Here is a 56492-nt window from a genome sequence, read left to right on the forward strand (position 1 = left end):
CTTTCTTATGCAACACATTCACCCGGATGATGAGATGAACTATCCCAGCATAGACTCGGATCTGCTGCGCACCTTCGTTGCCATCGCGGAACATGGCGGCTTCACCCGGGCAGCGGAAATCGTCAGCCGCACCCAGTCGGCGGTCAGCATGCAGATGCGCAAACTGGAAGAGGACGTGCTGCAGCGACGGCTGTTCGAGCGGGATGGGCGCCAGGTGCGGCTGACCGCGGAAGGCCAGATCCTGCTGGGTTATGCACGGCGCATCCTCAAGCTGCACGGTGAGGTGATGACCACCCTGCGGGAGCCGCACATGGTGGGGACGGTGCGTATCGGCACGCCCGACGATTACGTCATGAGGTTCATTCCGGGCATCCTGGCGGGCTTTGCCAAGGCCTATCCGCTGGTGCAGGTGGACGTGCATTGCGAGCCCAGCGCCGGCCTGTTGCAACGTCAGGATCTGGATCTGACCATCGTCACCCGCGAGCCGGGCAACGAGATCGGCCTGCCACTGCGACGGGAACGCTTCGTCTGGGCGGAAGCACCTGGCTTCGACGTCCACCAGCGCGATCCGCTGCCGCTGGCGATGTTCAACACCTCGTGCTTCCTCAGCGACTGGGCGCGCCGCGCGCTGGACAATCGCGGGCGCGGCTATCGCCTGGCCTACAGCAGCCCGAGCCTGGCCGCCCTGCTCGGCATCGTCAACGCAGGTCTGGCAGTCACGGCCCAGCTGGAAAGCCTGCTACCGAACGAATTGCGGCGGCTGGGGGAAGCGGACGGCATGCCCGACCTGCCTTCCTGCTCCATCGAACTCCTGCGCAGTCCGCGCAGCGCCTCGCCGATCATCGACACCCTCGCCGAGCACATCGCCGAAGGTTTCCGTCAGTAGTCAACGCAAGGCCAAGAGCACCGCACAGAGCAGCAGGAAGCCGCAGAACAGCAGGCGTAGCAGCCGCTCGGGCAGTTGGTGCGCCAACTTCACCCCCCAGCTCACGCTGAGCAGGCCGCCCAGGGCGAGCGGAATACCCACACTCCAGTCGACCTCGCCGTGCCAGGCGTAGCTGGCCAGGGTGACGCCGGTGGTGGGCAGCGCCATGGCCAGGGACATGCCCTGGGCCGCGACCTGGCTCAGCCCCATCACGCCCGCCAGGATCGGCGTGGCGATCACCGCCCCGCCCACGCCGAACAGGCCGCCGACCAGCCCGGCCACCAGCCCCAGCACGCCGAGACCCAGACGACTGGGGGTGGTGAGCGGTGGTTGTCCACGGCGATAGAGTTGCCAGAGGTTGTAGAGCACCAGCAGCAGCAGGAAGCCGACGAAGCCATGGCGCATCGAGTGCGCATCCAGGGATACCGCCAGAGCGGTCCCTGCCAGCGCCGAGAGCATGCCGGCGGCGGCCAGCAGGCTGGCACGTTGCCAATCGATGCGATTGCGCTGGTTGTACTTGTAGACCGACAGCAGCACATTGGGCACCACCATCACCAGGGCGGTGCCCTGGGCCAGTTGCTGGTCGAGGCCGAACAGCAGCGCCAGCACGGGAATGGCGATCAAGCCGCCACCGATGCCGAACAGGCCACCCACCACACCCAGCACCGCCCCGAGGACGACATCCATCAACAGCGTAAACAGCGATTCCACGGCGGCACTATCCAGAAGCGAAGGGAATGCGGAACAGCAGTCGGGGCCGGCAGGCACCCAGACAGCAAAAAGCCCGGCGAGCCGGGCTTTTCATCGAGACGCCTGGATTAGAGCCTGTTCAGAGTCTCGCGAGCTAGAGCCAAACAAGGCGCAACGACCAACGGGAGTAACAGCCAACGGCTGGCCCGTAGGGTGAGCGCCAGCGAATCAAATGGCTGAGGAAGCGGAGTTTACGAGTAGTAAATGAGCATTCCGACCGGGCTGGCGACCCAGACCATTTTCAACGCCGTTTGGCCGACGCGCAGCAGACTTTGGATAGTTTCTTAGACCTTGGCGCGCGACTTGTACTCGTTGGTACGGGTGTCGATCTCGATGTGGTCACCGATATCGCAGAACTCGGACACCTTCAGCTCGTAGCCGTTGTTCAGGCGAGCGGTCTTCATGACCTTGCCCGAGGTATCGCCGCGGACGGCCGGCTCGGTGTAGGAGATCTGGCGCACGATGGTGGTCGGCAGCTCGATGGAGATGACGCGATCGTTGTAGAACACCGCTTCGCAGACGTCGGTCATGCCGTCTTCGATGAAGGCGATGGCCTCGCCCAGGTCGTCCTTCTCGACTTCGTACTGGTTGTAGTCGGCGTCGACGAAGACGTACAGCGGATCGGCGAAGTAGGAATAGGTGACTTCCTTGCGATCCAGAATGACCGGCTCGAGCTTGTCATCGGCGCGGAAGACGGTTTCGGTCGCGCTGCCGGAGAGCAGGCTCTTCAGCTTCATCTTGACCACTGCAGCGTTACGGCCGGACTTGTTGTATTCAGCTTTCTGGATGACCCAGGGAGCGTTGTCGATCATGGCCACTTGGCCGGCACGGAACTCTTGTGCGGTTTTCATGCGGTTATCCGTATGGATGGAAGAACGGGATTTCGAGGCGCCATATGATAGCCAATCTGTATGGAAAAGCACCAGGCTGCTGGCAAGATCGCTATGAGAAGCCATCCGCTCGCTCCAATCGCTCGCCAGTATCCGCCAGTCCGCGACCTGAACGTCGAGTGCCGACCACGCCGCAGCGAGATCGCCGCGACCGTTCCAGGCCAGCCAGAAGCCGCTGATAGCCTTGGCCAGCATGGGCGCCGCCGTCTCGACGTAGCGCGCGAGAAAGGCTTCGAGCTTGGCGAAATGGGCGTCTTCTTCCTGGGGATAGATGTGCCAGACGAACGGGCGGGCGGCCCATTGCGCGCGGACGAAGGAGTCCTCGCCACGAATGGCGTTGAAGTCGCAACACCAGAGCAGACGGTCGTACTCCTGCTGGGAGACGAAAGGCAGCACCTGGACCCGCAGGGCACCGCGGCGATGGCTGTCGCCGGCCTTGAGCCAGTCCACTCCCAGCCAGGCGGCGACGTTGGCCAGTACCCGCCCCTCCGGTACCAGCAGACAGGTGGGCTTGGCACTCGCGCCGAGGGCATCCAACCAGTCGATCAAGGCTGGGTTCTCGTAGGCGAACAGCGAGAACAGGCGCTCGTCAGGCAGCCGCTGAAGACCCAGCCCGGCGAGAAAATCGATGCGCGCCTGGGCAGTCGCACGGAATTCGTCCCGCTGGGCGAGCAGACCCCGCTCCCGCAGCAGTCCTCCCACCCTGGGCGTGAAGCCGGGAAAGAAGAAATACTTGTTCAACCCGGTGGGCTGTAGCGAAGGCAGGGCATGGCAGCCTTCGATCCACTCCTCTGCGCTCAGGTACTCCAGGTTGAGCCAGAGCGGCCGCACGGGGCGTCGCGCCATGGCCGCGACGAAGTCTTCCGGCACCTGGCAGGCGAAGGCTTCCACCACCACGTCGCCCGGCTCAGCCTCGATCCCGCCAGAGCGCCAGAGCCGTACCTCGACGCCACGATGCCATTGCTGCTCGGCGGCGCCATCCACTCCCGGCTGGATACGTGCCAAGGGATAGAGGTCGTCGATCCACAGGCGCACCTGCTGCCCATGCTCGGCAACCAACTGATGGGCCAGCCGCCAGGTGATACCCGCGTCGCCATAGTTGTCCACCACCGTGCAGAAGATGTCCCAGGCTGCCATGCCTTACCTCTAAGTCATTGATATGGAATCTGTTCCGCACCCACAGCGGCATCAGGGCGCGACGGATTCCGGTGAACCCGGTCACACCGCGACCCGGTACGGGTCGGTAGTATCCGCGCTTTTTCGGACGGATTCTCCATGTCGTTGCGCCCTGCCCTGCTGCTCAGCCTGACCCTGGCGTCCCTCAGCGCCCTGGCCACGCCTCAACCGCCCCGCACCTTCAGCGAAGCCAAGCAGGTCGCGGCCAAGGTCTATGCCCAGCAGGGGGTGGACTTCTATTGCGGTTGCCACTACAGCGGCAAGACCGTGGATCTCAGGAGCTGCGGCTACGTCCCGCGCAAGAGCGCCCAGCGCGCCAGTCGCATCGAATGGGAACACATCGTCCCCGCCTGGGTGATCGGCCACCAGCGCCAGTGCTGGCAGAAAGGCGGCCGCAAGAACTGCACCGCCCACGACCCGGTGTACCAGAAGGCCGAAGCCGATCTCTTCAACCTGGTGCCGGTGGTCGGCGAAGTGAATGGCGATCGCAGCAACTTCGCCTTCGGCTGGCTGCCGCAGAAGCCGACCCAGTACGGTGCCTGCCAGATGGTAGTCGACTTCAAGGCCAAGACCGCCATGCCGCGCCCGGAAATCCGCGGCATGGTGGCGCGCACCTACTTCTATATGAGCGACCGCTACGGCCTGCGCCTTTCGAAGCAGGATCGCCAGCTCTACACCGCCTGGACCAGGCAATATCCGCCGGAAGCCTGGGAGCGCCAGCGCAACCAGCGGCTGGCCTGCATCATGGGCCGCGGCAATCCCTACGTCGGCGAAACCAAGGCCTGCAAGTAAGGGGTTCAGGTCGCGGAAGGGATACCGCTATGGAATCTCATCTCACGGTCGCCGGAGGTGATCAGTTCCGCCTCCAGGGCCCGTACCTCGGCGATCTTGGCGTCCACGTCGTCCCGCTCGCCGTAAAGGTAGGCGAGCTTGAGATAATCCTGGAAGTGGCGCGCCTCGGAGGCCAGCAGGCCGCTGTAGAACTTGCCCAACTCTTCGTCCAGATGAGGCGCCACGGCGCCGAAGCGCTCGCAGGAGCGGCATTCGATGAAGGCGCCGATCACCAGGCTGTCGGTCAGCTTCAGCGGCTCGTGGTTGCGGCAGAGCTTGCGCAAGGCGCCGGCATAGCGCGCCGAACTGACATTGCGGTGCTCGATGCCCCGGCGCTTCATGATCTGCAGCACCTGTTCGAAATGCCGCAGCTCCTCGCGGGCGATGCGCGACATCTTCCAGGACAGCTCGGCGCGATTGGAATAGGTGAATAGATAGTGGAAGGCGGCCCCGGCGGCCTTCTTCTCGTTGTTGGCGTGGTCCTGCAGCAACGTCGGCAGATCCTGCAGCGCCGCCTCCACCCAGGCCTCCGGCGTGCGGCAGCCGAGGAAGTCGTGCATCTCGGGCAAGGACATCAGCGTAATCCCGTGCAAAAGCCGCGCATTATAGAGAAAGGCACGCGCCTGGGCAGCGCCACCTGCCTGTTGGCGCTCAGACGCGGCTGTCGACGCCTTCGAGCAGGAAGCGCGGGGCGATGTAGCGGTCGTAATGGGCCTCGGAGAGCAGGAAGAATTCCCGGTCGATGGCATCGCGCAACTCGGCCAGGGGGCGTTCGCGAAACTCCGGCATCAAGCGCAGGCCGTAGGCGTCCAGTTGCTGGATATGGCGCGCACCGCGGGCCAGCAACTGATAGGCCCAGCAATATTCCGACTGATCCGGCCGGAAGCGGATGCTGCGTTGCTGCAGCTGCCGGCGCAGCAGCTCGGCATCGAAGACGTCGACCTTGGCCGACACCACTTGCACCAGCAGGAGCTCCAGGCGCGCCCAGACGGCCAGACGCTCCTCTTCGCTATAGAGATTCCAGTTCACCACCTCGTGGTGGAATCTCTTGCAGCCACGGCAGACGTGATCGCCGAACATCGTCGAGCACAGGCCGACGCAGGGCGTCTTGATGACAGGAGCGGACATGGGTGAAGCGCCTTGGAGCAAAACGCCTAGTCTAGCCCGAAACGCCAGCGGCCGGAGCAGGTAGCCCGCTCCGGCCGCTGGGGATCGGCGAATCCCTCACACGGCGGTGGCGCCACCGGCCGGCAGCGGACTGGTGCTGCGGCGGCTCAGGGCATAGAAGAACAAGCCGCCGAGGAAGCAGCCGGTGAACCAGGCGAAGTTGGCGATCGGCTTGAACCAGGGCACGAAGGTGAAGCACAGCCCGATCAGCGCCGCGGCGACCAGCGCCTGGACCGCTACCCAGTTGACGCCGCCGCTGTACCAGTAGGCACCGCTGGGGGTGTCGTCGAACAGGGCGTCGACATCGATCCGGCCCTTGCGCAGCAGGTAGTAGTCCACCAGCAGGATGCCGAACAGCGGACCGATGCAGGCCGCCAGCACGTCCAGGGTGTAGTGGATCACCTCGGGGTTGTTGAACAGGTTCCAGGGGGTGATGAAGATCGAGGCCACCGCGGCGATCATGCCGCCGGCGCGCCAGCTGATCTTGCTCGGCGCCACGTTGGCGAAGTCGAAGGCCGGCGAGACGAAGTTGGCGACGATGTTGATGCCGATGGTGGCGGTGACGAAGGTGAAGGCGCCCAGCAGCACCGCGGTGGTGTTGTCGATGCGCGCCACGGTGGCGATGGGGTCGTGGATCATCTCGCCGAACACCGGCAGGGTACCGGAGACGATCACCACGGTGACCAGGGAGAAGGCCAGGAAGTTGATCGGCAAGCCCCAGAAGTTGCCACGCCGGACGTCCTGCATGGAGCGGCAGTAGCGGCTGAAGTCACCGAAATTGAGCGTGGGACCGGAGAAATAGGACACCACCAGGGCGATGGCCATGATCACCTGGCCGAAAGCGGCCCAACCGCTCAGCTGCTTTTCCGCCAGGGTGAAGCTGATGTTGCTCCAGCCGGCGCGCCAGACGATCCAGGCGGCGAGCACGAACATCACCACATAGACGGCAGGGCCAGCCCAGTCGATGAAACGGCGAATGGATTCCATGCCAGCCCAGAACACGCAGGCCTGCAGTACCCAGAGGGTGAGGAAACCCATCCAGCCGAGATAGGAGAGTCCCAGGAAGTGGGTGTCGCCATAGACGGCCAGGGCCGGGAAGAACCTGAGCACCACGATGACCAGGGCACTGGACGCGAGGTAGGTCTGGATACCGTACCAGGCCACGGCGATCAGACCGCGGATCACCGCCGGAATGTTCGCGCCGAAGACACCGAACGCCAGCCGGCAGATCACCGGATAGGGCACGGCCGCCTGCTGACTGGGGCGGGCGACCAGATTGGCGATCACCTGGATGATGCAGATACCCACCAGCAGGGCGATCAGCACCTGCCAGCTGGCCAGGCCCAGGGCGAACAGGCTGGCGGCGAAGACGTAGCCACCGACGCTGTGCACGTCGCTCATCCAGAAGGCGAAGATGTTGTACCAGCTCCATTTCTGCGCTACCGGGCCGAGGTCTTCGTTGTACAGACGTGGGCTGTAGCCCGGGGGAATCTGCTGGGTCATGGATCGCCGCCTACGTGGTGGGCAGGCACCTGCATACGGCGCCCGCTTTATTTTGTATACAATCCACAAGGCAGAGACCGTGCCAGCTTGGGCTGAAACTGGCTAACTGGCTGGGCGGACACGGAAAATCCGCCAAAGAACGCTCTAGCCCGCTGCTGAAAGGCGGGCTTCTATCGCACTCAACTGGGGCATTCGGTACCAGCAGAGCGCTACCTTGGCGCACAACCGCTTGCACTATTCTTCATCGTCGTTGACTCAAATCCTGTATACAATTCAGGTAAATCGCTGGAGCATGCCCATGAGTGCAGTACCCTCGCCACTCGCCGTTGCCGCCTCTCCGCGGGATGAGCGGATCTACCAGGACATCCTCGAGGCCATCGTCGAACATCGCCTGACGCCCGGCACTCGGCTGCCGGAAGACACCCTGGCGGAGACCTTCGGCATCAGCCGCACCGGCATACGCAAGGTGCTCCAGCGCCTGGCCCTGGAACGCCTGGTTACCCTGCGCGCCAACCGCGGCGCCCAGGTGGCCCAGCCCAGCGCCAAGGAGGCCCAGGACATCCTCGCCGCGCGCCAGTTGATCGAGCCGGCGCTGATGCCCCTGGTCGCGGCCCGCGTCGACGCCGCTCAGTTGGCGCCGCTGCGGCAGCTCTGCGTGGAGGAACACGAGGCGCAGCACAGCGGGCGCCACAGCCTGGCGATCCAGCTGTCCGCCCGCTTCCATGTCGAACTGGCGGCACTGGCCGATAACCAGGTGCTCACCGAACAGGTGGCCCAACTCGCCAGTCGCTCATCGCTGCTCATCGCCATCTATGGCTCACGCCACAGCCTGGGCTGCGATTGTGGCCAGCATGGCGATCTGCTGGATCTGCTCGCGCGGGGCGATGGCGTCGCCGCCAGCGACTGGATGGCGCAGCACCTGCGGCTGATCCGCGAATCCCTTCATATCGACCGGCCCGCCGCGGCCGAGCCGGACTTCCGTAGCATCTTCAAACGCAGTTGAGGCACCTCATGCAGATCCAGGTCATCAACCCCAATACCAGTGCCGCCATGACCGCCAAGATCGGTCGTGCCGCCCAGGCGGTGGCCCGTCCGGGCACGTCCATCCTGGCGAGCAACCCCGACGCCGGCCCCGTCTCCATCGAGAGTCATTACGACGAGGCGGTGGCCGCGGTCGGGGTGATCGAGGAAATGCGCAAGGGCGTCGAGGCGGGTTGCGCAGCCCATGTCATCGCCTGCTTCGGCGATCCGGGCCTGCTCGCTGCCCGGGAAATGGCCAAGGGGCCGGTGCTGGGCATCGCCGAGGCCGGCTTCCACCTGGCCAGCCTGCTGGCCACCCGCTTCGCCGTGGTGACCACCCTCACCCGCACCCGCATCATCGCCGAGCACCTGCTGCAGCGTTACGGCTTCGCCGAGCTGTGCACCTCGGTACGCTGCATCGACCTGCCGGTGCTGGCCCTGGAAGCCGCCGACGACAGCCTGATCGAACTCATCGCTGCCGAAGGTCGTCGGGCGCGTGATGAAGAAGGCGCCGGCGCCATCGTGCTCGGCTGCGGCGGCATGGCCGATCTGCGCGAGGCCCTGAGCGTGGCCATCGGCATCCCGGTGATCGAAGGCGTCAGCGCCGCGGTCAAGCTGGCCGAATCCCTGGTCGACCTGGGCCTGGGCACCAGCAAGCATGGCGACCTCGCCTATCCCATCGGCAAGCCCTTCACCGGCCGTTTCGCCCATCTCGGCCGCTAGCACGTCGAGCGCGCCTGGGCAGCGGCCGCTACTGAACAGTCCCGGAATGCGGCCAAGGTCTGAGAGCCTGTTCAAAACCTGCTGCGCGTCGGCCAAATGGCGTTGGAAATGGCTGGAAGGCCACCCCCATCTGGGCGGCCCCGTCGCCATGCTCATTGACCACTCGTAAACCCGAGCGCGGGTCCGATCCGCTTCCTCAGCCCCTTGATTCGCTGGCGCTCACCCTACGGGCCAGCCGTTGGCCGTTACTCCCGCTGGTCGTTGCGCCTCGTTTGGCTCTGGCTCGCGGGATTATGGACAGGCACTAAAGCCGCACCTCGGGGATGCGACAACGCCGCGCTTAACTTCGCCAGAAGGTTGGCGTAGAATTAGGCAGCCTTATAGGCGCAATGTCCGATACGAAGCTGTTTTCAAAGCGTCACGAGCAAAGTATCCGGTGCCCGGCCAGCGGCGGCCTCATCAACCGCCCAGCTGTCCGGTCAGCTTCCCAGCAACCGGCGTAAAACTTTGAAAACAGCTTCTAGCGGAGTCCGTCCGGAGCGTTACCGGCCCTGCCTGCAGCCTGGCTGTCGCGGCCGTCCAGACTGATTTCGGGGCACCAGCCCCCGGACGCCATATTGGACCACTGATGAGGGTCAACCTGTGCTTGAAGCCTATCGTAAACACGTAGAAGAGCGTGCCGCCCAGGGCATCGTGCCCCAGCCGCTGAACGCCGAGCAAACGGCCGGTCTGGTCGAACTGCTGAAGAATCCCCCCGCCGGCGAAGAAGAATTCCTCGTCGATCTCATCACCAATCGCGTGCCGCCGGGCGTCGACGAAGCCGCCTACGTCAAGGCCGGTTTCCTCTCCGCCATCGCCAAGGGCGAAGCCCAGTCCCCGCTGATCTCCAAGCAGCGCGCCACCGAGCTGCTGGGCACCATGCAGGGCGGCTACAACATCGCCACCCTGGTCGAGCTGCTGGACGACGCCGAGCTGGGCGCCGTGGCCGCCGAGCAACTCAAGCACACCCTGCTGATGTTCGACGCCTTCCACGACGTGGCCGAGAAAGCCAAGGCAGGCAATGCCCACGCCAAGGCCGTGATGCAGTCCTGGGCCGAGGGCGAGTGGTACAAGAAGCGTCCGGAAATCGCCGAGAAGTACACCCTGACCGTGTTCAAGGTGCCTGGCGAGACCAACACCGACGACCTCTCCCCCGCTCCCGACGCCTGGTCGCGCCCGGACATCCCGCTGCACGCCCTGGCCATGCTGAAGATGGCCCGCGACGGCATAGTCCCCGAGCAGCAAGGCAGCATCGGTCCGCTGAAGCAGATCGAAGAAGTCCGTGCCAAGGGTTTCCCGGTCGCCTACGTCGGTGACGTGGTCGGTACCGGTTCGTCCCGTAAGTCCGCCACCAACTCGGTGCTGTGGTTCTTCGGCGACGACATCCCCTATGTGCCCAACAAGCGCGCTGGCGGTTTCTGCTTCGGCTCCAAGATCGCCCCGATCTTCTACAACACCATGGAAGACGCCGGCGCCCTGCCGATCGAATTCGACGTGTCCGCCCTGGAAATGGGTGACGTCATCGACGTCTATCCCAAGGCCGGCAAGGTCACCCGCCATGGCAGCGACGAGGTGGTCGCCACCTTCGAACTCAAGACCCCCGTGCTGCTGGACGAAGTCCGCGCCGGCGGCCGGATCCCGCTGATCGTCGGCCGCGGCCTGACCGAGAAGGCGCGTGCCGAACTGGGCATGGGCCCGTCCGACCTGTTCAACAAGCCGGACCAGCCGGCCGAGAGCAGCAAGGGCTACACCCTGGCACAGAAGATGGTCGGCAAGGCCTGTGGCGTCGAGGGCGTACGTCCCGGCACCTACTGCGAGCCGAAGATGACCACCGTCGGTTCCCAGGACACCACCGGCCCGATGACCCGCGACGAGCTGAAGGACCTGGCTTGCCTGGGCTTCTCCGCCGACCTGGTGATGCAGTCCTTCTGCCACACCGCGGCCTATCCCAAGCCCATCGACGTCAAGACCCACCACACCCTGCCGGATTTCATCCGCACCCGTGGCGGCGTCTCCCTGCGTCCGGGTGACGGCATCATCCACAGCTGGCTGAACCGCATGCTGCTGCCCGACACCGTCGGCACCGGTGGCGATTCCCACACCCGTTTCCCCATCGGCATCTCCTTCCCGGCCGGTTCCGGCCTGGTCGCCTTCGCCGCTGCCACCGGCGTCATGCCGCTGGACATGCCGGAGTCGGTGCTGGTGCGCTTCAAGGGCAAGATGCAGCCGGGGATCACCCTGCGTGACCTGGTACACGCCATCCCCTACTACGCCATCCAGAAGGGTCTGCTGACCGTCGAGAAGAAGGGCAAGAAGAATATCTTCTCCGGCCGCATCCTCGAGATCGAAGGCCTGGAAGACCTGACCGTGGAGCAGGCGTTCGAGCTGTCCGATGCCTCCGCCGAGCGATCCGCCGCCGGTTGCACCATCAAGCTGTCGCCCGAGTCGATCACCGAGTACCTGCAGTCCAACATCACCCTGCTGCGCTGGATGATCGAGGAAGGCTACGGTGATCCTCGTACCCTGGAGCGCCGTGCGCGCGCCATGGAAGCCTGGATCGCCGATCCGCAACTGCTGGCCGCCGATGCCGACGCCGAATACAGCGAAGTCATCGAGATCGACCTGGCCGAAGTCACCGAGCCGGTCCTGTGCGCCCCGAACGATCCGGACGACGCGCGCCTACTGTCCCAGGTGGCCGGCGACAAGATCGACGAGGTGTTCATCGGTTCCTGCATGACCAACATCGGTCACTTCCGCGCTGCCGGCAAGCTGCTGGACAAGGTCAAGGGCTCGATTCCGACCCGCCTGTGGCTGTCGCCGCCGACCAAGATGGACCAGCACCAGCTGACCGAGGAAGGCTACTACGGCATCTACGGCAAGGCCGGCGCGCGCATGGAAATGCCGGGCTGCTCGCTGTGCATGGGTAACCAGGCACGCGTGGCCGCCAACGCCACCGTGGTCTCCACCTCCACCCGTAACTTCCCCAACCGCCTGGGCGACGGTGCCAACGTCTACCTGGCCTCGGCGGAACTGGCGGCGGTCGCCTCGATCCTGGGCAAGCTGCCCACCGTCGAGGAGTACATGGAATACGCGAAGAGCATCGACAGCATGGCGGCGGACGTCTACCGCTACCTGAGCTTCGACCAGATCGCCGAATTCCGTGAAAGCGCCGAAAAGGCCCGTATCGCCGCCGTCGAAGTCTGACGTTAGCGTTAGGTGCTGAAAAACCGCCCTTCGGGGCGGTTTTTTTATGTCCGCTCCCAGTAGTGTGGACAACGCGCAGCTTGTCCACGTGGAAGGCCGGGCGGGAGGCCATTGGTAGCGGTCCGTGGAAAAGGCTGCGCCGTTTTCCACATTACGCCTCGTTCGCTGGCGTGAGAGGCACGCGCCTTAAGCACCAGTTAACCCAGACGCCTTTACCCTCGGCCCTCCATCACCATCGAGGTACCCGCCATGAAAGGTCTTGCTGCCATCACCCTGACCGCCCTGCTGCTCGCCGTCAGCCAGACGAGTCTAGCAGCGGGTTGCATCAAGGGCGCCGTGGCAGGCGGCGTGGCCGGGCATATCGCCGGACACCATGCCATCGCGGGTGCGGTAGCCGGTTGCGCAATCGGCCACCACCTGGCCACCAAGGCCAAGGAAGAACAGCAGCATCCTCACTCCTGAGGATGCTGCGCACGGCCGTACCGCTAATTCCCACGCCCCTTCCGGAGCATCACGCAGATGCCACGCTCACTCGTCGCAATGCTGTTGTCTCTCGGTCTTTGCAGTGCCACTGCGGCTGCCTGGGCCGCGGAACCGATGGCGCCGACCGCTACCCGCTCCCTAGCCGCGGCCTATGCGCCGCGCCTGAAGATAGGCGCCGCCATCGAGCCCGACCAGTTGCAGGGGCCAGATGGCGCCCTGCTGACGCAACAGTTCAGCAGCGTCGTGGCGGAGAACGCCATGAAACCCGCGCGCATCCATCCGCAGGAGGATAGCTACGTCTTCGCCCCCGCGGATGCCATCGTCGCTTTCGCCCAGCGCCATGGACTGGCGATTCGCGGCCATACCCTGCTCTGGGGCAGCCATACGCCGGACTGGTTCTGGCAAGGGGATGGCGGCCAGCCGGCCTCGCGCGAGCGGGTGCTGCAGCGGCTGCGTCAGCACATTGCCACCGTGGTGGGGCGTTACCGTGGCCGGGTCTATGCCTGGGATGTGGTCAACGAGGCCATCGATCCCAACCAACCCAGCTGCCTGCGTCACGACCGCTGGCTGCAGGTAGTCGGCCCGGACTACCTCGCCGAGGCCTTTCGCGCCGCCCATGCCGCCGATCCCCAGGCGCGGCTGTTCATCAACGATTTCAACACCCAGGAGCCCGCCAAGCGCGATTGCCTGGCACGAGTGGTCAAGAACCTGTTGGCCGAAGGCGTTCCGGTGCAGGGTATCGGCCACCAGACCCATATCAGCATCTACTGGCCGTCGCTGGCGGCCATCGACCAGTCGCTCACCACCTTCGCGCGCCTGGGGCTGGAAAACCAGATCACCGAACTGGACATGAGTCTCTATCAACACCACGACTATCACCCCGCGCTGAGCGTGGCGCAGCGTCTGGACCTGCAGGCCGTACGCTATCGTGACCTGCTGGCCATGGTCCTGGCCCATCCCGAGGTGACCGCCGTGACCTGGTGGGGCGTGGCGGACGACCACAGCTATCTGAACAACCCGCCGGGCGTGCCGGGGGACGACCAGCCCTTGCTGTTCGACCGCCAGCAGCGGCCGAAACCGGCCTACTGGGCAGTGCTGCACCTGCGGGCGCGTTAGCAGAGCGCGGTAGCCTGTGACGCCCATGGCCGCGATACCACAGACCGTAGTGTGGAAAACGGCGCAGCCTTTTCCACGGGGAGTTCGCCGCGAGGGGCTCCCTCACCCCAGCCCTCTTCCAGAAGGAGAGGGGCGCTTCGATCGGATGTTCGTCTCCGGTGGCTCAGGCGATAAGACAGTTGCTCCTACAGCCGTGTCCAAATCCATGGCCGCGACACCACAGCCACACCCGACCCGTAGGAGCGGCCCATGGCCGCGATTCGCTTCTCCCGCTGATTAGTCCCACTCGGCAAGCAAATGCGTAGAACCGGAGAACTGGCGAGCCACAGGGGGGTCAATTGTTACAGGACATTACTTCGCACCCACGAGAGGTCGCTACCATGAAGCTCCTGCCTGCCCTTGCCATCTCCGCCCTGCTGCTGGGCGCCAGTCAAGCCACCTTCGCCGCCGGCTGCGTCAAGGGCGCCGTGGTCGGTGGGGCCGCTGGCCATGTCGCCGGTGGTCACGGCGTGGCCGGCGCCGCTGCCGGTTGCGCCATCGGTCACCACGAGGCCAACAAGAAGGCCAAGCAGGAACAGCAAAACGCACCTCAGCAATGACCGCCAGGCCCCGCCATCCCTGGCTGACGGGGCCGATTTAACGCTTTCTTTACGCCCCTTCTCCTAAGCGCGCCTCGCTTCTTTACAGCCCTCCTCACGACAATTCCTCCACGCGGCAATCGCCGTTCGAGGAGCCCTACTTCGTGGAGAGCGCGCAATGAATCCCTGGAATATCCTGGCCCTGCTGCTGGCAGTCGGCCTGTTCGTCTATCTGCTGGCGGCGCTGTTGCGCGCCGGCCGGTCCTAGGGAGGCGGCATGGACAGCCAAGCCGCGTTCCTGATCCTGGCCTTCCTGGCCCTGACCTTTCTTCCCGCGCCCTTCCTGGGGCGCTACTTCTACCGCGCGCTGGAAGGCGAGCGGACCTGGCTGACCTTTGTCGGCAGGCCCCTGGAGCGCCTGACCCTCAAGCTGGTGGGCACCGATGGCCGCGGCCAGGACTGGCGCACCTATGCCATTGCCCTGGTCCTGTTCAATGGGCTGGGCATCGGGCTGCTGTTCGCCATCCTCGTGCTGCAGAGCAGTCTGCCGTTGAACCCGCAGCACCTGCCCGGCCTGGAGTGGACCCTGGCGCTGAACACCGCCATCAGCTTCGTCACCAATACCAACTGGCAGGCCTACAGCGGCGAAGCCTCGCTGAGCTACTTCAGCCAGATGGTCGGCCTGGGCGTGCAGAACTTCGTCAGCGCCGCCGTGGGCGTGGCCATCCTGGCCGCCCTGGCCCGCGGCATCGCCCGGCGCAGTGCGAAGGAGATCGGCAACTTCTGGGTCGATCTGTTCCGTGCGACCTTCTATGTGCTGCTGCCACTGTGTATCCCCCTGGCGCTGCTGCTGATCTGGCAGGGCGTGCCCCAGACCTTCGCCGCCTACGTCGACGCCACCACCGTGCAGGGCGCCACTCAGACACTGCCCCTGGGCCCGGCGGCCAGCCAGATCGCCATCAAGCAACTCGGCACCAACGGCGGCGGTTTCTTCGGGGTCAACTCGGCGCATCCCTTCGAGAACCCCACGGCGCTGAGCGATCTGCTGGAGCTGGCCGCCATCCTCATGATCCCGGCCGCGCTGGTGTTCAGCTTCGGCCACTACGTGAAGGATCGTCGGCAAAGCTGGGCCATCTTCGCCGCCATGTTCGGCCTGCTGGTGCTCGGCGCCGTGGTCGCCATCGGCGCCCAGGACCAGGCCAACCCGACGTTGGCCAGCCTGCCGATCACCCAGGGCGCCTCCCTGGAAGGCCTGGAGACCCGCTTCGGCGCCACGGCTTCGGCGCTCTGGGCGACCGTCACCACCGCGGCCTCCAACGGCTCGGTGAACGCCATGCACGACAGCCTGGCGCCGCTCACCGGGCTGATCGCCCTGTTCAACATGATGCTCGGCGAGGTGATCTTCGGCGGTGTCGGCGCCGGTCTCTACAGCATGCTGCTGAACGTGCTGATCGCCGTGTTCATCGCCGGATTGATGGTCGGCCGGACCCCGGAGTACCTGGGCAAGAAGCTGGAGGCCCCCGAGGTGCGCCTGCTGGTGGCCACCCTGCTGGTGATGCCGCTGGGCGTACTGGTGCTGGGGGCCATCGCCGCCAGCGTGCCGGCGGGCGTGGCGGGCATCGCGGCCAGCGGCCCCCATGGCTTCAGCCAGCTGCTCTATGCCTACACCTCGGCCACGGCCAACAACGGCTCGGCCTTCGGCGGCTTCAGCGCCAACACGCCCTTCCACAACCTGATGCTGAGCCTGGCACTGCTGCTCGGTCGCTTCGGCTACATCCTGCCGATCCTGGCCATCGCCGGCAGCCTGGCCGCCAAGCGCGCCGTCCCGGTCGGCCCCAATAGCTTCCCGACCCATGGCCCGCTGTTCGTCACCCTGCTGGTCGTCACCATCCTGCTGGTAGGCGGCCTGACCTTCCTGCCGACGCTCGCCCTGGGGCCGATCGCCGACCACCTGCAACTGTTCGGAGTCCGCTGAAATGGATGCCCAGACCTACCCCCTGCCCACCCCTACCGCTGGCACCCTGTGGCGCCAGGCGCTGCGGCAGGCCTTCGTCAAGCTCGACCCGCGCCAGCAGATTCGCTCGCCGGTGATGTTCGTGGTGGAGATCACCGCGCTGTTCTCCACCCTGCTGTGCCTGGCGCCCAACAACGGCGTGAGCACCGGGGTGGCGGTGCAGATCACCCTCTGGCTGTGGTTCACCCTGCTCTTCGCCAACTTCGCCGAAGCCCTCGCCGAAGGCCGTGGCAAGGCTCGCGCCGACAGCCTCAAGGGCATCGCCCAGAACCTCGCCGCGCGGCTGGAGAACAGTGGCGAATACCGGATGGTGCCGGCCAGTTCCCTGCGCAAGGGCCAGGTGGTGCGCGTCGAAGCCGGCGAGCTGATTCCCGGTGACGGCGAGATCATCGAGGGCGTGGCGGCGGTCAACGAGGCGGCCATCACCGGGGAATCGGCGCCGGTGATCCGCGAATCCGGCGGCGATCGCTCGGCGGTGACTGGCAACACCCGGGTGGTGTCGGACTGGATCCGGGTGCGCATCACCGCCAACCCGGGCGAGTCGACCCTGGACCGCATGATCGCCCTGGTGGAAGGCGCCAAGCGGCAGAAGCCCCCCAACGAGGTCGCCCTGGACATCCTGCTGATCGGCCTGACGCTGATCTTCCTGCTGGTGGTGGTGACCCTGCAGCCCTTCGCCGCCCTGGCCGGTGGCCAGTTACCGCTGCTGTTCCTGGTGGCCCTGCTGGTGACCCTGATCCCCACCACCATCGGCGGCCTGCTCTCAGCCATCGGCATCGCCGGCATGGATCGCCTGGTACGACTCAACGTGATCGCCACCTCGGGCCGCGCCGTGGAAGCCGCCGGGGACGTCCACACCCTGCTGCTGGACAAGACCGGCACCATCACCTTCGGTAATCGCCGCTGCAGCGCCCTGTATGCGGCCCAGGGCATCACCCCCAAGGCCCTGGCCGAGGGCGCCCTCTACGCCTCCCTGGCCGACGAGACCCCGGAAGGCCGCTCGGTGGTCGAATACCTGCGCAACCTGCATCCACTGGAGGAGCCGCCGCGCGCCCAGGTCGCGCCCATCCCCTTCAGCGCCGAGACGCGGCTATCGGGTATCGACTGGCAGGGCCGCGAGTATCGCAAGGGTGCCGTGGACGCCGTGCTGAACTTCCTCGGCCAGACCCGCGCCGACCTGCCCGAGGTGCTCGCCCGGGAAATCGAGACCATCGCCAAGAGTGGCGGCACCCCGCTGCTGGTCTGTGGGGAGGGCCGCCTGCTTGGCGCCATCCACCTCAAGGACGTGGTCAAGCCCGGTATTCGTGAGCGCTTCGCCGAACTGCGCACCCTCGGCATCCGCACCGTGATGGTGACCGGCGACAATCCCCTGACCGCCACCGCCATCGCCGCCGAGGCCGGGGTGGACGACGTCATCGCCGAGGCTACCCCGGAAAAGAAGCTGGAGCGCATCCGCAGCGAACAGGCCGAGGGCAAGCTGGTGGCCATGTGCGGCGACGGCGCCAACGACGCCCCCGCGCTGGCCCAGGCCGACGTGGGCATGGCCATGAATGACGGCACCCAGGCCGCCCGCGAGGCCGCCAACCTGGTGGACCTGGATTCCGACCCCACCAAGCTCTTGGACGTGGTACAGGTGGGCAAGGAGCTGCTGGTGACCCGTGGTGCCCTGACCACCTTCTCGGTGGCCAACGACGTCGCCAAGTACTTCGCCATCCTGCCGGCGCTGTTCGCCGGCATCTATCCGCAGCTGAACGTGCTCAACGTGATGCACCTGGCCAGTCCGCAGAGCGCCATCCTCTCGGCCATCGTCTTCAACGCCCTGATCATCGTCGCGCTGATTCCCCTGGCGCTGCGCGGGGTGCGGGTCAAGGCCGCCAGCGCCGCCGCCCTGCTGCGCCGCAACCTGCTGATCTATGGCCTGGGCGGCATCGCCGTGCCCTTCGTCGGCATCAAAGCTATCGACCTGGCGCTCGGCGCCCTGGGTCTGGTCTGAGGAGACCGCCATGCTCATACAACTCCGTTCCGCCGTGCTCATGTTCCTGCTGCTCACGGCCCTCACCGGCGGTGCCTATCCACTGCTGGTCACGGTGCTCGGCCAGGCGCTGTTCGCCGACCAGGCCGGCGGCAGCCTGATCCAGCGCGCCGACGGCAGCGTGCTCGGTTCACGCCTGATCGCGCAGAAATTCACCGGTCCCGCGTGGTTCCAGCCACGGCCTTCGGCGGGTGATTACGCCACCGTCTCCAGTAGCGCCAGCAACCTTGCCCAGTCCGCCCCGGCGCTACGCGAGCGCATCGAGAAGGCGCTGCCCGACGTCCTGGTAGCGGGCCAGGGGCCAGTCCCCCAGGAGTTGGTGACCACCTCCGCCAGCGGCCTGGACCCGGACCTGACGCCAGCCGGCGCCCGCTACCAGATCGCCCGCATCGCCGCCGCTCGCGGCCTGGCACCGGAGCGACTGGAGGCCTTGGTACGCGAGCAGACGCACACCTCGCTCTTCGGCCCGGCAACGGTTAATGTCCTGCTCCTCAACCTGGCCCTGGCAGAACTGAGTAAATGACCGACAGCACCGGGCGCGCCGAAGCACTGCTCGCCGAACACCGCGAAGGCCGTGGCCGCCTCAAGGTCTTTCTCGGTGCCGCGCCAGGCGTGGGCAAGACCTACGCCATGCTGCAGGCGGCCCAGACCGCCCTGCGCCAGGGCCGCCGGGTGCGCGCCGGGATCGTCGAGACCCATGGGCGGCGGGAAACCGCCGCCCTCCTCGCCGGCCTGCCGCAGCAACCGCTGCGACGGGTCGAGCACCGCGGGCTCAAGCTCACCGAACTGGACCTGGAGGGTCTGCTGGCCGATCCGCCGGAACTGGTACTGGTGGACGAGCTGGCCCACAGCAACGCGCCGGGCAGTCGCCACGCCAAGCGCTGGCAGGACGTCGCCGACCTGCTCGCCGCGGGCATCCACGTCTACACCACGGTCAACGTCCAGCACCTGGAAAGCCTCAACGACGAGGTGCGCGACATCACCGGCGTGCAGGTGCGCGAGACGGTACCGGACCAGGTACTGCTCGACGCCGATGACCTGGTGCTCATCGACCTGCCACCGCGCGAGCTGCTGGAGCGGCTGCGCGAGGGCAAGGTCTATGTGCCCGAGCAGGCCCGCGCCGCCATCGACGCCTTCTTCAGCCAGACCAATCTCACCGCCCTGCGCGAACTGGCCATGCGCACCGCCGCTGCCCAGGTGGATTCCACCCTCGCGCTGCGCTATCGCCAGCAGGGCCAGGCCGCGCCACCGCTGCTGGGGCGGCTGATCGTCGGCCTGGGCACCGCGCCGTCCGCCGAGCGCCTGGTCCGCCATGCCAGCCGCCTCGCCGACCAGCGCCACCTGCCCTGGACCCTGGTCCACGTCGACACCGGCCAGCCCCTGGACGACGCCACCCGCGCCACCCTCCAGGCCAGCCAGCGCCTGGCCGAGCGCCTCGGCGGCGAGGTGCTGACCCTGCGCGACAGCGACCCGGCCCGTGCCCTGATCCGCCATGCCCGCGACCAGCGCGCCAGCGTGCTGCTGATCGGTCGCGGCCGTCCGCGCGGCTTCAGCCTGAGGCGCCGTCTGGCCAGTCGCCTGCTGCGTCTGGCCCAGGGACTGGAAGTGGCCATCCTCGACCTGGATCGCGATACCCCACCCAGCCCACGTCCGCGCAGCCCCTTGCGGCCGGGCCCCTATGGCGTGGCCATCCTCGCCACCGCCCTGGCAGCAGCCATCGCCGAGGGCGTTGCAGGCCTGCTGGAACTGCCCAACATCTCGTTGATCTTCCTCGCCGCGGTGCTGCTGGTGGCGGTCCGCAGCAGCCGCGGCCCGGCGCTGTTCTGCGCCCTGCTGGGCTTTCTGGCCTATGACTTCCTGTTCATCCCACCGGCGTTCTCGCTGACCATCAACCGCGAGCAGGATGTCCTCACCCTGGCCTTCTTCCTGCTCATGGCCCTGCTCACCGGAGACCTCGCGGCCCGCCAACGACGGCAGTTGCAGGCCCTGCGCCTGACCCAGCGCGAGACCCAGGCGTTGCTGGACTTCACCCGCCAGCTGAGCGCCGCCAGCGATCGCCAGGCGGTGGTCAGCGTCACCCTCAAGCACCTCGGCGACGCGCCTCGCCACGTCTGCCTGCTGCTTCCCGAGAATGGCGGACGGCTGGCGACCCAACCAGGGGATCTGGTTCTGGCCGACAACGAGCGCATCGCCGCCGAATGGGCCTGGAAGCAGGAAAAGCCCGCCGGCTGTGGTACCGACACCCTACCCTCCGGCCGCTGGTGGTGGTGGCCGCTGCTGAGCGAAAGCGGCGGTCTGGCGGTCCTGGGGGTGCGGCGCGACGACGCCCAGCCGCTGGACCACGATGAGCGACGCCAACTGGCCAGCCTGGGACAGCCGCTGGCCCAGGCGCTGGCGCGGGTGCGACTCAGCGAGGACCTGGAAGCCGCGCGCCTGCACGGTGAGACCGAACAGCTGCGCAGCGCCCTGCTCGCCTCGGTATCCCACGACCTGCGTACTCCGCTGACGGTCATGCGCGGTTCCATCGATGCCCTCGCTACCCTGGGCGAGGCCATCCCGGCCGCGGACCGCCAGGAGTTGCTGGAGGCCACCCGCCAGGAAGCCGAGCGCCTCGACCGCTACATCCAGAACCTGCTGGACATGACCCGGCTGGGCCATGGCAGCCTGCAGCTGGCGCGGGACTGGGTCGATCCTGGCGACATCCTCGCCAGCGCCTTGCAGCGCCTGCAGCCGTTACTGGCCGGCCTGCAGGTGAACACCCGAGTGGAGCCCGGCCTGCCGCTGCTCTGGGTGCATCCGGCGCTGATCGAACAGGCGCTGGTCAATGTACTGGAGAACGCCATCCGCTTTTCCGCGCCCGGGGGACGGCTGGAGATCAGCCTGCAGCGCCAGGGCGGCGAACTGCAGATCGCCGTCGCCGACGAGGGCCCGGGCATTCCACCCGAAGACCGTACCCGCATCTTCGACATGTTCTACACCGCCGCGCGCGGTGATCGGGGCGGCCAGGGCACCGGCCTGGGCCTGGCGATCTGCCAGGGCATGGTCGGTGCCCATGGCGGGCGGGTCAGCGTGGACGACGGTCTGGACGGTCGCGGCACTACGCTGCGGATGCATCTGCCGCTGCCCGCGCCTCCGGCGGAATAAGGCGGGCTCACCCGGTAGCCGCAGCGGCTATGATGACGCCCTATTGTGTGGAAACCCCTCAGATGCCCGCCCATGTCCTCGTCATCGACGACGAACCCCAGATCCGCAAATTCCTGCGCATCAGCCTCGCCGCCCAGGGCTACCAGGTGAGCGAGGCCGCCACCGGTACCGACGGCCTGGCCCAGGCGGCGCTCGGTCAACCGGACCTGGTGATCCTCGACCTGGGGCTGCCTGATCGCGACGGCCAGGAGGTGCTGGTCGAACTCCGCGAATGGTCGGCGGTGCCCGTGCTGGTGCTGTCGGTACGGGCGGACGAAAAGGAGAAGGTTCGCGCCCTGGACGCCGGCGCCAACGACTACGTGACCAAACCCTTCGGTATCCAGGAATTCCTCGCCCGCACGCGCGCCCTGCTGCGACAGGCCCCAGCCACCGCCACGCAGCAGGAGGCTGCACTGGAGGTAGGCGATCTGCGGGTGGACTTCGCCTATCGAAAGGTCAGCCTGGCGGGTGCCGAGATCGCCCTGACGCGCAAGGAATACGCTGTCCTGGCCGCCCTCGCCCAGCACCCGGGCCGAGTGGTGACGCAAAGGCAACTGCTGGTGGACATCTGGGGCCCGACCCATGCCCAGGACAGCCATTACCTGCGCATCGTGATCGGCCACCTTCGCCAGAAGCTGGCCGACGATCCCGCGGCACCCCGCTTCATCGTCACCGAAGCCGGCGTGGGCTATCGGCTGCGTCACGACGCCTGAACAGCCAGCCAACGCCCGCTGTTACTTGACCTCCCGGTAAAGCTGTTCGGCCGGCACGAACATCCAGCGCAAGACACTCGGACAAGAGGCGACAATGACTAGCCAGACCACTGGGTCTCGACTGCTTTTTGTATACACGCTCACAATTGGCATTTGCTTAGTGGCGCCAAACACTCCAGACCGGCCTGCCAAGCAGGTAACTAACGGGATGGCGTAGCAACCTATCAAGGCCTTCTGTAACAGCCACAAAAACAGCGGCCACAAAACCAAATGAGCGCCACACGTCCGGAATGGCATTTCACGATCTTTTCGAGTGGAGCGGAATGGAACAGCGACTGGCTGGTGGCGGGCGGGAAGTTCGGCGGTAGGTGTCCCCGGCAAGACGAAGTAACACCAGTATTCCAGCCAGGTGCCAGGCATTGCACCTGGAACCGGCTGGAACGCGCAACGCGGAGACTTACTGCAGCCAGCCTTCCACGGTATCGGCACCATGTTCGGCTTTCCAAGCCTTGAGCAACTTGTGATTACCGCCCTTGGTTTCGATGACTTCACCGGTCTTGGGATGCTGATAACGCTTGACGGAACGCGGACGGCGCTTGCCGGCCGGCTTTTCCGGATGCGGCGTCTGGGCCTTGTGTTTCGGCGCCGCGTTGGGGTCCAGAATGCCGATGATATCGCCCAGATTCATCTGGTATTCATCCATCAGCGATTGCAGCTTGCTCTCGAACTCGATCTCTCTCTGCAGGGAAGAATCCTGCTTGAGATCCTCGAGCAACTGCAACTGGGCACGCAGCTGTTCTTCGGCAGCACGGAATTCGGCAAGACGGGACATGAGTCCTCCTGGAAAAACGAAAAGGGATGAGGAAGCCTTCGCTAACTAGCGAAAGTGGGGCGAAGATAAATCATCTCGCGCCGCCGCACCAGTGATAAAGAGCGATTTTCGTTAAATAACGATACGACGCTCCGGCTGAAAAAGTTCATTAATGGAACCTTAAGCGGCCCCGCTACAAACGCCTCGCGAACGGGATGCCGTCTGCAGCTCTAGTTGTTCGCCAAGTAAGGCAAGAGCGAAACCCGCAGGCGGTCGCGGCCGGCACCAGAGCCGCACACGACTTGCCGACCTGGCTATCGGAAAGGCCAGGGAAAGAGCGCTGAACGAAAGGTGCGGACGACTCGTGGTGAGTCGTCAGGCCGAGCGATCGACCTCGGGCACCGCCTCCGGCAAGGGTCGCCAGTTGAAGGTCGACTCGATGAGGCGGCGGTAGGCGGTATCTATGGCCACGGGCGTGCGGCGGATGTAGTCGCGCGCGTGGGCCTGGCGTTCGGCATCGAGGGTACGCAGGTAGGTCAGGGCCGCCTCGGGCGAAGGCTTGCGCTGGTTGAGACCTCCACTGCGCGGTGGCAAGGCGGTCCAGACCACGGCGTCCAGTCCCTGTCCGCGGGCCCAGTCGCCGATGAGGGCCTGGAAAGCCGTATCCGGCCCCAGTGGCCAACTGCCGATGCATTCCGGTTGCTCCCTGGCCACCCCCTCGCGGTCGCGCAAGGCCTCACGGGCGCAGTCCAGGTCCTCGACGCTCAACCGGGCCCAGAGCACCTGAACCTTGGCTACGCCGTCGCAGAGCACCGTGGCCAACTCGCCACTATCGCCTTCCCGAGCGAACTCGATGGGCAGCCAGGGGCCGTCGGCGAACCAGTCCGAGGCGACCGGCAATTCCGCCGGCTTCCAGATCAACGACCCCCACCCCAGACAGGCGATCTTCATGGTGACTCCCACAGGCAGCGACAGAGTTCTTTGAACTCGACGAAGCGCAGCGGTTTCGCCCTGGCAAGACTTGGCGACAAAAGCACGGGACGAAAAAAAGCGGCCACGAGGGCCGCTTTCTTCGATTCCCGCGAACCAGGGCTCTTGGGTGATATATGGCGCAGCGGACGGGACTCGAACCCGCGACCCCCGGCGTGACAGGCCGGTATTCTAACCGACTGAACTACCGCTGCGCATGGAAGCCTCGCGGCATCCGACTGGCTTGAGCGAAGAACTCGTTCAGGGGAGTTCTCTGCGCCAGCGGCCGCTAAGATACTGATTTGCCAGGGAAGATACAACAGGGGGTGGAAAATAAATTTGCCCGGTCCGCCGCCGGCGCCGGACGGTCGAATCCTGGTCGATCCCTGATGAGGCGTCGCCCGCCCCGGAGTCCAGATGCAGAACCACCACAGCGTACCCACCGACACCGGCAGGGAACTCAAGGAAGAACGGGGTGATCGTGCCCTGCTCAAGGCCTCGACCAAGAACACCATCGTCCACCCGGCCGCGCCGTATCTGGAGGGGCGAGACCGGCAGCGTCAAGATCCACACCGCTGACGGCCACATCGAGGAACAGCGCACCTATCCGCGCAGCGCGGACTCGGCACGCTCCAAAGGCCGAGGGGTGCCCACCACCCCCGAGGTGATGGGCTCGCGCCGAGGTGCCGTCTCAACCGTAGGCCTTCTCGCCATGCTGGAAGAGGTCCAGACCCTGCTCTTCGGTCTGCTCGCAAACGCGCAGGCCGCGGGTCAGGAGCCGGGTGACGCAAAGCAGCACGAAGGTCATGAGCCCGCAGAAGACCACGGTGAAGACGACGCTCTTGAGCTGGATCAGCACCTGGCTGGCGATGGCGATGTCCTGGTAGCCGCCCAGGCTCTTGCTGGCGAAGACGCCAGTGAGCAGCGAACCGACGATACCGCCGATCCCATGCAGGCCGAAGGCATCCAGGGCATCGTCGTAGCCGAAGGTACGCTTGAGATAGACCACGGCGCCGTAGCAGATGGCGCCGGTCACCAGACCCATGGCCAGGGCACCGGCCGGACCGACGAAGCCACAGGCCGGGGTGATGGCGATCAGGCCGGCCAGGGCGCCGGAGGCGACGCCGAGGGCGCTGGCCTTGCCGGTGCGCAGCCATTCCACCGCGAGCCAGCCGAGGATGCCGGCACAGGCGGCGATCTGGGTGGTGAGCATGGCCATGCCGGCGCTGGCGCTGGCGGCCACCGCGGAGCCGACGTTGAAGCCGAACCAGCCGACCCAGAGCAGGGCCGCGCCGGTCAGGGCGAAGCCCAGGTTGTGCGGCGGCATGGCCTGGAGGCTGTAACCCTGACGCCGGCCGAGCATCACACAGGCCACCAGCCCGGCGACGCCGGAATTGATGTGCACCACGGTGCCACCGGCGAATTCGAGGATGCCCCAGTCATAGAGCAGGCCGCCCGGCCCGCTCCAGGCCATGTGCGCCAGGGGCAGGTAGCAGAAGGTGAACCAGAGGGCGCAGAACAGCACGGCGGCGCTGAATTTCATCCGCTCGGCGAAGGAGCCGGCGATGATCATCGGCGTGATCAGCGCGAAGGTCATCTGGAAGGTGGCGAAGACGCTTTCCGGGATGGTGCCCACCAGGCTGTCGCGCACCACGTCGAGCAGCATCCAGTGCCTGAGGCCGCCGATCAGGCTATGGAAGTTGAACTCGCCAGCCACCATGCCGGTGGTGTCGGCGAACAGACTGTAGCCATAGACCACCCAGAGCACACCGATCACCCCAGCCACGGTGAAGCTCTGGGTGAAGATCGAGAGCAGGTTCTTCGACCGCACCAGGCCGCCATAGAAGAGTGCCAGGCCGGGGACCAGCATCATCAGCACCAGCACGCTGGAGATCATCATCCAGGCCGTGTCGCCGCTATCGAGCCTGGCTTCCTGGGCCAGGGCCATACCGGGCATCCCGAGGGCTGCCACCAGAACCGCAACCGCCTTGCCTTTACCGATCATGTCGAGCTTCCTTCGCTGAGGGATGAAAGGGAACGTCTTGTGTTGCTGCCTGCCGAAGCGAGGCATGGTGTATCGCGCTATCGCGGCCATGGCGGTCCGCCGATGCGGCCGCTCCTACAGTCAGGTCCAGCGTAGGAGCGGCCCATGGCCGCGATCAAACAGAGCTCGTGAAGCGGCCACAGCGGCGGCCGCTGCGATTACTAGAACCCCGTCTGCCCCGGTATCCAGCTGGTACCAGCCAAGGGCACCCGGGCCATGGCCGCGGCCTCGATGGTCAGGGCCACCAGGTCTTCCGGGTCGAGGTTGTGCAGGTGCGACTTGCCACAGGCGCGCGCCATGGTCTGGGCTTCCAGCACCAGTACGCGCAGGTAGTTGGCCAGCCGCCGCCCACCCTCCACCGGGTCCAGCCGCTTGGCCAGTTCCGGGTCCTGGGTGGTGATGCCGGCGGGGTCGCGGCCGTTCTGCCAGTCGTCGTAGTAGCCGGCGGCGGAACCGAGCTTGCGCAGTTCGGCGTCCAGCCGCGGATGGTTGTCGCCCAGGGCGATCAGGGCAGCGGTGCCGATGGCCACGGCGTCGGCGCCCAGGGCCATGGCCTTGGCCACGTCGGCGCCGTTGCGGATGCCGCCGGAGACGATCAGTTGCACCTTGCGGTGCATGCCCATTTCCTGCAGCGCCTGCACCGCCTGGGGAATGGCCGGCAGGATGGGAATGCCGACGTGTTCGATGAACACCTCCTGGGTCGCCGCGGTGCCGCCCTGCATGCCGTCGAGCACCACCACGTCGGCACCGGCCTTGACCGCCAGCTTGACGTCGTAATAGGGCCGGCTGGCGCCGATCTTGACGTAGATGGGCTTTTCCCAGTCGGTGATTTCCCGCAGTTCGGCGATCTTGATCGCCAGGTCGTCCGGGCCGGTCCAATCGGGATGGCGACAGGCGCTGCGCTGGTCGACGCCGATGGGCAGGGTGCGCATCCCAGCCACCCGCTCGGTGACCTTCATGCCCAGCAACATGCCGCCGCCGCCGGGCTTGGCGCCCTGCCCCAGCACGATCTCGATGGCGTCCGCCTTGCGCAGGTCATCGGGATTCATGCCGTAGCGCGACGGCAGGTACTGGTAGACCAGATGCTGCGACTGGCCGCGCTCTTCCGGGGTCATGCCGCCGTCGCCGGTGGTGGTGCTGGTGCCGGCGATGCTGGCGCCACGGCCGAGGGCCTCCTTGGCGTTGGCCGAGAGCGCGCCGAAGCTCATGCCGGCGATGGTCACCGGGATCTTCAAGTGGATCGGCTTCTTGGCGAAACGGGTACCGAGCACCACGTCGGTGCCGCACTTCTCCCGGTAACCCTCCAGCGGATAGCGCGAGACGCTGGCGCCCAGCAGCAGCAGGTCATCGAAGTGCGGCAGCTTGCGCTTGGTGCCGCCGCCGCGGATGTCGTAGATGCCGGTCTCGGCGGCACGCTGGATTTCCTGGATGGTGAGGCGATCGAAGGTGGCCGATTCGCGCAGCACGGGGGTGTTCTGGTCAGTCATGGCGATTCTCCTGCGCGATCAATAGGCCGAGGCGTTGTCGACCTTGAAGTTGTAGAGCTGGCGGGCGGAGCCGTAGCGTTTGAAGTCGACGGCCCGCTCGGCGAAGCCGGCGGTGTCGAGCAGCTCCTGCAACTCGGCCAGGTGTTCGGCGCGCATCTCCTTCTCGATGCAGTCCGAGCCCAGGGAGGCGACGCTGCCCTTCACGTAGATGCGCGTCTCGTACAGCGAATCGCCCAGGGCCTCGCCGGCGTCGCCGCAGACCACCAGGCGCCCGGCCTGGCCCATGAAGCAGCTCATGTGGCCGATGCTGCCGCCGACAACGATGTCGACGCCCTTCATGGAGATGCCGCAGCGCGCGCCGGCGTCGCCCTCGATGACCAGCAGGCCGCCATGGGCGGTGGCGCCGGCGGCCTGGGAGGCGCTGCCCTTGACCCGTACCGAGCCGGACATCATGTTCTCGGCGCAGCCGACGCCGACGTTGCCATGCACGGTGATGGCGGCGTGCTGGTTCATGCCCGCGCAGTAGTAGCCGGCGTGGCCGTGGATATCCACGGAGACGGCAGCATTCACGCCCACGGCGAGGTTGTGGGCACCATTGGAGTGGGTGACCACCCACTCGCGCTCGGCGGCGGTCTGGGTGGCGTCGTGCAGCGCCTGGTTGAGGTCACGCACGGCGGTTTGGATGAGATCGAAGGTTTTCATGCTCGGTGCTCCTCAGGCCGACTCGCGTTCCCAGACGTACAGGGTGGCCGGTGCCGGCTCCCAGACCTTGGCCCGCTCGATGCCGGGCAGGCTCGACAGCGCCTGGTATTCGGAGGCCATGGCCACGTAGTCGTCGGTTTCGGCGAGGATGGCCGGCTTGCAGGCGATGGGATCGCGGATCACCGCGAAGCCGTTGCGAGTGCCGATGGCGAAGGTGAAGAAGCCGTCCAGGTCTTCCAGGGAACGATCCAGCGCCTCCTTGAGGCTGTCGCCCTGGCGCAGCCGCCAGGTCAGGTAACCAGCGGCCACCTCGGTGTCGTTCTCGGTTTCGAAGGCGATGCCTTCGCGACGCAAGTTCTGCCGTAGCCGCGAATGGTTGGAGAGCGAGCCGTTGTGCACCAGGCAGAGGTCGGCGCCGGTGGAGAACGGGTGGCTGCCTTCCAGGGTCACGGCGCTCTCGGTGGCCATGCGGGTATGGCCGATGATGTGGCTACCCTGCATGCCGGCCAGGCCGAAGCGGTTGGCGATCTCCTGGGGCAGGCCCATGCCCTTGAGGATTTCGATGCTGCGCCCGGCGCTCATGATGCGCACCTCCGGCGCCAGCTCGGCCAGGGCAGCGCGCACCTCGGTCTCCGCCGCACGGGTCTTGAGCACCATGGCACTGGCGTTCTGGAACCAGTCCAGTTCGGCGCCGAGGCGCTGCTGCAGCGCGGCGACCAGGGCGGCGAAGTCGTAGCTTTCGGTAGTGGCCTGCAGGGTCAGCTTGACCCAGCCTTCGGCCACCTCGTCACCGTAGATGGCGAAGCCGGCGCTGTCCGGGCCGCGGTCGGTCATGGCTTCGAGCATGGGCTCGAAGAGGCTGCCGAGCCGGGCTTCCAGCGCCGGGTTCTTCAGATAGAGTCCAACGATTCCACACATGGGTGTCACTCCTTCGCAGGCAGAGGGCGCGCCGTGGCGCCCGAAGAACTATCGATAAAGGGGGCGCGCGATCAGAAGAATTCGGTGTAGCGCTGGATCTCCCAGTCGGAGACGTGGCGGCTGTATTCCACCCATTCCATGCGCTTCAACTTGATGAACTCGTCGACGATCTCCGGGCCGAGCAGCTCGCGGAACAGCGGATCGGCATCCAGGGCGTCGCAGGCCTCCTTGAGGCTCTGCGGCAGGGTCTCGATGCCCCGCGCGGCAATGGCTTCGAGGCTGAGGTTGTAGAGGTTCTCGTTGCAGGGCGCGCCTGGGTCCAGCTCGCGCTCGATGCCGTCGAGCCCGGCGGCGATGATGGCGGCGGTGACCAGATACGGATTGCAGCCGGCATCGGGCAGGCGGAATTCCAGGCGGCCATAGGGCACCCGGACCATCGCCGAGCGATTGTTGGCACCATAGGCGATGAAGGCCGGTGCCCAGGTGGCACCGGACAGCGAACGCCCCACCACCAGGCGCTTGTAGGAATTCACCGTGGGCGCGGCGAAGGCGCACAGCGCTGGGCCGTGGGCCAGCAGGCCGCCGAGGAAGTGGTAAGCCAGCCGCGACAGCCCCATACCGTGCGGATCGCTGTCGTCGTGGAACAGGTTACGACTGGTGGCGCTGGCCAGCGACAGGTGGAAGTGCATGCCGTTGCCGGCGCGCTTGGGATCGGGCTTGGGCATGAAGGAGCAGATCATGCCCAGCTCGTTGGCGATCTCGCCGGCGGCCATGCGGAAGAAGGTGAAGCGATCCGCCGACTCCATGGCCTCGCTGTAGGTGTAGTTGATCTCGAACTGGCCGTTGGCGTCTTCGTGGTCGATCTGGTAGATGTCGAAGCCCACCGGCTGCAGCGCTTCGGTGAGCTTTTCCAGGAACAGCCGCGAGCGCGACAGGCCTTTGTAGTCGTAGCAGGGCTTGTCCAGGGTGTCGCTGCCGTCCACCAGGGCCAGCTTGCCGGCCTCGTCGCGACGCATGAGGAAGAACTCGGGTTCCAACCCCGTGTTCAGGCTCCAGCCCCGGTCGCTCAGCCGCTGCACCTGGCGCTGCAGTACGTAGCGGCTGTCATAGGGATGGGGCTTGCCGTCGACGTGACCGATGCACACCACCCGGCCGTAACCGGGCTGCCAGGGCACCGGGATCAGGGTGCCGAGATCGCCACGCGCCATGAAGTCGGGACCGTGGGGCTCCATGCCCATGCCGCAGATGGCGAAGCCGGCGAAGCCCGCGCCCTCCTCCGCCACGGCGGCGAGGCCAGCCACCGGCACGGACTTAGTCTTGGCGGAACCATGGATGTCGACGAACTGGGCCAGGACGTAGCGGATACCGTGCTGGTCGATGAGGTGCTGGGTTTCGCTGGGCAACATGACGGGCTCCTGGGTCGAGATTGGTTTTATTCCCAATGGGAATTTATTCTTCTCGATAGGAAAGCAAAGAATTTGCCAAGTCATGCCAGCCCCGTCTGCTGGTATGCCAGGAACGTACGACCAGGGAGTTAACCCTGCGGATCCCAAGGAAAATCCAGGCAGCAGCCCGCAGGGGTTTTTTCCGGCATGATGAACCCACACCGGGTGCCCAAACGCATCCGCCCTCCTCCCTGCACTTTACTGGTGCGAATTTTTTATTCTCAAAACTAAAATGATGCAAGAATCCCCGAGTCGTGAGCCACGCCTGAAGATCGAGCAGTACATAGGTATCCAGATTCGCCGCCAGCGCCAGGACCAGGGGCTGAAAACCGCTGACGTGGCGCGCATGGCCGGTATCAGCCAGGGCATGCTGAGCAAGATCGAGAACGCCCAGGTCTCCACCAGCCTGGAAACCCTCGGCCGCCTGTGCGATACCCTGGGGCTGCCGCTGTCGCGGCTATTCAGCCAGTACGACCAGCAGGAACGCGATGCCCTGCTGGTCAAGGCAGGTGAAGGCCTTGAGGTGGTACGCCGGGGAACCGACAAGGGACACACCTATCATCTGCTCAATCATTCCCGTGGGCCGAAGAAGAGCCTGGAGGCCTATCTGGTCTCGATGGACGACGCCAGCGAGGAGTTCCCCACCTTTTCCCATCCCGGCACCGAGTTCATCCACCTGCTCGAAGGCAGCCTGGTCTATCGCCATGGCAACCACCTCTATGAGATGGGCCCGGGCGACAGCCTCACCTTCGACAGCGACATCCCCCATGGTCCGGAGCGACTGAACCAGGTGCCGATCAAGCTCCTGTCGATCATGACCTTCAAGGACGACTAGGCCGCGGGTGCTTCACTGGTGAAAGGGGATTTCACCAGTGAAAACCACCTGATAACTGACAGGAAATTTTTATTACTCGACTCTGGACGAGCGTCTGAGCTTGCCCTATAAAAGCATCCGTGAATTTTATATTCCCAACAGGAAATAACGCAGCAGCGAAATCTTCCTCCACTGGTGAAATCCGGACGCGCACATGCAAACCTCGCCTACCTACATCCTCAATGTCAGTTGCCCGGCTACCTCGGGCATCGTAGCCGCCGTCAGCACCTACCTCGCTCGCAACGACTGCTACATCGCCGAGATGGCGCAGTTCGACGACGATTTCACCGAGCGCTTCTTCATGCGCACGGTGTTCCGCTTCAACCCCGGCGCCAGCACCGGCATAGAGGCACTGCGCGATGGCTTCGGCGTGGTGGCGGATGACTTCGACATGCAGTGGGAGCTGTACAGCACCGCTCGCCCCACCCGGGTGCTGCTGATGGTGAGCAAGTTCGATCACTGCCTAGCGGACCTGCTCTACCGCCACCAGAAAGGCGAGTTGCCGATGGAGATCACCGCCATCGTCTCCAATCACCTGGACTTGCGTCCCATGGCCGAACGAGAGGGCATCCGCTTCGTCTATCTGCCGGTGACCAAGGAGACCAAGCGCCAGCAGGAACTCGAACTGCTGCGCCTGGTGGAGGAAACCGGGACCGAGCTGGTGGTGCTGGCGCGCTACATGCAGATCCTCTCGGACGAGCTGTGCAAGGCGCTCGCCGGGCGCGCCATCAACATCCACCATTCCTTCCTGCCCGGCTTCAAGGGCGCCAAGCCCTACCACCAGGCCTTCGAGCGCGGTGTCAAGCTGATCGGGGTCACCGCCCACTACGTGACCTCGGACCTCGACGAGGGCCCGATCATCGAGCAGGAGGTGCAACGGGTCGACCACGGCTATCGTCCCGAAGACCTGGTCGCCATCGGCCGGGATACCGAGACGGTCGCCCTGTACAAGGCGGTGAAGTACCACATCGAGCGGCGGCTGTTCCTCAATGGCAATCGCGTGGTGGTGTTTCGATGAGCGCCCGGCTGATCGACGGCAAGGCCGCCGCCGCCCGCCTGCTGCAACGGGTCGAGCTGGATGTGGCCGAACTGCGCGAACGCGGTATCCATCCCGCCTTGGCAGTGATCCTGGTGGGCAGCGATCCGGCCAGCCAGGTGTACGTGCGCAACAAGATCCGCCGCGCCGCCGAGGTGGGTATTCGCTCCCTCAGCCATGAATTGCCGGCGGATCTTGAGCAGACCGAATTGCTCGGCCTGATCGCCACGCTCAATGCCGATCCCGAGGTGCACGGCATCCTGGTGCAGCTGCCGCTGCCGCCGCAGATCGACGAGGCCGCGGTGATCCAGGCCATCCGCCCGGACAAGGACGTCGACGGCTTCCATCGCGAGAACGTCGGTGCCCTGGCCCTCGGCCAACCGGGCCTGGTGCCCTGCACCCCGGCCGGCTGCCTGCGGCTGCTGCAGGACCAGCTGGGCGATCTCGCCGGACGCCATGCGGTGGTGGTCGGCCGCTCAAATATCGTCGGCAAGCCGATGGCCGCGCTGCTGCTGCAGGCGCACTGCACCGTGACCCTGGTCCATTCGCGCAGCCGCGACGCCGCCGTGCTCTGCCGCCAGGCCGACATCCTGGTGGCCGCGGCCGGCCAGCCCGGCCTGATCACCGCGGAATGGGTCAAGCCCGGCGCGGTGGTCATCGACGTCGGCATCAATCGCGTCGAGCACGAAGGCGGCGCCCGGCTGGTGGGCGATGTCGCTCCTGCGGTGGCGGACATTGCCGGTGCCCTCACCCCGGTACCGGGCGGGGTCGGGCCCATGACCATCGCCTTGCTCCTGCACAACACCCTGAGCGCCGCCCAGCGCCAGCATCCCCACGCCGTCGCGACCTGACCGGGAGCCCATCATGCCTTTCAGCCTGTTGAAATACGGCCTGTCCGCCGAGTATCCGGTGGAGGTCGATCTGCCGCCGCCGAAGGAGCTCAAGCCGAGCTACGACGTGGTCATCATCGGTGGCGGCGGCCATGGCCTGGCCACCGCCTACTACCTGGCCAAGTACCACGGCATCACCAATGTCGCGGTGCTGGAGAAGGCCTACCTCGGCGGCGGCAACACCGCGCGGAACACCGCGGTGATCCGCTCCAACTACCTGACCAGCGAGGGGGTGAAGTTCTACGTCGAGTCGGTGCGGCTGTTCAAGGAGCTGTCCAACGAATTCGACTTCAACATCATGTATTCGGAACGCGGCCAACTGACCCTGGCGCATACCGACGCCACGGTGCGCGCCTTCCGCCAGCGCGCCGAAGTCAACAAGCACTTCGGCGGGCGCACCGAATTGATCGACCGCCAGCAGATCCGCGAACTGGTGCCCTGCCTCAACCTCGATCCCGGCCACCTGCCGGTGCTCGCCGGACTCTGGCACATCGATGGCGCCACCGCCCGTCACGACGCCGTGGCCTGGGGCTACGCCAAGCAGGCGGCCAAGCGCGGCGTTGAGATCCACCAGTTGACCGAGGTACAGGACTTCGTGGTGGAGAATGGCCGGATCGCCGCCATCAAGACCAATCGCGGCACGGTGCGCTGCGGCTGCGCGGTGCAGGCGGTGGCCGGTACCAGCTCGCTGCTGATGAACAAGCTGGGTATCCGCGCCCCGCTGCACACCTATCCGCTCCAGGCCATGGTCACCCAGCCATTCAAGCCCTTCCTCGATCCCCTGGTGAGCTCCAGTGCCCTGCACTGCTACGTGCAGCAGACCAGTCGTGGCGAGATCGTCTTCGGCGGTGGTTCCGATCCCTATCCGCTGTACCACACCCGCTCGACCCTGGAACTCAAGGAAAGCCTGCTGGCCCACGCCATCGAGATGTTCCCCTTCATGGCCAACGCCAAGCTGATGCGCCAATGGGCAGGGATGACCGACATGACCCCGGACTACAGCCCGCTGATGGGCCTGTCGCCCATCGACGGCTACTACCTGGATGCCGGCTGGGGCACCTGGGGCTTCAAGGCCACGCCGATCTGCGGCAAGACCATGGCCGAACTGGTAGCCAGCGGCGGACGGGTACCCGAGCTCATCGCCCCCTTCGGCCTGGATAGATTCAGCCGCTTCCAGCAGGTCAACGAGATGGGCGCCACCGCGGCCAGTCATTAGTTCTGTACGAAAAGTCGCCGAGCGAAGGTCAGGCGAGGCGGAAAACGCTGAGGAAGCGGATCGGACCCGCGCTCGGGTTTACGAGCGGTAAACGAGCATTCCGAAGCGTTTTCCAACGCAGCATCACCGATGCGCAGGCAGTTTTCGTACAGAACCTAAAGGAGCAGTCATGAAAATCCTCACCTGCCCGCTCAACGGGCCGCGCAACATCAGCGAATTCACCTACGGCGGCGAACTCAAGGCCATGCCCGATCCCAAGGCCTGCAGCACGGCCGAGTGGGCCGACTACGTGTTCAATTGCGAGAACCACCGCGGCGTGGTCACCGAGTGGTGGCTGCACAACGCCTCCAGCTACTGGTTCCTCGCCGAGCGCCATACCGGTACCGACGAGGTACTGCGCACCTTCGATCCCCGCGAGCTGTTCTCCCAGCGGGTCGACTTCACCGTTTCGGAGGTCCGCCCATGAACCGCCTCCCCGCCCCCATGGGGCTGCTGATCGACCGCAACCGCCCGCTCGCCTTCAACTTCGAAGATCAGAGCTACCAGGGCTATGCCGGCGATACCCTGGCCAGCGCCCTGCTCGGCGAGGGTCGCTGGCTGCTGTCGCGCTCCTTCAAGTACCACCGCCCCCGCGGGCCCCTGACCCTGGCCGGCCAGGACGCCAACACCCTGGTGCAGTTGCCGGACGAACCCAATGTGCTGGCGGATGAACTACCGCTGCGCGAAGGTTTGGCTGCCCGCGCGCAGAACGTCAGCGGCAGCCTCGACCGCGACCGCGACGCCCTGCTCGGCAAGTTCTCCAAGTTCATGCCGGTGGGCTTCTACTACCGCGCCTTCTACAAACCCAAGGGCATGTGGAAACGCTGGGAGCCGCTGATCCGCAAGAAGGCCGGCCTCGGCGTGCTCGACCTGAATTTCATCCCCACCTACCACGACAAGGCCTATCTGTTCTGCGACGTGGCGGTGATCGGCGCTGGACCCGCCGGTCTCGCCGCCGCTCTGGCCGCGGCCCAGGGCGGTGCCGAGGTGCTGCTCATCGAACAGCAGCCACTGCTTGGCGGCGCCCTGGCCTGGGGCCGCTTCGGCCTCGACGCCGGCCAGGGCGAAGGCCTGCGCGAGGAGCTGGTGGCGGCGGTACGCGCCGAGCCACGCATCCGGGTGCTGGATACCGCGGTGTGCAACGGCTGGTTCGCCGACCATTACCTGCCGGTCATCCAGGGCAAGCGGATGTTCAAGGTCAGGGCGCGACAGACCGTCCTCGCCAGTGGTGCCTTCGACCAGCCGGTGATCTTCCGCAACAACGACCTGCCCGGCATCCTGCTGACCAGCGCCGCCCAGCGCCTGATGCGTCTCTATGGCGTACGACCCGGCCGCCGCGCCGTGGTTCTGGCCGGCAACGACGACGGCTATCTGGCGGCCCTCGACCTGCAGGAGCAAGGCGTCGCGGTCGCCGCGCTGCTCGATCTGCGCGCGGCGCCGCGGGATGCCCAGTTGCTGCAGGCGGTAAGCGAACGCGGCATTCCCGTGCACCTGGGCCATACGGTGTACGAGGCCCACGCCGATGCCGATGGCCGCCACCTGGCCCGGGTCGACGTCCGGCCCATCATCGGCCAGGGTCAGGTCGGCCCCACCGGCCCGACCCTGGACTGCGACCTGCTGTGCATGTCGGCCGGCTACATGCCGGTCTACCAACTGGCCTGCCAGGCCGGTGGCACCCTGGGCTACGTCGACGACCAGGCCGCCTTCAGCCTCGGCGACCTGCCGCGCGGCCTGCACCTGGCCGGCTCGGTCAATGGCCGCCATGCGCTGGAACGAGTGCTGGCCGATGGCCGTGCCGCCGCAGCCAAGGCCCTGGCCGAACTGGACCTCGCTCCGTTCGCCACCGAGCACACCCAGGCCGACGACCATCAGGTCAACTTTCCCTGGCCGATGTTCGCCCACCCCCAGGGCAAGGAATTCGTCGACTTCGACGAGGACCTGCAGATCGCCGACATCGTCAACGCCACCCGCCACGGCTATCGCGACGTCCAGCTGGTCAAGCGCTTCTCCACCGTCGGCATGGGCCCGTCCCAGGGTCGCCATTCGGCGCTGCCCACCGCGCGCCTGGTGGCCGCTGCCACGGCACGCAGCGTCAGCGATACCGGGGTGACCACCGCGCGCCCACCCTTCACCGCGGAAAAGCTCGCTCACGTCGCCGGTCGCGCCTTCGATCCCTATCGGCGCACGGCCATGCACCGCCGCCACCTGGAACTGGGCGCCAGCCTGATGCCGGCAGGTGCCTGGCAACGGCCGGCCTTCTATGGCCCGGCCAGCGAGCGCCAACGCTGCATCCAGGCCGAGGTCCGCCAGGTCCGCGACGGCGTGGGGCTGATCGACGTCTCCACCCTGGGCGGTCTCGACGTGCGCGGTCCCGATGCCGCCGAGTTGCTGGAGCGGGTCTATACCTTCGGCTTTCGCAAACTGCCCGTGGGGCGCACCCGCTATGCGCTGATGACCGCCGAGGACGGCGTGGTGATCGACGATGGCGTGGCCGCGCGCCTGGGCGAGCAGCACTTCTACGTTTCGGCCACCACCAGTGGTGTCGATCGCGTCTATCGCAGCCTGCTCAAGTGGAACGCCCAGTGGCGCCTGGATGTGGACATCGCCAACGTCAGCGCCGCCTTCGCCGCCGTCAACCTCGCTGGCCCCCGCTCGCGGGAGGTCCTGCAACCGCTGTGTCCGGAGCTGGATCTGTCGGCGGCAGCCTTCCCCTATCTCGCCGTACGCGAGGGCCGGGTCGCCAGGATTCCCGCGCGGCTGTTGCGGGTCGGCTTCGTCGGCGAGCTGGGCTATGAGATCCATGTGCCGGCACGCTTCGGCGAACGGCTCTGGGATGCGCTGATGGAGGCCGGGGCCAGTGCTGGCATCCGCCCCTTCGGCGTGGAGGCCCAACGCCTGCTGCGGCTGGAGAAGGGCCATGTGATCATCGGCCAGGACACCGACGGCATGACCCATCCGGCCGAGATCGACATGGGCTGGGCCATCGGCCGCCAGAAGCCCTTCTTCGTCGGCCAGAAGTCCATCGAGATATTGGAAAGCCAGCCACTGCGCCGCAAGCTGGTCGGCTTCACCCTGCCGGCGACCGCGAGCCAACCGCTGGAAGGCCACCTGGTGCTGCGCGGCGACGATATCTCTGGCAACGTCACGTCCTGTGAATTCTCCCCCACCCTGGGCTGCATCGTCGGCCTGGCCTATGCCGGCGCCGATCAGGCCGAGCCCGGCACGACCATCACCATCCGCGTCGAAGGGGGCGAGATCGTCCAGGCCACGGTGGCGCGACTGCCCTTCTACGATCCCCAGAGCCAACGCCAGGAGGTGGGCGCATGAAGCTGAATCCCATGGAGTTCGACGAACGCAGTCCGCTGGCAGAACTGCAGCTCGATACCCCCGTATTGCAGCATCAGAGGCGGATCTTCGCCGCACGCCTGAGCGAGGGCGAAGAAGCGGCGCTGCTGCAGCGCGGCGGCCTGGCCGATCTGAGCAACCTGCCGCGCTTCGGCCTGCGCGGCGCGGCCGCGGCCGGCTACCTGCAGGGCCAGGGCTATGTGCTGCCGGACCGCCCCAACCAGGCGCTGCGCCAGGCCGCCGGGGAATGGGTGCTGCGGCTGTCGCAAAGCGAGTACCTGCTGCTCGGTGCCCTGGCCGATGGCGGTGCCAGGGTAGCCGCCCTGGAAGCGGCCGGGGGAGACCTCGGCCCCGGCTGCTACCCGCTGCCGCGCCAGGACTCCCACGCCTGGCTGATCCTCACCGGGACCCAGTTGCCCGCGCTATTCGCCAAGCTGTGCGGCGTGGATCTGGGCAAGCCCTTCGCCGTGGGCGATGTGGTGCAGACCTCGGTGGCCCGGCTCAACGCCATCCTGCTCAATGCCGGTGACGGTAGCCTGCCGCATTTCCACCTGCTCTGCGACCGCGCCAGCGCCCACTACCTCTGGCATGTGCTGCTGGATGCCCTGGAGGAGTTCGACGGCGGTGCCCTGGGCGTCGCGGTGCTACTGGAGGCAGGCGTCCCATGACCCCAGCCGCTGCGGCATCGGTCGATAGTGACGGCGACTATCGGGTGCCCGCCCTGCTGCGTGGTCTGCGGGTGTTGGAGCTGTTCGGGGCGGAGCGGCGCCTGCTGAGCCTGCAGGAGATCGCCGACGGACTCGGCGGCTCGACCTCGTCGGTCTATCGCATCGTCATGACCCTCACCGAACTGGGCTATCTGGAGCGTCAGTCCAAGACCGAATATGGCCTGGGCATCAAGGTGATCAGCCAGGGCTTCGCCTATCTGGCCAGCCGCGACCTGGTGGACATCGCCCAGCCCCACATGGAGCGGCTGCGCGATGTCACCTCGCTGTCCTGCCACCTGGGCGTACGGGATCGCACCGAGGTGGTCTATCTCTACCGCGCCATGGCCAGCCAGCGGTTGACGGTGAACGTCCCAGTGGGCACCCGGTTACCCTGTACCCGCACCGCCCTGGGCCGAGTGCTGCTCGGCGGGCTCGATGCCGAGGCCCTGAGCGCCCTCTATCAGCACGAGCGCCTGGACGACCAGCCGCCACCCGCGCCCCGCACCCTGCCGGAACTGCTGCGCCTGGTCGAGGAAGACCGCCGCCTGGGTTGGGTACTGCACCGCTCCGATTACTCCACCGCCATCGCTACCGGCATCCGCGATCACCGCGACCAGTTGGTGGCGGCCCTCAACGTCTCCGGGCCCGATGCCGTGATGGATGCTCCGGGAACACAGGAATGGGTTGGGGCGATGTTGGCGGAAACGGCCGGGCGGATTGCAGGGGAACTTGGGTATCGGGTAGCTAGTTGAGGCTGCTGGTCAGGACTGAGTACAAAAGTGCCTCCGCTTGATGGCGCTTCATTGGAAAAGCCGTGGGTCGCCCGCCCGGCCTAGACGGCCCCGTCGCAATGCTCATTTACCGCTCGTGAGCTCGTTCGCGAGCCCGGTCCTACACCAAGACCGAAGGCAATCAACGTACCGCTTGTTGAACAGACGTATTTACCGTCGGATCAAATCATTGACCTCGTAAGTGAACTCTTGCATGCAGCGCGCGATTTCGCCCCTAAGCTCGTCCTCACTAAAGGAACTGAACTTGAATCTTGCCGGAAGTTTTTCATAACCACCAGCGCCATCAAAAACATGGCCATTTTCTGCGAAACTGGCGTCATACACAGCAACAGACTCGAAAGCATTCCTTATACCACCAAACTGCTTTCCAACCGGCTCAGGAAAAAGAACAAATCCCGAATATTTGGGAAGCTCAGAAAATCCTCTAATAGCAGACTCCCCTCCCTCAAGTATCAAAGCCACCCACTCACGATACAAATCAACCCCATGAACTTCCAGCATCGTGAACGGAATTTCCCCCCACCCACCCTCGCACCCACCTCTAAAAAGTACACCTCTTCACCTTGAACTATCACCTCCAATGTACTGCTCAAACTCAACCTCGTCCAAATTGGCAGAGGCTAAAGCAACGTCCAACTCAAATACATCCCTAATGACAAAAACCCCGATACTAGCTGCTCCTAATCTCGGCTTCATGACGATAGGATATCCAACTTTATTTATAAAATTCAAAACCTGAGAAGAGAAAGAAGCATTGATGAACATCGGTACCCTCAGCAAACTCTTCGAACCGCTGACGCATCTCTTCGCTCATCTATAAGCTCCTTCTTACCCAGATTAAATGTTACTCTTCTTCACACTACCCACCGCAGAAAGCACAACCAGTAGCCCCCCTGCGATCTGCGACACTGAAAGTGTCTGCGACAAAATTAAAAACCCCAGCAGAGCACCTATGGCGGGCTCCAGGCTCATCATCAACCCAAACGTATAAGATGGGAGAACCCTGAGTGCCTGAATCTCCAATATGTAGGGTAACAACGGAACCAATAGTGCCAGGCCAGCCGTCTGCGTATAAAAATCAACATCCCCCAGAGCGTGAGCACTGGACATCCCCATGGGCGAAAGTATGAGTGCGGCGAAAAGCAGTGAAACTGACAGTCCTTCCAAGCCCTTGAAGTGAGCGCCAACCGATTTCATGAGCAAAATATAACTGCCCCAACCAACAGCTGCCCCCAGAGCCAGAACCACTCCCGGAACGGTGGCAACCCAGGCCGTTCCGCTATAGGCAATCATGACCACGCCTGCCAGCGAGACAATCGGCCAGATAATCATCCTTATATTGGCGGCGCCTATTACGGCGACCCAGATAGGCCCTAGAAAATTAATTGAAATGACCAGTCCGAGAGGAGCATACAAGACAGCCTCAAATATACAGGTCGTCATTAAAGCCATTGCCGCGCCCAAGGCAAACGAGCACAGCCATTGCCGCTTTGAGAAGCTTCGAAAATCAGGTCTTGCAATGAGCAGAACAACAGCCGCTGCAAAACACAACCTCATCCACGTTGTAGCAAAACTACCAAATTGCTGCAGCGTCTCTACTGACAAAGAGACACCAAGTTGAATACTTACCATTGAAGCCAGGCAAAAAACTATCGCCACCCGTTTATTTTTTATCACCCCATCCCACACATACAGCCCACTCCTGCGAGCCTCTATTTCGTTTTCTCTCATAGACTCATTCTCTACTAAGCTGCAACGGAAATGCTTCCAACGCACCAACGTTACTAGTGCCTCAGAAGCCTCGTCCATCAAGTTTTTCTTAACATCCCATAAGCAAGCTTAATAAACTCATCCAACGCTATGGCGTACCCGCTTATGCTTGAGGTATGCTGATAGCAGCAGATCTCTACGCGCAGACATGCTTATGCATAACGACATAGACAACGATTTATTACGGACTTTTTTAACCATCGTGGAAACGGGCTCTTTCAGCCGAGCTGCGGACGTCCTGCATAAAACACAAGCGGCGTTGAGCCTGCAGATTAAACGGCTGGAATCCGATTTGGGTGTCAAGCTGCTTGAACGCTCTACAAAGGGTGTCTACCCCACTGAGGCGGGGAGCAATTTAAAACCTTATGCGATTGAATCCTTAAAGTTAAGCGACACCATCAAAAGCGTCATTGAAGGCAAAAAGATATCAACAGTAATTCGGGTAGGACTGCTCGAGGATATTGCCCTGGGGGCCCTGCCGCACGTCATGCAAAGATTCATAAAGTCCAATCCAAACGTCAAAATAGAAATCATTGTCAGCGACAGCCAGAGCATGTCTAAAATGCTGAAAGACCGGCAGTTAGACATTGTCATCGCGGACAGGAATCATGTAGAGGCAAAACCGAGCTTTTGCTGGCAGGAAAAGCTAGTCTGGATTTGCGCTCAGGACTATCAAGTTCCTGAGCAAGGCTCTATTCCTGTTATCGCGTTCGGCAAGAACTGCCCATGGCAAGAACAAGCATTTAACGCCTTGAACTCGATGAACACGCCTTGGGAGATCATCCTTAACAGCTCGAATCTGAGCGCCATCAACTCCGCGGTGGAAGCCGGAATAGGAATCTCCTTTGGCTTACACTACAGCGTCATGCGTAGCAACCTCAGAGTACTTGGCGCTACGGACGGCTTCGCTGATATTGAACCTGTCGAACTAGGAATTTATGTGACCGACAGGAGCAACATCTCGGATCAGCTAGGCAAAATCTTTGAAATCGTCTGTAGCGAACTTATCGATAGCCGTAATTTCAAGCCAGTCCCTATCAGGCTCTGTACGCACAATCCTAGCGATTAGCGTCGGCGCCACGACAGGTTCGAGGGTCACATGGCAGAGCGTCAGGAGCTACCGCAAGAAGCATGGGAGCTAATCGCAGCTCTTATTTCTCCCGAGTAGAAGAGAAGGGACCGCGCAGTGATGATCGGGAGGCTCAGTAGCACCTCTGGATCTTGCGTTCAGGCGCAGAGTGCGCGCGACCTGCCAGGGTGGTTCGGTTCCTGGTCGACGGTATATCAGCGGTTTCGTGGACAGACGAGAGGCTGGCGCTTCCCCCCGTGTTGACGCCTAGCGCCCCGGCTAGGCCTTTGCGGCGATCTGGTATACCGTAAGACCAGAACAATCAGAGCAGTGGCCAACCCGAGGTCAGCATGAGCCTTTCTCCTCGTTTCTGCTGCCAGTGCGGCAGCGCCGAACTGGTCCGCCGTCGCCCCGCGGGTGACAGTCACGAGCGATTGCAGTGCGCTGCCTGCCAGCATGTGCTCTACGACAATCCGCGGGTGATCGCCGGGTGCCTGGTGGAGCACCAGGGCCGCTATCTGCTCTGTCGCCGGGCCATCGAGCCGCGGCGTGGCTACTGGACCCTGCCAGCAGGCTTCATGGAGAACGGCGAGAGCGCCGAACAGGCGGCCTTGCGCGAGACCTGGGAAGAAAGCGGTGTCAGCGCGCGTATCCTGGCGCCCTACTCCATCTTCAACGCCACGACGGTCAACCAGGTCTATCTGATCTTTCGCGCGGAGCTGGTCGAGATCAACGCCGACGCCGGTCCCGAGACCCTGGAGCGGCGCTTCTTCGCGCCGGAGGAACTGCCCTGGGCGGAGCTGGCCTATCCCTCGATCCAGCAGATCCTCGAACGACGGGTCCGGGAGCAGGCCCTGGGTCGCCACGGGCTGTACCTGGGCACCGCCGATGGCGGCCAGCTCCACGCCCTGGGCTGACCGCGCCTGGCTCAGCGCGACGTAGCCGCCCGCAGTCGTACCGCCTGGGCGGGCGAGCCGTGATAGGCCAGCCAGAAGTACAGCGGGCAGGTTACCAGTAGGCCGAACAGCCACGACAGGTCCGCGCCCGCCACCAGCTCGGCATAGGGCCCCTTGAACAGCGCCGTGTTGGCGAAGGGCAACTGTACCAGGATGCCGACGGCGTAGGCGGCGATGGCATGGCCATCGAAGCGGCCATAGCGACCGCCGTCGGCGGCGAACAGCGAGGGGATGTGGTAGTCGCCACGCTTGATCAGATAGAAGTCGATCAGATTGATCGCCGCCCAGGGCACCAGGATCATGGTCATGGCCAGCACCAGGCCGATGAATCTCTCGATGAAATCGGTCGAGGCCATCAGCGCCACCCCTGAGCACCCCACCAGCACCAGGCTGGACAACAGCACCTTGACCTTGACGCCCGGCGTCCAGCCGACGGCGAAGGTTTGCCCGCAGGTGATGAGGGAGAGCACCGCACCATAGAGGTTGAGGGCGTTGTGGCTGATGATGTTGAGCAGGAACAGCACCATCAGCACCGGGCCGAGCCAACCGGTGGCCTCGGCCACGGCGGCCATGGCGTCACCGCCTTGGGGAACCGCCAGCACCGCCACCACGCCGAAGCTGAAGGCCAGGATAGTGCCCAGGGTGGCCCCCAGGTAGGTAGCCCAGAATGGCTTGGCGATGCCCACCGACTCGGGTAGGTAGCGCGAATAGTCGCTGGTGTAGGGCGAGAAGCTCAGTTGCCAGATCACCCCGAGCGACAGGGTAGCGACGAAGCCGCTGGCGGTGAGTCCGCCGCGGGTGAAAAAGTCCGCCGGCAGCGGTCGACCGAGCATCACGGCGAAACCGGCCAGCAGCGCCGCGCCCATCACCCAGGTGCCCCAGCGGTTGAGGCCATGGATGCAGCGATAGCCGATCACCCCGATGACCGTTGCGCTCACGGCGCCGAGCACGATGGCCAGCGGCATGGGCACCGCCGGCACCAGGCCATGGATGGACTTGCCGGCCAGCACTACGTTGGAGGTGAAGAAGCCGACGTAGATCAGCGCCGTGGCCCCGACGATCAGCAGCGCGCCATAGCGGCCGAACTGGCCACGACTCTGCACCATCTGCGGGATGCCCAGCCGTGGCCCCTGGGCGGAGGCCAAGGCCAGCACCACCCCGCCGAGCAAGTGACCGAGCACGATGGCGACCAATCCCCAGACCAGATCCAGGTGGAAGGTCTGGATCACCATGGCCCCGGTGACGATGGGCAGCGGGGCGATATTGGTGCTGAACCAGAGGGTGAACAGATCGCGGCTATGGCCGTGGCGTTCGGTCGGAGCGACGTGATCCACGGTATGGGTTTCGATGGCGACGGCGGAGCGAGGGGCTGCGGACATCCAGGCATTCCATTGTTGTAGTTGTGGAAGACGCCTGCTGGACAGGTCGTCCTGGTCAGGTGAAAATATTATGGTATACCAGATTACACAACCGTCTTTTGGCAGGAGCGCCCTTGTCGCCACGCCAGAGTACGACGCCTCTTGCCACGTCACGTATTATGGTATACCAATAAAGGCATCCGCCGGCCGCGCTGCCGCGTACCGTCAAACAAGAGCCAGCCGGGCCCCGTTCCGAGCAGGCAGACAAAGAGGTAGGCATCTATGAAATTCTCCCTATTCGTGCACATGGAGCGCTGGGATGAAGGCGTCAGCCATCGGCAGTTGTTCGAGGAACTCACCGAGCTGACGCTGCTGGCCGAAGCGGGTGGCTTCTGCACCGTCTGGGTCGGCGAGCACCACGCCATGGAGTACACCATCTCCCCCAGCCCGATGCCCATCCTCGCCTACCTCGCCGCCCGCACCTCGACCATCCGCCTGGGCGCCGGCACCCTGATCGCGCCCTTCTGGCACCCCCTGCGCGCCGCCGGCGAATGCGCCTTGCTCGACGTGATCAGCGAGGGCCGCATGGAAGTGGGCCTGGCCCGCGGCGCCTACCAGGTGGAATTCGATCGCATGGCCGGCGGCCTGCCCGCCACGGCCGGCGGCAAGCACCTGCGCGAACTGGTCCCCGCGCTGCGCAAGCTCTGGGAAGGCGACTACGCCCACGATGGCGAAATCTGGCAGTTCCCCACCTCCACCAGCGTGCCCAAGCCGATCGGTACCCCGCCGATCTGGATCGCCGCACGAGATCCGGATTCCCATAACTTCGCCGTGGCCAACGGCTGCAACGTCATGGTCACCCCCCTGATGAAGGGCGACGAAGAGGTGGTGGATCTCAAGCACAAGTTCGACGGCGCCCTGGCCAACAATCCCGGGGTCACCCGGCCCAAGCTGATGGTACTGCGACATACCCATGTCCATGCCGCGGAAGAGCCCGAGGGCTGGAAGGTCGGCGCCCAGGCCATCGGTCGCTTCTACCGCACCTTCGATGCCTGGTTCGGCAACAAGGAAACCCCGGTCAACGGCTTCCTCGCGCCGAGCCCGGAAGAGAAGTTCGCCGGCCGCCCCGAATTCGAGCTGGAGAACATCCGCAAGAACACCATGATCGGCACCCCCGAGGAAGTGATCGCCCGCCTGCGTCACTACGAAGAGCTGGGCGTCGACGAATTCAGCTTCTGGTGCGACAACAGCCTGCCCTTCGTCGAGAAGAAGAAGTCGCTGCAGCTGTTCATCGACCAGGTGGCACCCGCCTTCGCCTGACCGCGGGGCCGGCCGAAGACAATCGGCCCGCAGCGCGCCCCAGATCATGGCATACCATCATTTAACAGACATACCAGGAGTCAACATGAGCTTCGAAATCCGCAAGGTCGTCACCTACCTCGAAGAGACCCACAGCGAAGGCGGCAAGGCCACCGACAAGCCGGTGACCATGGCCGGCGTAGCCGTGGTGATTCGCAATCCCTGGGCCGGCAAGGGCTTCGTCGAAGACCTCAAGCCGGAGATCAAGGCCCACTGCTCCGATCTCGGCGCCTTCATCGTCGAGCGCCTGACCCGCGCCATCGGCGGCGCCGAGCGCATCGAGGCCTATGGCAAGGCGGCCGTGGTGGGCGCCGACGGCGAGATCGAACACGCCTCGGCGGTGATCCACACCCTCAGATTCGGCAACCACTACCGCGAGGCGGTGAAGGCCAAGAGCTACCTGAGCTTCACCAACAAGCGCGGCGCCCCGGGTACCTCCATCCAGATCCCCATGATGCACAAGGACGACGAGGGCCTGAGATCCCACTACATCACCCTGGAAATGCGCATCGAGGACGCGCCGCGCGCCGACGAGATCGTGGTGGTGCTGGGCGCCGCCGACGGTGGCCGCCTGCATCCACGCATCGGCAACCGCTACATCGACCTCGAGGAACTCGCGGCTGAGAAGGCTCGCTGAGGAGAACCCGCGAATGATCCGGTCCAAAGACGCCAAGACCCCTGCCGGCACCGCCTTCAGTATCGCCGGCGACGGCAGCCCCCTCGTCCTGATCCATGGCGTGGGGCTCAGCAAGGAGATGTGGGGCGGTCAACTCGCGGGACTTGCGCCACGCTACCAGGTGATCGCCTACGACATGCTCGGGCACGGCGGCAGCCAGCGCCCGGCACCGGAGGCGACCCTCGACGACTATGCCGACCAGCTCGTCGAGCTGCTCGACCATCTCGCCATCCGCACGGCCGCGGTGATCGGCTTCTCCATGGGAGGCCTGGTCGCCCGCGCCTTCGCCCTGCGCCAGCCGCAACGGCTGGACGCGCTGGTGATCCTCAACAGCGTGTTCAACCGCTCCGTGGAGCAGCGCACGGGGGTGCTGGAGCGCACCCGCCAGGCCGAACTCGAAGGCCCCGACGCCAACCTGGATAGCGCCCTGGCGCGCTGGTTCAGTCGGGAATACCAGGGCGCCAATCCGGCGCAGATCCAGGCGTTGCGCCAGGCCTTCGCCAACAACGACCCCCAGGGCTATCTCACCACCTACGCCCTGTTCGCGACCCAGGATCGCTACGGCGCCGAGCGGCTCGACAGCATCCAGGTCCCGACCCTGGTGGCCACCGGCGAACTGGACAGCGGCTCCACCCCGGAGATGGCCCGGCAGCTGGCGGCGCGGATTCCCCAGGCGCGCACTGCCGTGCTGGCCGATCAACGCCATATGATGCCGGTCGAGTCACCCAAGCTGGTCAACGCCCTGCTGCTGGACTTCCTCGACGACGCCCTGGGCACGGCCTCCTCCACCTCCATCAAGGGACACGTGGCATGACCCTGCAACGCTTCCAGATGTGCATCGACGGCGAATGGACCGAGGCCCGCGCGGGCCGCACCTTCGCCAGTCTCAATCCGGCCACCGCCGAGCCTTGGGCGGAGCTGCCCGATGCCGACGCCGAGGACGTCGATCGCGCCGTCCAGGCCGCCCAGCGCGCCTTCGAGGCACCCGCCTGGCGCAGCCTGACCGCCACCGCCCGCGGCAAGCTGCTACGCCGGCTGGGCGATCTCATCGCCGAGAACAAGGAAGCCCTGGCCCAGCTGGAGAGCCGCGATAACGGCAAGCTGATCCGCGAGACCCGCGGCCAGGTCGGCTACCTGCCGGAATTCTTCCACTACACCGCCGGCCTGGCCGACAAGCTCGAAGGTGGCACCCTGCCGCTGGACAAGACCGACCTCTTCGCCTACACGGTGCACGAGCCGCTGGGTGTGATCGCCGGCATCGTGCCCTGGAATAGCCCGCTGTACCTGACCGCCATCAAGGTCGCGCCGGCGCTGGCCGCCGGCAACACCGTGGTGATCAAGCCCTCCGAGCATGCCTCCGCCACCATCCTGGAGCTCGCGCGGCTAGCACTGGCAGCCGGCATTCCGCCCGGCGTGTTCAACGTGGTGACCGGCTATGGTCCGGGCGCCGGCGCGGCCCTCACCCGCCATCCGCTGGTGCGCAAGATCGCCTTCACCGGCGGCGCGGCCACCGCCCGCCACGTGGTGCGCGCCAGCGCCGAGAACTTCGCCAAGCTGAGCCTGGAGCTGGGCGGCAAGTCGCCCAACATCATCTTCGCCGATGCCGACCTGGACAGCGCGGTGAACGGTGCGGTGGCCGGCATCTACGCCGCCTCCGGGCAGAGCTGCGTGGCCGGCTCGCGGCTGCTGGTACAGGACGAGATCTACGAGGAATTCGTCGCCCGGCTGGTGGCGCGTGCCCAGCGCATCCGCATCGGCAATCCCCAGGACGACGCCAGCGAGATGGGCCCCATGGCCACCGCGCAGCAGCTCGCCATCGTCGAGCGGCTGGTGGGCGAGGCCCTGGCCGAAGGTGCCACCCTGCGCCTGGGCGGCAAGCGGCCGAACACCGGTAGCGCCGGCTGGTACTACGAACCCACCCTGCTGGAATGCGACCGGCACTCGCTGCGCATCATGCAGGAGGAAGTCTTCGGCCCGGTGGCCGCGGTGATCCGCTTCAAGGACGAGGCCGAGGCCCTGCGCCTGGCCAACGACAGCGAGCTGGGTCTCGCCGCCGGCATCTGGACTCGTGACCTGGGCCGTGCCCATCGCCTGGCGCGGGACATCCGCTCCGGCATCATCTGGGTCAATACCTATCGCGCCGTCTCGGCCATGGCGCCGATCGGCGGTTTCAAGAACAGCGGCTACGGCCGCGAGAGCGGCATCGACTCGGTACTGGCCTATACCGAAACCAAGACGGTATGGATCAACCTGTCCCAGGCACCGATGCCCGATCCCTTTGTGATGCGTTGAATGAGGTTGGCAGTCATGATCGATCCCGCAGTCTACAAGCAGGTAATGGGCGCCTTTCCCTCCGGCGTCACCGTGGTCACCACCCTGGATGCCGAGGGCAACCTGGCCGGCCTGACCGCCAGCGCCTTCAGCGCCCTGTCGCTGGACCCGGCGCTGGTGCTCTTCTGCCCCAACTACAGCTCCGATACCTATCCCCTGCTGCGCGACGGCAAGGGCTTCGCCATCCACCTGCTGAGCGCGGAACAGCAGCGCATCGCCTACGCCTTCGCCAGCAAGGGCAAGGACAAGACCCAGGGCATCGAGTGGACGCGCAGTGCCCTGGGCAATCCGCTGCTGGCCAACGCCACCGCGGTGATCGAGTGCGAGCTGTGGCGCGAGTACGATGGCGGCGACCACGCCATCATCGTCGGCGCGGTGAAAAATCTCATCGTGCCGGAACAGGAGGTCGTGCCGATGCTCTATCACAGGGGACGCATGGGGGCCGCACCGGTGCATGCCTGAAGCCGGCACGCTACCGCCGGGCTTATGAGCGCCAAGGGGCCGTGCTAGAATTCTGCCCTTTCGGACAGGCATGAGCCGTGCGGTAACAGCGGCCTGTGATCGCCCCGGCGCGGCCGACTCCACGACCCGCCCCCTCGTCCATCGCCTGTAGAACCGGTCCGCCAGGGAGCCCCATGAGACGCGCGCAACTCGACGACAGCTTCAAGATCACCCGCAGCCCCGTCACCCTTCGCGAGATGGTGTGCAACCGCCTGCGCCAGGCGATCCTGAACTTCCAGCTGTTGCCGGGCGACCGCCTGGTGGAGCGCGATCTCTGCGACCGCCTGGGCGTCAGCCGTACCTCGGTACGGGAGGCATTGCGCCATCTCGAATCCGAGGGCCTGGTGGAATTCGCCGATGCCCGCGGACCACGCGTGGCCATCATTACCCTAGAGGACGCCTGCGACCTCTATGAGCTGCGCTGCGTGCTGGAAGGCATGATCGTGCAGCTGTTCACCCTGCGTGCCGGCGCCAAGGAAATCGAGGCCCTGGAGCGCGCCCTGGCGGAAAACCGCGAGGCCCTGGAAGGCGCCGAGCTGCCTGAGGTGATCGAGAGCGTCCAGCGCTTCTACGACGTGCTGATGGAGGGCTGCGGCAACCGTGTCGCCGCCACCCAGTTGCGCCAGTTGCAGGCGCGCGTCAGCTATCTGCGCGCGACCTCGGTGTCCCAGGCCAATCGCCGCCAGGCGAGCAATGCCGAGATGGAGCGCATCGTCGCGGCGATCCGTAGCGGGGATGCCCTGGCCGCCCACCAGGCCTCGGTCGACCACGTGCGCTCGGCCGCCAAGGTGGCCCTCGACTATCTTCAGCGCCAGCAGGAGCACGAGGGCGAAGTCGCCCGCGAACTCTTCGTGCCCCGGGTGCAGGACGACCCGCGCATCGAGCGCTAGGCGATCCTGCCTAGGCCAGGCGTGGCCTCAACCCCGCCTGGCCACCGTCACAGTCCTTCGACGATGAAGATCTCCGCCCGTGCCGCCGTCTGGCGATGGCCACAGGCCTCCTGGTATTCCGCCGAACGATAGCAGGCCAGCGCCTGTTCGTAGGAATCGAATTCGATTACCACGCGGCGGGTCGCCCAGCCGTCGCCTTCCAGTTGCGCGGCCCGACCACCCCGGGCGAGGAAGCGACCGCCATAGCGGGCGAAGGCCGCAGGGGCACGTTCGGTATAGCCCCTATATGCCTCGGGATCGGTCACGTCGACCTGGGCGATCCAATAGCCTTTCATGGAATCTCACCTCTTTCGCTGCGTTTTGTCTCATGGTATACCAGATTACAGAGAAATTCCGCCTATCCGTGAGGTTACCGTGGCCATCCACCCCATCGAAGCGATCATCGAGGATTTCCGTGCCGGCAAGATGGTCATCCTGGTCGACGACGAAGACCGCGAGAACGAAGGTGACATCCTGCTGGCCGCCGACGCCTGCACCCCCGCGGCGATCAGCTTCATGGCCCGGGAAGCCCGCGGCCTGATCTGCCTGACCCTCACCGAGGAGCGCTGCCGCCGGCTCAACCTGATGCAGATGGTCAGCGACAACGGCACGGTGCATGGCACCGCCTTCACCGTCTCCATCGAGGCGGCCACCGGGGTCACCACCGGCATCTCGGCCGCTGACCGGGCACGCACCATCGAGGCCGCGGTGGCGCCGGACGCCAGCCCTCGCGACCTGGTCCAGCCCGGCCACATCTTTCCCCTGCGCGCCCGCGACGGTGGCGTGCTGACCCGAGCCGGCCACACCGAGGCCGGTTGCGACCTGGCCCGCCTGGCCGGGCGCGATCCATCCGCGGTGATCGTCGAGGTGATGAACGATGACGGCAGCATGGCGCGGCGCCCGGACCTGGAGCGCTTCGGCGAGCGCCACGGCATCAAGCTCGGCACCATTGCCGACCTCATCCACTATCGCCTGCGTCACGAGCACACCGTGGTCCGCATCGGCGAAAGCGAACTGCCTACCGTGCATGGCACCTTCCGCCTGCTGACCTACGAAGATCGCATCGAGGGCGGCGTCCACCTGGCCATGGTGATTGGCGACCTCGACCGCGAGACGCCCACCCTGGTGCGCGTCCACGCCCTGGACCCACTGCGCGACCTGGTCGGTGCCGAGTACAGCGGTCCGCCGAGCTGGACCCTCTGGGCCGCACTGCAACGCGTCGCCGAGGAAGGCCATGGCATCGTCGTGGTGCTGGCCAACCACGAATCCTCCCAGGCCCTGCTCGCCCGGGTGCCCTCGCTGACGCAGCCCAGGCGGCTGTTCGAGCGCTCGCAATCGCGGATCTACGCCGAAGTGGGGACCGGGGCCCAGATCCTGCAGGACCTGGGCGTGAGCCGCATTCGTCACCTCGGTCTGCCACTGCGCTACGCGGGCCTGACCGGCTACGAACTGGAAATCGTCGAGACCCTGCCCTTCTCCGGCTGATGGCAAAACGTCATGCGGGAAGGCTTGCAAAAGGTTTGGAATACCATAATATCGAATTACGCCAAGGCCCGGATCAGACGGGCCCGATAGAACAAGTCCAAGGCCTCCCTTTTTCTGGCCCCTGGCCGCACTGCTCTTAGAACGGACGAGGCCTTCCGGCCGCGTCGATCCAATAACAGAGAGGGCATCAAGATGTTGCTGAAGCGCAAAGTCGTATCCGTGGTCGTCGCCGGCCTGCTCGCCACCCTGGGCGTCCAGGCCCAGGCGGAAAGCCTCAACTTCACCAGCTGGGGCGGCACCACCCAGGACGCCCAGAAGAAAGCCTGGGCCGAGCCCTTCACCCAGCAGACCGGCATCCAGGTGGTGCAGGACGGCCCCACCGACTACGGCAAGCTGCAGGCCATGGTGCAGAGCGGCAATGTCCAGTGGGACGTGGTGGACGTGGAGGCGGACTTCGCCCTGCGCGCCGCCCAGCAAGGGCTGCTCGAACCACTGGACTTCAAGACCATCGATCGTGCCAAGATCGATCCGCGCTTCGTCAACGATCACGCCGTGGGTTCCTTCTTCTTCTCCTTCGTGCTCGGCTACAACCAGGGCAAGCTGGGCAGCAAGCAGCCCCAAGACTGGTCGGCGCTGTTCGACACCACCACCTACCCCGGCAAGCGCGCCCTCTACAAGTGGCCGAGCCCCGGCGTGCTGGAGCTGGCGCTGCTGGCCGACGGCGTACCCAAGGACAAGCTCTACCCGCTGGACCTGGACCGCGCCTTCAAGAAGCTCGACACCATCAAGAAGGACATCGTCTGGTGGGGTGGTGGCGCCCAGTCCCAGCAGTTGCTCGCCTCCGGTGAAGCGACCCTGGGCCAGTTCTGGAACGGCCGGGTCTATGCCCTGCAGCAGGACGGCGCACCGGTCGGCGTTAGCTGGAAGCAGAACCTGGTCATGGCCGACATGCTGGTGGTGCCCAAGGGCGCCAAGAACAAGGACGCGGCGATGAAGTTTCTCGCCGAAGCGAGCGGCGCCAAGGGCCAGGCGGATTTCGCCAACCTCACCGCCTACGCCCCGGTCAATGTCGACAGCGTCGCCAAGCTGACGCCCGACCTGGCCAAGAACCTGCCCACGGCCTATGCAAGCGAGCAGGTGACCCTGGACTTCGCCTACTGGGCCCAGCACGGCAGCGAGATCGCCAGCCGCTGGAACGAATGGCTGGTGAAATGACATGTCCGCCTCGAGCTCCAGCCGGGCGGTGCTCGGCACCGCCACGGACCCCAAGCGCGGGGTGAGCGACTCGGCGCGCAACCGGGGAGAGAGGGCCGTACGCTGGAAGGGGGCGAGTCATCTCGTCCCTGCCCTGCTGTTCCTCGGCCTGTTCTTCCTGATCCCGCTGATCGGCCTGCTGCTGCGGGGCTTTCTCGAACCCACGCCGGGGCTGGGCAACTACCAGACCCTGTTCGCCAACGGCGCCTACGCCCAGGTGTTGCTCAACACCTTCGGCGTCGCCGCCTTGGTGACCCTGTTCAGTGTGCTGATCGGCTTTCCGCTGGCCTGGACCATCACCCTGATGCCGCGTGGCTGGGGTCGGCTGCTGTTCAACATCGTGCTGTTGTCGATGTGGACCAGCCTGCTCGCCCGTACCTATGCCTGGCTGGTGCTGTTGCAGGGCTCGGGAGTGGTGAACAAGCTGTTGCTGGCGGCCGGCCTGATCGACGAGCCCCTGGCCCTGGTCAACAACCTCACCGGGGTGGTGATCGGCATGACCTACATCATGATCCCCTTCATCGTGCTGCCGCTGCAGGCCACGCTGCAGGCCATGGACCCCATGGTGCTGCAGGCGGGCGCCATCTGCGGCGCCAGTCCCTGGACCAACTTCCGCAAGGTGTTCCTGCCCATGTGCCGGTCGGGCCTGGGCTCGGGGGCGCTGATGGTATTCGTCATGTCCCTCGGCTACTACGTCACCCCGGCGCTGCTGGGCGGGGCGCAGAACATGATGCTGCCGGAGTTCATCATCCAGCAGGTGCAATCCTTCCTGAACTGGGGACTGGCCAGCGCCGCCGCGGCCTTGCTGATCGTCATCGCCCTGATGCTGTTCGCCCTCTATCTGCGCCTGCAGCCGGAATCCCCGGTCGACCCCCAGAACGCGAGGTGACCCATGCTGCTGACTCCCAATGCCATCGGCTGGCGCCTGCGCGGCGGCCTGCTGCTGATCACCGGCGTCATCGCCGCGGTCCTGCTGCTGCCCATCGTCTTCATCGTGCTGTTGTCGTTCGGCTCCTCACAGTGGCTGGTCTTCCCGCCGCCGGGCTGGACGCTGAAGTGGTACCAGCAGTTCTTCGCCAACCCGGAATGGATGCAGGCGGCGCTGGCGAGCCTCAAGGTGGCGCTGCTGACCACCCTGGTCTCGGTGGCCCTGGCGGTACCCTGCGCCTTCGCCCTGGTACGCGGCAAATTTCCCGGGCGCAAGACGCTCTATGCTGTTTTCACACTGCCGATGATCGTGCCGCTGGTGGTGATCGCCGTGGCCATCTATGCGCTGTTCCTGCGCCTGGGCTACACCGGCACCCTGCTCGCCTTCGTGGTCAGCCACGTGATCGTCGCCCTGCCCTTCGCGCTGATCGCCATCATCAACTCGCTCAAGCTGTTCGACCAGTCCATCGAAGATGCCGCGGTGATCTGTGGCGCCTCGCGCCTGCAGGCCATCTACCGGGTGACCCTGCCGGGCATCTGGCCAGGGGTGTTCGCCGGGGCGCTGTTCGCCTTCCTGGTGTCCTGGGACGAGGTGGTGCTGAGCGTGATGATGGCCAGCCCCAACCTGCAGACCCTGCCGGTGAAGATGTGGGCGACCCTGCGCCAGGACCTGACGCCGGTGATCGCCGTGGCCTCCACGGTACTGATCGGTCTTTCCCTGCTGGTGATGCTCGCCGCCGCCCTGCTGCGCCGCCGCCACCCCCCATCCCGCTGATACCCGGAGCCCTGCCATGAGCGCCGTCCTTCAGAACACCGCCGCCGCGGCCCCCCTGGTCCGCCTGCAGAATCTCAACAAGCACTATGGCGACTTCACCGCCGTGGACGACCTGTCGCTGGACATCCACGAGGGCGAATTCCTCACCTTCCTGGGCTCCAGTGGCTCGGGCAAGTCCACCACCCTGTCGATGCTGGCAGGCTTCGAGACGCCCAGCTCCGGCGCCATCAACGTGGCCGGTCGGTCGCTGCTGCAAGTGCCGCCGCACCAGCGTGACATCGGCATGGTGTTCCAGCGCTATTCGCTGTTCCCGCATCTGTCGGTGCGCGACAACATCGGTTTTCCCCTGGACATCCGCAAGGTCGGCACCGCCGAGCGGAACAAGAAGGTCGACGCCATGCTGCGCCTGGTGCAGTTGGAAGCCTTCGCCCATCGCCGGCCGGCGCAGCTCTCCGGCGGCCAGCAGCAGCGGGTGGCCATCGCCCGGGCGCTGGTGTACGAGCCACGCATCCTGCTCATGGACGAACCCCTGGGCGCGCTGGACAAGAAGCTGCGCGAGGATCTCCAGGACGAACTGCGCCAGCTGCACCGCCGGCTGGGCATCACCATCGTCTACGTGACCCACGACCAGGAAGAGGCCCTGCGGCTGTCCCAGCGTATCGCTATCTTCAGCCATGGACGCATCGTCGGCCTGGGCAGCGGCTACGAGCTCTACCAGAATCCGCCGAATGCCTTCGTCGCGGCCTTCCTCGGCAACTCCAACTTCCTGCGCGTCACCGCCTGCGCCCAGGCCCATTGCGAGTTCGAAGGCCAGGAACTGGCGATGCGGCCCACCGCCGGCGTCCGCCCGAACCAGCCGTTGCTGCTGATGCTGCGCCCGGAAAAGCTGCACCTGCTGACCACCGAACAGGCGGCCACCGCGCCCAAGCCGGCGGGCTGGAACGAGATCTCCGCGCGGGTCGGTGAGGCGCTGTTCCTCGGCGAGAGCCAGAGCTGCACCCTGCAGACCGCGGGCGGCGCCCAGCTGATGGTCAAGTCACTGGCCCACGCCCAGGGTCTGCAGCCCGGCCAGGTGGTACGCCTGCGCTGGGCCGCCAACGATGCCTGTGTCTACAGCGAATGGAACGACGCCGAGCTGAGCAAGGCCACCGCCCCCTGAGTCGCCCGGAGGGTGCCCCGCGCGGCACCCTCCGTTCAGCCTGGCGCCGGTCGCGGACGGCCCTAGTCCGGGCCCGCGGTGGCACCGGTCACGCCGCTCCAGTCGCCATTCATCGACCCCGCTTTGTATTCGCCAGGCCCCGGCAAAACAATCGCAGAGCCCAAGGACGGGTCTTGAGCGTCCCGACTTGCGCCCGGTTCGACAGCTAAGCAGCACCACGACAACGTACGGCAGGGACGGTCGAACGCGGACCGGACACCCTGCGGTCAGACCAAGGGGAAAGGTCATGAACCACGGGAAAGGGCTGGTCGCGGGTCTGTTA

General features: G+C 65.4%; 52 protein-coding genes, 1 tRNA gene and 2 pseudogenes (1 of these 55 cut by a window edge). 37 read left to right on the plus strand and 18 right to left on the minus strand.

Annotated features, from left to right (window positions below; translation table 11 throughout):
- Positions 1–34 precede the first annotated feature (34 nt).
- The gene (locus AR540_RS13165) at positions 35–886 is read left to right on the plus strand and encodes a LysR substrate-binding domain-containing protein (protein ID WP_059229606.1); all 852 of its coding nucleotides are present in this window, start codon (positions 35–37) and stop codon (positions 884–886) included.
- Here the strand turns inward: AR540_RS13165 and AR540_RS13170 are convergent, their stop codons facing one another.
- The 3 genes and pseudogenes from AR540_RS13170 to earP form a co-directional block, all read right to left on the minus strand.
- Complete coding sequence (locus AR540_RS13170; RefSeq protein ID WP_153014243.1) at positions 887–1627, minus strand: sulfite exporter TauE/SafE family protein; 741 nt, start codon at positions 1625–1627, stop codon at positions 887–889.
- 332 nt (positions 1628–1959) lie between these two features.
- Complete coding sequence (gene efp, locus AR540_RS25740) at positions 1960–2526, minus strand: elongation factor P (RefSeq protein ID WP_177339236.1); 567 nt, start codon at positions 2524–2526, stop codon at positions 1960–1962.
- Between the two features lie 48 nt (positions 2527–2574).
- Positions 2575–3702: pseudogene (gene earP / locus AR540_RS25745) on the minus strand (elongation factor P maturation arginine rhamnosyltransferase EarP); the annotation flags it as partial.
- Between the two features lie 138 nt (positions 3703–3840).
- Here earP and AR540_RS13180 point away from each other — a divergent pair.
- The gene (locus AR540_RS13180; protein ID WP_059229608.1) at positions 3841–4533 is read left to right on the plus strand and encodes an endonuclease; all 693 of its coding nucleotides are present in this window, start codon (positions 3841–3843) and stop codon (positions 4531–4533) included.
- Between the two features lie 5 nt (positions 4534–4538).
- On the opposite strand, the gene AR540_RS13185 is transcribed toward AR540_RS13180, so the two are convergent.
- From AR540_RS13185 to AR540_RS13195, 3 genes are all read right to left on the minus strand, one after another.
- Entirely contained in the window at positions 4539–5150 is a 612-nt protein-coding gene (locus AR540_RS13185) for a tRNA-(ms[2]io[6]A)-hydroxylase (RefSeq protein WP_177339237.1), read from the minus strand.
- A 73-nt stretch (positions 5151–5223) separates the two neighbouring features.
- Positions 5224–5700, minus strand: a complete 477-nt coding sequence (locus AR540_RS13190) for a DUF1289 domain-containing protein (protein WP_059229613.1) — start codon at positions 5698–5700, stop codon at positions 5224–5226.
- Between the two features lie 96 nt (positions 5701–5796).
- Positions 5797–7242 carry an NCS1 family nucleobase:cation symporter-1 gene (locus tag AR540_RS13195; RefSeq protein WP_059229615.1) on the minus strand — a complete coding sequence of 482 codons (1446 nt, stop codon included), beginning with the start codon at positions 7240–7242 and terminating at the stop codon, positions 5797–5799.
- Between the two features lie 298 nt (positions 7243–7540).
- On the opposite strand from AR540_RS13195, the gene AR540_RS13200 reads away from it, so the two are divergent.
- The 12 genes from AR540_RS13200 (at position 7541) to AR540_RS13250 (ending at position 22347) form a co-directional block, all read left to right on the plus strand.
- Positions 7541–8245, plus strand: a complete 705-nt coding sequence (locus AR540_RS13200; RefSeq protein WP_059229617.1) for a GntR family transcriptional regulator — start codon at positions 7541–7543, stop codon at positions 8243–8245.
- 8 nt (positions 8246–8253) lie between these two features.
- Complete coding sequence (locus AR540_RS13205) at positions 8254–8985, plus strand: aspartate/glutamate racemase family protein (RefSeq protein ID WP_059229618.1); 732 nt, start codon at positions 8254–8256, stop codon at positions 8983–8985.
- Between the two features lie 642 nt (positions 8986–9627).
- Positions 9628–12228: a bifunctional aconitate hydratase 2/2-methylisocitrate dehydratase gene (acnB, locus tag AR540_RS13210; protein WP_059229619.1), complete on the plus strand. Its 2601-nt coding sequence runs from the start codon at positions 9628–9630 to the stop codon at positions 12226–12228.
- 249 nt (positions 12229–12477) lie between these two features.
- Positions 12478–12690 carry a hypothetical protein gene (locus AR540_RS13215; protein ID WP_059229620.1) on the plus strand — a complete coding sequence of 71 codons (213 nt, stop codon included), beginning with the start codon at positions 12478–12480 and terminating at the stop codon, positions 12688–12690.
- 135 nt (positions 12691–12825) lie between these two features.
- Positions 12826–13827, plus strand: a complete 1002-nt coding sequence (locus tag AR540_RS13220; RefSeq protein WP_059229621.1) for an endo-1,4-beta-xylanase — start codon at positions 12826–12828, stop codon at positions 13825–13827.
- Between the two features lie 380 nt (positions 13828–14207).
- Positions 14208–14426 carry a hypothetical protein gene (locus tag AR540_RS13225; protein ID WP_059229622.1) on the plus strand — a complete coding sequence of 73 codons (219 nt, stop codon included), beginning with the start codon at positions 14208–14210 and terminating at the stop codon, positions 14424–14426.
- A gap of 157 nt (positions 14427–14583) precedes the next feature.
- On the plus strand, positions 14584–14673 hold the full coding sequence (gene kdpF, locus AR540_RS24415) for a K(+)-transporting ATPase subunit F (RefSeq protein WP_065242538.1): 90 nt from the start codon (positions 14584–14586) through the stop codon (positions 14671–14673).
- Between the two features lie 9 nt (positions 14674–14682).
- Entirely contained in the window at positions 14683–16380 is a 1698-nt protein-coding gene (gene kdpA / locus AR540_RS13230) for a potassium-transporting ATPase subunit KdpA (RefSeq protein WP_059229623.1), read from the plus strand.
- A gap of 1 nt (position 16381) precedes the next feature.
- Positions 16382–18412 (plus strand): potassium-transporting ATPase subunit KdpB, encoded by a 2031-nt coding sequence (gene kdpB / locus AR540_RS13235; protein WP_059229624.1) that lies wholly within the window; start codon positions 16382–16384, stop codon positions 18410–18412.
- A 10-nt stretch (positions 18413–18422) separates the two neighbouring features.
- Positions 18423–18974, plus strand: a complete 552-nt coding sequence (gene kdpC / locus AR540_RS13240) for a potassium-transporting ATPase subunit KdpC (RefSeq protein WP_059229625.1) — start codon at positions 18423–18425, stop codon at positions 18972–18974.
- Positions 18971–21595 carry a sensor histidine kinase gene (locus tag AR540_RS13245; protein WP_059229626.1) on the plus strand — a complete coding sequence of 875 codons (2625 nt, stop codon included), beginning with the start codon at positions 18971–18973 and terminating at the stop codon, positions 21593–21595. The genes kdpC and AR540_RS13245 overlap by 4 nt, the downstream gene beginning before the upstream one ends.
- A gap of 62 nt (positions 21596–21657) precedes the next feature.
- Positions 21658–22347 carry a response regulator gene (locus AR540_RS13250; RefSeq protein WP_059229627.1) on the plus strand — a complete coding sequence of 230 codons (690 nt, stop codon included), beginning with the start codon at positions 21658–21660 and terminating at the stop codon, positions 22345–22347.
- Positions 22348–22804: 457 nt separating this feature from the next.
- On the opposite strand, the gene AR540_RS13260 is transcribed toward AR540_RS13250, so the two are convergent.
- From AR540_RS13260 to AR540_RS13270, 3 genes are all read right to left on the minus strand, one after another.
- The gene (locus AR540_RS13260; protein WP_059229629.1) at positions 22805–23179 is read right to left on the minus strand and encodes a histone-like nucleoid-structuring protein, MvaT/MvaU family; all 375 of its coding nucleotides are present in this window, start codon (positions 23177–23179) and stop codon (positions 22805–22807) included.
- 354 nt (positions 23180–23533) lie between these two features.
- Positions 23534–24109: a hypothetical protein gene (locus tag AR540_RS13265; protein ID WP_059229630.1), complete on the minus strand. Its 576-nt coding sequence runs from the start codon at positions 24107–24109 to the stop codon at positions 23534–23536.
- A 156-nt stretch (positions 24110–24265) separates the two neighbouring features.
- A tRNA-Asp gene (locus tag AR540_RS13270) sits at positions 24266–24342 on the minus strand.
- A 202-nt stretch (positions 24343–24544) separates the two neighbouring features.
- Between AR540_RS13270 and AR540_RS13275 the strand changes: the two are divergent.
- A pseudogene (locus AR540_RS13275) lies at positions 24545–24767 on the plus strand (DUF2188 domain-containing protein); the annotation flags it as partial.
- Positions 24768–24818: 51 nt separating this feature from the next.
- Here the strand turns inward: AR540_RS13275 and AR540_RS13280 are convergent.
- The 5 genes from AR540_RS13280 to glnT all read right to left on the minus strand — a co-directional run bounded on the left by AR540_RS13280 (position 24819) and on the right by glnT (position 30684).
- Positions 24819–26132 (minus strand): ammonium transporter, encoded by a 1314-nt coding sequence (locus AR540_RS13280; protein WP_059229631.1) that lies wholly within the window; start codon positions 26130–26132, stop codon positions 24819–24821.
- A gap of 200 nt (positions 26133–26332) precedes the next feature.
- Entirely contained in the window at positions 26333–27658 is a 1326-nt protein-coding gene (locus tag AR540_RS13285; RefSeq protein WP_059229632.1) for an FMN-binding glutamate synthase family protein, read from the minus strand.
- A gap of 18 nt (positions 27659–27676) precedes the next feature.
- Entirely contained in the window at positions 27677–28360 is a 684-nt protein-coding gene (locus AR540_RS13290) for a protein glxC (protein WP_059229633.1), read from the minus strand.
- A 12-nt stretch (positions 28361–28372) separates the two neighbouring features.
- Positions 28373–29278, minus strand: a complete 906-nt coding sequence (locus AR540_RS13295) for a class II glutamine amidotransferase (protein WP_059229634.1) — start codon at positions 29276–29278, stop codon at positions 28373–28375.
- A gap of 71 nt (positions 29279–29349) precedes the next feature.
- Positions 29350–30684 (minus strand): type III glutamate--ammonia ligase, encoded by a 1335-nt coding sequence (glnT, locus tag AR540_RS13300; RefSeq protein WP_059229635.1) that lies wholly within the window; start codon positions 30682–30684, stop codon positions 29350–29352.
- Between the two features lie 274 nt (positions 30685–30958).
- On the opposite strand from glnT, the gene AR540_RS13305 reads away from it, so the two are divergent.
- The 8 genes from AR540_RS13305 (at position 30959) to AR540_RS13340 (ending at position 39582) form a co-directional block, all read left to right on the plus strand.
- Positions 30959–31558, plus strand: a complete 600-nt coding sequence (locus tag AR540_RS13305) for a helix-turn-helix domain-containing protein (protein ID WP_059229761.1) — start codon at positions 30959–30961, stop codon at positions 31556–31558.
- A 193-nt stretch (positions 31559–31751) separates the two neighbouring features.
- A complete protein-coding gene (gene purU, locus AR540_RS13310; RefSeq protein WP_059229636.1) occupies positions 31752–32615 on the plus strand; it encodes a formyltetrahydrofolate deformylase in 864 nt (287 codons plus the stop codon).
- The gene (gene folD / locus AR540_RS13315) at positions 32612–33484 is read left to right on the plus strand and encodes a bifunctional methylenetetrahydrofolate dehydrogenase/methenyltetrahydrofolate cyclohydrolase FolD (protein ID WP_059229637.1); all 873 of its coding nucleotides are present in this window, start codon (positions 32612–32614) and stop codon (positions 33482–33484) included. Before purU ends, folD begins: the two co-directional genes overlap by 4 nt.
- A 13-nt stretch (positions 33485–33497) precedes the next feature.
- Positions 33498–34739, plus strand: a complete 1242-nt coding sequence (locus AR540_RS13320; RefSeq protein ID WP_059229638.1) for an FAD-dependent oxidoreductase — start codon at positions 33498–33500, stop codon at positions 34737–34739.
- Between the two features lie 169 nt (positions 34740–34908).
- Complete coding sequence (locus tag AR540_RS13325; RefSeq protein ID WP_059229639.1) at positions 34909–35205, plus strand: sarcosine oxidase subunit delta; 297 nt, start codon at positions 34909–34911, stop codon at positions 35203–35205.
- A complete protein-coding gene (locus AR540_RS13330) occupies positions 35202–38105 on the plus strand; it encodes a 2Fe-2S iron-sulfur cluster-binding protein (protein ID WP_059229640.1) in 2904 nt (967 codons plus the stop codon). The genes AR540_RS13325 and AR540_RS13330 overlap by 4 nt, the downstream gene beginning before the upstream one ends.
- On the plus strand, positions 38102–38791 hold the full coding sequence (locus tag AR540_RS13335; RefSeq protein WP_236712059.1) for a sarcosine oxidase: 690 nt from the start codon (positions 38102–38104) through the stop codon (positions 38789–38791). The genes AR540_RS13330 and AR540_RS13335 overlap by 4 nt, the downstream gene beginning before the upstream one ends.
- Entirely contained in the window at positions 38788–39582 is a 795-nt protein-coding gene (locus tag AR540_RS13340) for an IclR family transcriptional regulator (RefSeq protein WP_059229641.1), read from the plus strand. Before AR540_RS13335 ends, AR540_RS13340 begins: the two co-directional genes overlap by 4 nt.
- Before the next feature lie 189 nt (positions 39583–39771).
- On the opposite strand, the gene AR540_RS25415 is transcribed toward AR540_RS13340, so the two are convergent.
- Positions 39772–40122, minus strand: coding sequence for a hypothetical protein (locus tag AR540_RS25415; protein WP_153014237.1), 351 nt, complete (start codon positions 40120–40122; stop codon positions 39772–39774).
- A 336-nt stretch (positions 40123–40458) separates the two neighbouring features.
- Positions 40459–41430 carry an EamA family transporter gene (locus tag AR540_RS24870; protein ID WP_082706998.1) on the minus strand — a complete coding sequence of 324 codons (972 nt, stop codon included), beginning with the start codon at positions 41428–41430 and terminating at the stop codon, positions 40459–40461.
- A 115-nt stretch (positions 41431–41545) separates the two neighbouring features.
- Here AR540_RS24870 and AR540_RS13350 point away from each other — a divergent pair, with 115 nt between their 5' ends.
- Positions 41546–42460, plus strand: a complete 915-nt coding sequence (locus tag AR540_RS13350) for a LysR family transcriptional regulator (protein WP_160328343.1) — start codon at positions 41546–41548, stop codon at positions 42458–42460.
- A gap of 350 nt (positions 42461–42810) precedes the next feature.
- Positions 42811–43377, plus strand: coding sequence for an NUDIX hydrolase (locus AR540_RS13355; RefSeq protein ID WP_059229644.1), 567 nt, complete (start codon positions 42811–42813; stop codon positions 43375–43377).
- A gap of 11 nt (positions 43378–43388) precedes the next feature.
- Here AR540_RS13355 and AR540_RS13360 read toward each other — a convergent pair whose 3' ends face one another.
- On the minus strand, positions 43389–44795 hold the full coding sequence (locus AR540_RS13360; RefSeq protein WP_059229645.1) for a purine-cytosine permease family protein: 1407 nt from the start codon (positions 44793–44795) through the stop codon (positions 43389–43391).
- Positions 44796–45056: 261 nt separating this feature from the next.
- Between AR540_RS13360 and AR540_RS13365 the strand changes: the two genes are divergently transcribed.
- The 6 genes from AR540_RS13365 (at position 45057) to AR540_RS13390 (ending at position 50531) form a co-directional block, all read left to right on the plus strand.
- Positions 45057–46094 carry an LLM class flavin-dependent oxidoreductase gene (locus AR540_RS13365; RefSeq protein WP_059229646.1) on the plus strand — a complete coding sequence of 346 codons (1038 nt, stop codon included), beginning with the start codon at positions 45057–45059 and terminating at the stop codon, positions 46092–46094.
- Positions 46095–46179: 85 nt separating this feature from the next.
- Positions 46180–46770: an amino acid synthesis family protein gene (locus AR540_RS13370; RefSeq protein ID WP_059229647.1), complete on the plus strand. Its 591-nt coding sequence runs from the start codon at positions 46180–46182 to the stop codon at positions 46768–46770.
- A gap of 13 nt (positions 46771–46783) precedes the next feature.
- On the plus strand, positions 46784–47623 hold the full coding sequence (locus tag AR540_RS13375; protein ID WP_059229648.1) for an alpha/beta fold hydrolase: 840 nt from the start codon (positions 46784–46786) through the stop codon (positions 47621–47623).
- Positions 47620–49101 (plus strand): aldehyde dehydrogenase, encoded by a 1482-nt coding sequence (locus AR540_RS13380; protein WP_059229649.1) that lies wholly within the window; start codon positions 47620–47622, stop codon positions 49099–49101. The genes AR540_RS13375 and AR540_RS13380 overlap by 4 nt, the downstream gene beginning before the upstream one ends.
- 15 nt (positions 49102–49116) lie before the next feature.
- Positions 49117–49602, plus strand: a complete 486-nt coding sequence (locus AR540_RS13385) for a flavin reductase family protein (RefSeq protein WP_059229650.1) — start codon at positions 49117–49119, stop codon at positions 49600–49602.
- A 173-nt stretch (positions 49603–49775) separates the two neighbouring features.
- A complete protein-coding gene (locus AR540_RS13390) occupies positions 49776–50531 on the plus strand; it encodes a GntR family transcriptional regulator (protein WP_059229651.1) in 756 nt (251 codons plus the stop codon).
- Between the two features lie 47 nt (positions 50532–50578).
- Here the strand turns inward: AR540_RS13390 and AR540_RS13395 are convergent, their stop codons facing one another.
- A complete protein-coding gene (locus AR540_RS13395; protein ID WP_059229652.1) occupies positions 50579–50866 on the minus strand; it encodes a DUF1330 domain-containing protein in 288 nt (95 codons plus the stop codon).
- A 79-nt stretch (positions 50867–50945) separates the two neighbouring features.
- Between AR540_RS13395 and ribBA the strand changes: the two genes are divergently transcribed.
- The 6 genes from ribBA to AR540_RS13425 all read left to right on the plus strand — a co-directional run.
- Positions 50946–52055 carry a bifunctional 3,4-dihydroxy-2-butanone-4-phosphate synthase/GTP cyclohydrolase II gene (gene ribBA, locus AR540_RS13400; RefSeq protein WP_059229653.1) on the plus strand — a complete coding sequence of 370 codons (1110 nt, stop codon included), beginning with the start codon at positions 50946–50948 and terminating at the stop codon, positions 52053–52055.
- A gap of 192 nt (positions 52056–52247) precedes the next feature.
- Positions 52248–53270: an ABC transporter substrate-binding protein gene (locus AR540_RS13405; protein ID WP_059229654.1), complete on the plus strand. Its 1023-nt coding sequence runs from the start codon at positions 52248–52250 to the stop codon at positions 53268–53270.
- Position 53271: 1 nt separating this feature from the next.
- Positions 53272–54198 (plus strand): ABC transporter permease, encoded by a 927-nt coding sequence (locus AR540_RS13410; RefSeq protein ID WP_059229655.1) that lies wholly within the window; start codon positions 53272–53274, stop codon positions 54196–54198.
- A gap of 3 nt (positions 54199–54201) precedes the next feature.
- Complete coding sequence (locus tag AR540_RS13415; RefSeq protein ID WP_059229656.1) at positions 54202–55011, plus strand: ABC transporter permease; 810 nt, start codon at positions 54202–54204, stop codon at positions 55009–55011.
- 16 nt (positions 55012–55027) lie between these two features.
- On the plus strand, positions 55028–56170 hold the full coding sequence (locus tag AR540_RS13420; protein ID WP_059229657.1) for an ABC transporter ATP-binding protein: 1143 nt from the start codon (positions 55028–55030) through the stop codon (positions 56168–56170).
- A 286-nt stretch (positions 56171–56456) separates the two neighbouring features.
- A protein-coding gene (locus tag AR540_RS13425) for a glycine betaine ABC transporter substrate-binding protein (protein WP_059229658.1) crosses the window boundary here: on the plus strand, positions 56457–56492 show its 5' portion. It continues 894 nt past the right edge of the window; only the first 36 of its 930 coding nucleotides appear in the window; it begins with the start codon at positions 56457–56459; the stop codon falls past the right edge of the window.

Origin of the sequence: Pseudomonas sp. EpS/L25, assembly GCF_001512295.1 — a bacterium.
Lineage (GTDB): Bacteria > Pseudomonadota > Gammaproteobacteria > Pseudomonadales > Pseudomonadaceae > Chryseomonas.

What these genes read in the sequence shown, in the direction of transcription:
- AR540_RS13165 (WP_059229606.1), top strand. Translation starts at nt 35, where the DNA reads ATGAACTATCCCAGCATAGACTCGGATCTGCTGCGCACCTTCGTTGCC.
- efp (WP_177339236.1), bottom strand. Translation starts at nt 2,526, where the DNA reads ATGAAAACCGCACAAGAGTTCCGTGCCGGCCAAGTGGCCATGATCGAC.
- AR540_RS13180 (WP_059229608.1), top strand. Translation starts at nt 3,841, where the DNA reads ATGTCGTTGCGCCCTGCCCTGCTGCTCAGCCTGACCCTGGCGTCCCTC.
- AR540_RS13190 (WP_059229613.1), bottom strand. Translation starts at nt 5,700, where the DNA reads ATGTCCGCTCCTGTCATCAAGACGCCCTGCGTCGGCCTGTGCTCGACG.
- AR540_RS13195 (WP_059229615.1), bottom strand. Translation starts at nt 7,242, where the DNA reads ATGACCCAGCAGATTCCCCCGGGCTACAGCCCACGTCTGTACAACGAA.
- AR540_RS13200 (WP_059229617.1), top strand. Translation starts at nt 7,541, where the DNA reads ATGAGTGCAGTACCCTCGCCACTCGCCGTTGCCGCCTCTCCGCGGGAT.
- AR540_RS13205 (WP_059229618.1), top strand. Translation starts at nt 8,254, where the DNA reads ATGCAGATCCAGGTCATCAACCCCAATACCAGTGCCGCCATGACCGCC.
- AR540_RS13215 (WP_059229620.1), top strand. Translation starts at nt 12,478, where the DNA reads ATGAAAGGTCTTGCTGCCATCACCCTGACCGCCCTGCTGCTCGCCGTC.
- AR540_RS13220 (WP_059229621.1), top strand. Translation starts at nt 12,826, where the DNA reads ATGGCGCCGACCGCTACCCGCTCCCTAGCCGCGGCCTATGCGCCGCGC.
- AR540_RS13225 (WP_059229622.1), top strand. Translation starts at nt 14,208, where the DNA reads ATGAAGCTCCTGCCTGCCCTTGCCATCTCCGCCCTGCTGCTGGGCGCC.
- kdpF (WP_065242538.1), top strand. Translation starts at nt 14,584, where the DNA reads ATGAATCCCTGGAATATCCTGGCCCTGCTGCTGGCAGTCGGCCTGTTC.
- kdpA (WP_059229623.1), top strand. Translation starts at nt 14,683, where the DNA reads ATGGACAGCCAAGCCGCGTTCCTGATCCTGGCCTTCCTGGCCCTGACC.
- kdpB (WP_059229624.1), top strand. Translation starts at nt 16,382, where the DNA reads ATGGATGCCCAGACCTACCCCCTGCCCACCCCTACCGCTGGCACCCTG.
- kdpC (WP_059229625.1), top strand. Translation starts at nt 18,423, where the DNA reads ATGCTCATACAACTCCGTTCCGCCGTGCTCATGTTCCTGCTGCTCACG.
- AR540_RS13245 (WP_059229626.1), top strand. Translation starts at nt 18,971, where the DNA reads ATGACCGACAGCACCGGGCGCGCCGAAGCACTGCTCGCCGAACACCGC.
- AR540_RS13250 (WP_059229627.1), top strand. Translation starts at nt 21,658, where the DNA reads ATGCCCGCCCATGTCCTCGTCATCGACGACGAACCCCAGATCCGCAAA.
- AR540_RS13260 (WP_059229629.1), bottom strand. Translation starts at nt 23,179, where the DNA reads ATGTCCCGTCTTGCCGAATTCCGTGCTGCCGAAGAACAGCTGCGTGCC.
- AR540_RS13265 (WP_059229630.1), bottom strand. Translation starts at nt 24,109, where the DNA reads ATGAAGATCGCCTGTCTGGGGTGGGGGTCGTTGATCTGGAAGCCGGCG.
- AR540_RS13280 (WP_059229631.1), bottom strand. Translation starts at nt 26,132, where the DNA reads ATGATCGGTAAAGGCAAGGCGGTTGCGGTTCTGGTGGCAGCCCTCGGG.
- AR540_RS13285 (WP_059229632.1), bottom strand. Translation starts at nt 27,658, where the DNA reads ATGACTGACCAGAACACCCCCGTGCTGCGCGAATCGGCCACCTTCGAT.
- AR540_RS13290 (WP_059229633.1), bottom strand. Translation starts at nt 28,360, where the DNA reads ATGAAAACCTTCGATCTCATCCAAACCGCCGTGCGTGACCTCAACCAG.
- AR540_RS13295 (WP_059229634.1), bottom strand. Translation starts at nt 29,278, where the DNA reads ATGTGTGGAATCGTTGGACTCTATCTGAAGAACCCGGCGCTGGAAGCC.
- glnT (WP_059229635.1), bottom strand. Translation starts at nt 30,684, where the DNA reads ATGTTGCCCAGCGAAACCCAGCACCTCATCGACCAGCACGGTATCCGC.
- AR540_RS13305 (WP_059229761.1), top strand. Translation starts at nt 30,959, where the DNA reads ATGCAAGAATCCCCGAGTCGTGAGCCACGCCTGAAGATCGAGCAGTAC.
- purU (WP_059229636.1), top strand. Translation starts at nt 31,752, where the DNA reads ATGCAAACCTCGCCTACCTACATCCTCAATGTCAGTTGCCCGGCTACC.
- folD (WP_059229637.1), top strand. Translation starts at nt 32,612, where the DNA reads ATGAGCGCCCGGCTGATCGACGGCAAGGCCGCCGCCGCCCGCCTGCTG.
- AR540_RS13320 (WP_059229638.1), top strand. Translation starts at nt 33,498, where the DNA reads ATGCCTTTCAGCCTGTTGAAATACGGCCTGTCCGCCGAGTATCCGGTG.
- AR540_RS13325 (WP_059229639.1), top strand. Translation starts at nt 34,909, where the DNA reads ATGAAAATCCTCACCTGCCCGCTCAACGGGCCGCGCAACATCAGCGAA.
- AR540_RS13330 (WP_059229640.1), top strand. Translation starts at nt 35,202, where the DNA reads ATGAACCGCCTCCCCGCCCCCATGGGGCTGCTGATCGACCGCAACCGC.
- AR540_RS13335 (WP_236712059.1), top strand. Translation starts at nt 38,102, where the DNA reads ATGAAGCTGAATCCCATGGAGTTCGACGAACGCAGTCCGCTGGCAGAA.
- AR540_RS13340 (WP_059229641.1), top strand. Translation starts at nt 38,788, where the DNA reads ATGACCCCAGCCGCTGCGGCATCGGTCGATAGTGACGGCGACTATCGG.
- AR540_RS25415 (WP_153014237.1), bottom strand. Translation starts at nt 40,122, where the DNA reads ATGCTGGAAGTTCATGGGGTTGATTTGTATCGTGAGTGGGTGGCTTTG.
- AR540_RS24870 (WP_082706998.1), bottom strand. Translation starts at nt 41,430, where the DNA reads ATGGACGAGGCTTCTGAGGCACTAGTAACGTTGGTGCGTTGGAAGCAT.
- AR540_RS13350 (WP_160328343.1), top strand. Translation starts at nt 41,546, where the DNA reads ATGCATAACGACATAGACAACGATTTATTACGGACTTTTTTAACCATC.
- AR540_RS13355 (WP_059229644.1), top strand. Translation starts at nt 42,811, where the DNA reads ATGAGCCTTTCTCCTCGTTTCTGCTGCCAGTGCGGCAGCGCCGAACTG.
- AR540_RS13360 (WP_059229645.1), bottom strand. Translation starts at nt 44,795, where the DNA reads ATGTCCGCAGCCCCTCGCTCCGCCGTCGCCATCGAAACCCATACCGTG.
- AR540_RS13365 (WP_059229646.1), top strand. Translation starts at nt 45,057, where the DNA reads ATGAAATTCTCCCTATTCGTGCACATGGAGCGCTGGGATGAAGGCGTC.
- AR540_RS13370 (WP_059229647.1), top strand. Translation starts at nt 46,180, where the DNA reads ATGAGCTTCGAAATCCGCAAGGTCGTCACCTACCTCGAAGAGACCCAC.
- AR540_RS13375 (WP_059229648.1), top strand. Translation starts at nt 46,784, where the DNA reads ATGATCCGGTCCAAAGACGCCAAGACCCCTGCCGGCACCGCCTTCAGT.
- AR540_RS13380 (WP_059229649.1), top strand. Translation starts at nt 47,620, where the DNA reads ATGACCCTGCAACGCTTCCAGATGTGCATCGACGGCGAATGGACCGAG.
- AR540_RS13385 (WP_059229650.1), top strand. Translation starts at nt 49,117, where the DNA reads ATGATCGATCCCGCAGTCTACAAGCAGGTAATGGGCGCCTTTCCCTCC.
- AR540_RS13390 (WP_059229651.1), top strand. Translation starts at nt 49,776, where the DNA reads ATGAGACGCGCGCAACTCGACGACAGCTTCAAGATCACCCGCAGCCCC.
- AR540_RS13395 (WP_059229652.1), bottom strand. Translation starts at nt 50,866, where the DNA reads ATGAAAGGCTATTGGATCGCCCAGGTCGACGTGACCGATCCCGAGGCA.
- AR540_RS13405 (WP_059229654.1), top strand. Translation starts at nt 52,248, where the DNA reads ATGTTGCTGAAGCGCAAAGTCGTATCCGTGGTCGTCGCCGGCCTGCTC.
- AR540_RS13410 (WP_059229655.1), top strand. Translation starts at nt 53,272, where the DNA reads ATGTCCGCCTCGAGCTCCAGCCGGGCGGTGCTCGGCACCGCCACGGAC.
- AR540_RS13415 (WP_059229656.1), top strand. Translation starts at nt 54,202, where the DNA reads ATGCTGCTGACTCCCAATGCCATCGGCTGGCGCCTGCGCGGCGGCCTG.
- AR540_RS13420 (WP_059229657.1), top strand. Translation starts at nt 55,028, where the DNA reads ATGAGCGCCGTCCTTCAGAACACCGCCGCCGCGGCCCCCCTGGTCCGC.